The organism is Halogeometricum rufum, assembly GCF_900112175.1.
Lineage (GTDB): Archaea > Halobacteriota > Halobacteria > Halobacteriales > Haloferacaceae > Halogeometricum > Halogeometricum rufum.
In genome coordinates this window covers 55,387-110,827 of sequence record NZ_FOYT01000002.1, presented here as the reverse complement: position 1 = coordinate 110,827, position 55,441 = coordinate 55,387, and the positions used below count along the sequence as shown (strand labels likewise).

General features: G+C 64.0%; 56 protein-coding genes and 2 pseudogenes (2 of these 58 running past the window's edge). 24 read left to right on the top strand and 34 right to left on the bottom strand.

All coding sequences use genetic code 11. The features are described 5' to 3' along the window. On the top strand, positions 1 to 126 hold the 3' end of the coding sequence (locus tag BM310_RS10090; RefSeq protein WP_089807322.1) for a class I SAM-dependent methyltransferase. 483 nt of this gene lie to the left of the window's left edge; 126 of the gene's 609 nt are visible here — the last part of the coding sequence; its start codon lies off the left edge, out of view; its stop codon occupies positions 124 to 126. A gap of 36 nt (positions 127 to 162) precedes the next feature. On the opposite strand, the gene BM310_RS10085 is transcribed toward BM310_RS10090, so the two are convergent. Then, entirely contained in the window at positions 163 to 387 is a 225-nt protein-coding gene (locus tag BM310_RS10085) for a YgaP family membrane protein (protein ID WP_089807319.1), read from the bottom strand. Between the two features lie 174 nt (positions 388 to 561). On the opposite strand from BM310_RS10085, the gene BM310_RS10080 reads away from it, so the two are divergent. The 3 genes from BM310_RS10080 to BM310_RS10070 all read left to right on the top strand — a co-directional run bounded on the left by BM310_RS10080 (position 562) and on the right by BM310_RS10070 (position 3,120). Further along, a complete protein-coding gene (locus BM310_RS10080; RefSeq protein WP_089807318.1) occupies positions 562 to 984 on the top strand; it encodes a DUF3054 domain-containing protein in 423 nt (140 codons plus the stop codon). A 92-nt stretch (positions 985 to 1,076) separates the two neighbouring features. Continuing rightward, positions 1,077 to 1,667 (top strand): hypothetical protein, encoded by a 591-nt coding sequence (locus tag BM310_RS10075; RefSeq protein WP_143105145.1) that lies wholly within the window; start codon positions 1,077 to 1,079, stop codon positions 1,665 to 1,667. 16 nt (positions 1,668 to 1,683) lie between these two features. Next, complete coding sequence (locus BM310_RS10070) at positions 1,684 to 3,120, top strand: DUF6338 family protein (protein WP_143105144.1); 1,437 nt, start codon at positions 1,684 to 1,686, stop codon at positions 3,118 to 3,120. A gap of 6 nt (positions 3,121 to 3,126) precedes the next feature. Here the strand turns inward: BM310_RS10070 and BM310_RS10065 are convergent, their stop codons facing one another. Then, complete coding sequence (locus BM310_RS10065) at positions 3,127 to 4,425, bottom strand: MFS transporter (RefSeq protein ID WP_177232644.1); 1,299 nt, start codon at positions 4,423 to 4,425, stop codon at positions 3,127 to 3,129. A 291-nt stretch (positions 4,426 to 4,716) separates the two neighbouring features. Between BM310_RS10065 and BM310_RS10060 the strand changes: the two genes are divergently transcribed. Together BM310_RS10060 and BM310_RS10055 are read left to right on the top strand one after the other, a co-directional pair. Beyond that, a complete protein-coding gene (locus BM310_RS10060) occupies positions 4,717 to 4,965 on the top strand; it encodes a hypothetical protein (RefSeq protein ID WP_089807314.1) in 249 nt (82 codons plus the stop codon). Between the two features lie 202 nt (positions 4,966 to 5,167). After that, the gene (locus tag BM310_RS10055; RefSeq protein ID WP_089807312.1) at positions 5,168 to 6,166 is read left to right on the top strand and encodes an ornithine cyclodeaminase family protein; all 999 of its coding nucleotides are present in this window, start codon (positions 5,168 to 5,170) and stop codon (positions 6,164 to 6,166) included. A gap of 95 nt (positions 6,167 to 6,261) precedes the next feature. Here the strand turns inward: BM310_RS10055 and BM310_RS10050 are convergent, their stop codons facing one another. The 6 genes from BM310_RS10050 to BM310_RS10025 all read right to left on the bottom strand — a co-directional run bounded on the left by BM310_RS10050 (position 6,262) and on the right by BM310_RS10025 (position 12,170). Next, positions 6,262 to 6,699, bottom strand: coding sequence for a hypothetical protein (locus BM310_RS10050; RefSeq protein ID WP_089807310.1), 438 nt, complete (start codon positions 6,697 to 6,699; stop codon positions 6,262 to 6,264). A 94-nt stretch (positions 6,700 to 6,793) separates the two neighbouring features. Then, entirely contained in the window at positions 6,794 to 7,861 is a 1,068-nt protein-coding gene (locus BM310_RS10045; RefSeq protein WP_089807308.1) for an mRNA surveillance protein pelota, read from the bottom strand. Between the two features lie 47 nt (positions 7,862 to 7,908). Further along, positions 7,909 to 8,592 carry a DUF4013 domain-containing protein gene (locus BM310_RS10040; protein ID WP_089807306.1) on the bottom strand — a complete coding sequence of 228 codons (684 nt, stop codon included), beginning with the start codon at positions 8,590 to 8,592 and terminating at the stop codon, positions 7,909 to 7,911. Between the two features lie 55 nt (positions 8,593 to 8,647). Beyond that, a complete protein-coding gene (locus BM310_RS10035) occupies positions 8,648 to 9,364 on the bottom strand; it encodes a DUF4013 domain-containing protein (protein ID WP_089807304.1) in 717 nt (238 codons plus the stop codon). Positions 9,365 to 9,549: 185 nt separating this feature from the next. Further along, on the bottom strand, positions 9,550 to 11,661 hold the full coding sequence (gene rqcH / locus BM310_RS10030; protein WP_089807302.1) for a ribosome rescue protein RqcH: 2,112 nt from the start codon (positions 11,659 to 11,661) through the stop codon (positions 9,550 to 9,552). A 59-nt stretch (positions 11,662 to 11,720) separates the two neighbouring features. Continuing rightward, a complete protein-coding gene (locus BM310_RS10025) occupies positions 11,721 to 12,170 on the bottom strand; it encodes a hypothetical protein (RefSeq protein WP_089807299.1) in 450 nt (149 codons plus the stop codon). Between the two features lie 81 nt (positions 12,171 to 12,251). Here BM310_RS10025 and BM310_RS10020 point away from each other — a divergent pair, with 81 nt between their 5' ends. Beyond that, positions 12,252 to 12,773, top strand: coding sequence for a GNAT family N-acetyltransferase (locus BM310_RS10020; RefSeq protein WP_089807297.1), 522 nt, complete (start codon positions 12,252 to 12,254; stop codon positions 12,771 to 12,773). An 86-nt stretch (positions 12,774 to 12,859) separates the two neighbouring features. Here BM310_RS10020 and BM310_RS10015 read toward each other — a convergent pair whose 3' ends face one another. From BM310_RS10015 to BM310_RS10000, 4 genes are all read right to left on the bottom strand, one after another. Further along, on the bottom strand, positions 12,860 to 14,056 hold the full coding sequence (locus tag BM310_RS10015; RefSeq protein WP_089807295.1) for a mechanosensitive ion channel family protein: 1,197 nt from the start codon (positions 14,054 to 14,056) through the stop codon (positions 12,860 to 12,862). A 127-nt stretch (positions 14,057 to 14,183) separates the two neighbouring features. After that, positions 14,184 to 14,546: an SHOCT domain-containing protein gene (locus BM310_RS10010; protein WP_089807293.1), complete on the bottom strand. Its 363-nt coding sequence runs from the start codon at positions 14,544 to 14,546 to the stop codon at positions 14,184 to 14,186. Positions 14,547 to 14,881: 335 nt separating this feature from the next. Further along, positions 14,882 to 16,555: a tRNA uridine(34) 5-carboxymethylaminomethyl modification radical SAM/GNAT enzyme Elp3 gene (locus BM310_RS10005; protein ID WP_177232591.1), complete on the bottom strand. Its 1,674-nt coding sequence runs from the start codon at positions 16,553 to 16,555 to the stop codon at positions 14,882 to 14,884. Positions 16,556 to 16,744: 189 nt separating this feature from the next. After that, positions 16,745 to 17,860 carry an SAM-dependent methyltransferase gene (locus tag BM310_RS10000; protein ID WP_089807289.1) on the bottom strand — a complete coding sequence of 372 codons (1,116 nt, stop codon included), beginning with the start codon at positions 17,858 to 17,860 and terminating at the stop codon, positions 16,745 to 16,747. A 106-nt stretch (positions 17,861 to 17,966) separates the two neighbouring features. Here BM310_RS10000 and BM310_RS09995 point away from each other — a divergent pair, with 106 nt between their 5' ends. Beyond that, on the top strand, positions 17,967 to 18,863 hold the full coding sequence (locus BM310_RS09995; RefSeq protein ID WP_245778471.1) for a helix-turn-helix transcriptional regulator: 897 nt from the start codon (positions 17,967 to 17,969) through the stop codon (positions 18,861 to 18,863). Positions 18,864 to 18,913: 50 nt separating this feature from the next. Here BM310_RS09995 and BM310_RS09990 read toward each other — a convergent pair whose 3' ends face one another. The 3 genes from BM310_RS09990 to BM310_RS09980 form a co-directional block, all read right to left on the bottom strand. Beyond that, positions 18,914 to 21,106 carry an OB-fold nucleic acid binding domain-containing protein gene (locus tag BM310_RS09990; RefSeq protein WP_089807287.1) on the bottom strand — a complete coding sequence of 731 codons (2,193 nt, stop codon included), beginning with the start codon at positions 21,104 to 21,106 and terminating at the stop codon, positions 18,914 to 18,916. Between the two features lie 192 nt (positions 21,107 to 21,298). Next, entirely contained in the window at positions 21,299 to 21,901 is a 603-nt protein-coding gene (locus tag BM310_RS09985; RefSeq protein WP_089807285.1) for a YIP1 family protein, read from the bottom strand. Between the two features lie 10 nt (positions 21,902 to 21,911). Then, entirely contained in the window at positions 21,912 to 22,499 is a 588-nt protein-coding gene (locus BM310_RS09980; protein WP_089807283.1) for a thymidine kinase, read from the bottom strand. 267 nt (positions 22,500 to 22,766) lie between these two features. Between BM310_RS09980 and BM310_RS09975 the strand changes: the two genes are divergently transcribed. After that, positions 22,767 to 23,957 (top strand): TasA family protein, encoded by a 1,191-nt coding sequence (locus tag BM310_RS09975; protein WP_089807281.1) that lies wholly within the window; start codon positions 22,767 to 22,769, stop codon positions 23,955 to 23,957. A gap of 5 nt (positions 23,958 to 23,962) precedes the next feature. Here the strand turns inward: BM310_RS09975 and BM310_RS09970 are convergent, their stop codons facing one another. Continuing rightward, the gene (locus BM310_RS09970) at positions 23,963 to 24,544 is read right to left on the bottom strand and encodes an NADPH-dependent FMN reductase (protein ID WP_089807279.1); all 582 of its coding nucleotides are present in this window, start codon (positions 24,542 to 24,544) and stop codon (positions 23,963 to 23,965) included. A 91-nt stretch (positions 24,545 to 24,635) separates the two neighbouring features. Between BM310_RS09970 and BM310_RS09965 the strand changes: the two genes are divergently transcribed. Then, complete coding sequence (locus BM310_RS09965; RefSeq protein WP_089807277.1) at positions 24,636 to 24,974, top strand: DsrE family protein; 339 nt, start codon at positions 24,636 to 24,638, stop codon at positions 24,972 to 24,974. A gap of 184 nt (positions 24,975 to 25,158) precedes the next feature. On the opposite strand, the gene BM310_RS09960 is transcribed toward BM310_RS09965, so the two are convergent. Both BM310_RS09960 and sod read right to left on the bottom strand, forming a co-directional pair. Next, positions 25,159 to 25,575: a Rieske (2Fe-2S) protein gene (locus BM310_RS09960; protein WP_089807275.1), complete on the bottom strand. Its 417-nt coding sequence runs from the start codon at positions 25,573 to 25,575 to the stop codon at positions 25,159 to 25,161. A gap of 101 nt (positions 25,576 to 25,676) precedes the next feature. Next, positions 25,677 to 26,276, bottom strand: coding sequence for a superoxide dismutase (gene sod, locus BM310_RS09955; RefSeq protein WP_089809148.1), 600 nt, complete (start codon positions 26,274 to 26,276; stop codon positions 25,677 to 25,679). Positions 26,277 to 26,579: 303 nt separating this feature from the next. On the opposite strand from sod, the gene BM310_RS09950 reads away from it, so the two are divergent. The 7 genes from BM310_RS09950 to BM310_RS09920 all read left to right on the top strand — a co-directional run bounded on the left by BM310_RS09950 (position 26,580) and on the right by BM310_RS09920 (position 32,487). Beyond that, on the top strand, positions 26,580 to 27,431 hold the full coding sequence (locus tag BM310_RS09950) for a DsbA family protein (protein WP_089807273.1): 852 nt from the start codon (positions 26,580 to 26,582) through the stop codon (positions 27,429 to 27,431). Continuing rightward, complete coding sequence (locus BM310_RS09945) at positions 27,431 to 28,399, top strand: glutathione S-transferase family protein (RefSeq protein WP_089807271.1); 969 nt, start codon at positions 27,431 to 27,433, stop codon at positions 28,397 to 28,399. Before BM310_RS09950 ends, BM310_RS09945 begins: the two co-directional genes overlap by 1 nt. Positions 28,400 to 28,843: 444 nt before the next feature. Continuing rightward, positions 28,844 to 29,260, top strand: coding sequence for a DoxX family protein (locus BM310_RS09940; protein ID WP_089807269.1), 417 nt, complete (start codon positions 28,844 to 28,846; stop codon positions 29,258 to 29,260). A 6-nt stretch (positions 29,261 to 29,266) separates the two neighbouring features. Beyond that, a complete protein-coding gene (locus BM310_RS09935; RefSeq protein WP_089807266.1) occupies positions 29,267 to 30,469 on the top strand; it encodes an MFS transporter in 1,203 nt (400 codons plus the stop codon). A gap of 42 nt (positions 30,470 to 30,511) precedes the next feature. Next, a complete protein-coding gene (locus BM310_RS09930; protein WP_089807264.1) occupies positions 30,512 to 31,450 on the top strand; it encodes a winged helix-turn-helix domain-containing protein in 939 nt (312 codons plus the stop codon). A 66-nt stretch (positions 31,451 to 31,516) separates the two neighbouring features. Then, entirely contained in the window at positions 31,517 to 32,101 is a 585-nt protein-coding gene (locus BM310_RS09925; protein WP_177232590.1) for an NADPH-dependent FMN reductase, read from the top strand. Between the two features lie 2 nt (positions 32,102 to 32,103). After that, the gene (locus BM310_RS09920; protein WP_089807262.1) at positions 32,104 to 32,487 is read left to right on the top strand and encodes a winged helix-turn-helix transcriptional regulator; all 384 of its coding nucleotides are present in this window, start codon (positions 32,104 to 32,106) and stop codon (positions 32,485 to 32,487) included. An 18-nt stretch (positions 32,488 to 32,505) separates the two neighbouring features. Here BM310_RS09920 and BM310_RS09915 read toward each other — a convergent pair. From BM310_RS09915 to BM310_RS20960, 7 genes and pseudogenes are all read right to left on the bottom strand, one after another. After that, positions 32,506 to 32,955, bottom strand: a pseudogene (locus BM310_RS09915) (A/G-specific adenine glycosylase); the annotation flags it as partial. 65 nt (positions 32,956 to 33,020) lie between these two features. Beyond that, positions 33,021 to 34,019 carry a hypothetical protein gene (locus BM310_RS20965; protein ID WP_143105143.1) on the bottom strand — a complete coding sequence of 333 codons (999 nt, stop codon included), beginning with the start codon at positions 34,017 to 34,019 and terminating at the stop codon, positions 33,021 to 33,023. Positions 34,020 to 34,095: 76 nt separating this feature from the next. Continuing rightward, positions 34,096 to 35,202: a tyrosine-type recombinase/integrase gene (locus BM310_RS09910; protein ID WP_089807259.1), complete on the bottom strand. Its 1,107-nt coding sequence runs from the start codon at positions 35,200 to 35,202 to the stop codon at positions 34,096 to 34,098. Further along, positions 35,195 to 35,740 carry a site-specific integrase gene (locus BM310_RS09905; protein ID WP_089807257.1) on the bottom strand — a complete coding sequence of 182 codons (546 nt, stop codon included), beginning with the start codon at positions 35,738 to 35,740 and terminating at the stop codon, positions 35,195 to 35,197. Before BM310_RS09905 ends, BM310_RS09910 begins: the two co-directional genes overlap by 8 nt. Next, positions 35,740 to 36,177: a hypothetical protein gene (locus BM310_RS09900; RefSeq protein ID WP_089807255.1), complete on the bottom strand. Its 438-nt coding sequence runs from the start codon at positions 36,175 to 36,177 to the stop codon at positions 35,740 to 35,742. Before BM310_RS09900 ends, BM310_RS09905 begins: the two co-directional genes overlap by 1 nt. Next, the gene (locus tag BM310_RS09895; protein WP_089807252.1) at positions 36,167 to 36,421 is read right to left on the bottom strand and encodes a FaeA/PapI family transcriptional regulator; all 255 of its coding nucleotides are present in this window, start codon (positions 36,419 to 36,421) and stop codon (positions 36,167 to 36,169) included. Before BM310_RS09895 ends, BM310_RS09900 begins: the two co-directional genes overlap by 11 nt. 55 nt (positions 36,422 to 36,476) lie before the next feature. Further along, positions 36,477 to 36,707 (bottom strand): hypothetical protein, encoded by a 231-nt coding sequence (locus tag BM310_RS20960; RefSeq protein ID WP_143105142.1) that lies wholly within the window; start codon positions 36,705 to 36,707, stop codon positions 36,477 to 36,479. A gap of 967 nt (positions 36,708 to 37,674) precedes the next feature. On the opposite strand from BM310_RS20960, the pseudogene BM310_RS21935 reads away from it, so the two are divergent. Next, positions 37,675 to 38,049, top strand: a pseudogene (locus BM310_RS21935) (hypothetical protein); the annotation flags it as partial. A gap of 96 nt (positions 38,050 to 38,145) precedes the next feature. Here BM310_RS21935 and BM310_RS20950 read toward each other — a convergent pair. Genes BM310_RS20950 through BM310_RS09880 form a run of 3 tightly spaced genes read right to left on the bottom strand, consistent with a single transcriptional unit; the run spans position 38,146 to position 41,905 of the window. Next, the gene (locus BM310_RS20950; RefSeq protein WP_143105140.1) at positions 38,146 to 38,835 is read right to left on the bottom strand and encodes a DUF6339 family protein; all 690 of its coding nucleotides are present in this window, start codon (positions 38,833 to 38,835) and stop codon (positions 38,146 to 38,148) included. Between the two features lie 2 nt (positions 38,836 to 38,837). After that, complete coding sequence (locus tag BM310_RS09885; protein WP_089807249.1) at positions 38,838 to 39,890, bottom strand: hypothetical protein; 1,053 nt, start codon at positions 39,888 to 39,890, stop codon at positions 38,838 to 38,840. Continuing rightward, complete coding sequence (locus tag BM310_RS09880) at positions 39,887 to 41,905, bottom strand: hypothetical protein (protein ID WP_089807247.1); 2,019 nt, start codon at positions 41,903 to 41,905, stop codon at positions 39,887 to 39,889. Before BM310_RS09880 ends, BM310_RS09885 begins: the two co-directional genes overlap by 4 nt. A 450-nt stretch (positions 41,906 to 42,355) precedes the next feature. Here BM310_RS09880 and BM310_RS09875 point away from each other — a divergent pair, with 450 nt between their 5' ends. From BM310_RS09875 to BM310_RS09855, 5 genes are all read left to right on the top strand, one after another. Next, positions 42,356 to 44,143, top strand: a complete 1,788-nt coding sequence (locus tag BM310_RS09875; protein ID WP_089807245.1) for a DUF262 domain-containing protein — start codon at positions 42,356 to 42,358, stop codon at positions 44,141 to 44,143. A 47-nt stretch (positions 44,144 to 44,190) separates the two neighbouring features. After that, entirely contained in the window at positions 44,191 to 45,243 is a 1,053-nt protein-coding gene (locus BM310_RS09870; RefSeq protein WP_089807243.1) for a DNA cytosine methyltransferase, read from the top strand. Beyond that, complete coding sequence (locus BM310_RS09865; RefSeq protein WP_089807241.1) at positions 45,230 to 47,230, top strand: BbrUII/HgiDII family restriction enzyme; 2,001 nt, start codon at positions 45,230 to 45,232, stop codon at positions 47,228 to 47,230. Before BM310_RS09870 ends, BM310_RS09865 begins: the two co-directional genes overlap by 14 nt. A 53-nt stretch (positions 47,231 to 47,283) precedes the next feature. Beyond that, positions 47,284 to 47,928 (top strand): HhH-GPD family protein, encoded by a 645-nt coding sequence (locus BM310_RS09860; protein ID WP_089807239.1) that lies wholly within the window; start codon positions 47,284 to 47,286, stop codon positions 47,926 to 47,928. Between the two features lie 125 nt (positions 47,929 to 48,053). After that, entirely contained in the window at positions 48,054 to 49,148 is a 1,095-nt protein-coding gene (locus BM310_RS09855) for a DNA cytosine methyltransferase (RefSeq protein ID WP_089807237.1), read from the top strand. A gap of 13 nt (positions 49,149 to 49,161) precedes the next feature. On the opposite strand, the gene BM310_RS09850 is transcribed toward BM310_RS09855, so the two are convergent. The 4 genes from BM310_RS09850 to BM310_RS09835 form a co-directional block, all read right to left on the bottom strand. Continuing rightward, positions 49,162 to 49,893, bottom strand: a complete 732-nt coding sequence (locus tag BM310_RS09850) for a DUF6339 family protein (protein ID WP_089807235.1) — start codon at positions 49,891 to 49,893, stop codon at positions 49,162 to 49,164. After that, positions 49,890 to 50,909: a hypothetical protein gene (locus BM310_RS09845; protein WP_245778470.1), complete on the bottom strand. Its 1,020-nt coding sequence runs from the start codon at positions 50,907 to 50,909 to the stop codon at positions 49,890 to 49,892. Before BM310_RS09845 ends, BM310_RS09850 begins: the two co-directional genes overlap by 4 nt. After that, positions 50,906 to 52,846 carry a hypothetical protein gene (locus BM310_RS09840; protein WP_089807234.1) on the bottom strand — a complete coding sequence of 647 codons (1,941 nt, stop codon included), beginning with the start codon at positions 52,844 to 52,846 and terminating at the stop codon, positions 50,906 to 50,908. The genes BM310_RS09845 and BM310_RS09840 overlap by 4 nt, the downstream gene beginning before the upstream one ends. Positions 52,847 to 53,029: 183 nt before the next feature. Next, positions 53,030 to 53,980, bottom strand: a complete 951-nt coding sequence (locus BM310_RS09835; RefSeq protein ID WP_089807232.1) for an HhH-GPD family protein — start codon at positions 53,978 to 53,980, stop codon at positions 53,030 to 53,032. Between the two features lie 93 nt (positions 53,981 to 54,073). Between BM310_RS09835 and BM310_RS09830 the strand changes: the two genes are divergently transcribed. Next, positions 54,074 to 54,397, top strand: a complete 324-nt coding sequence (locus BM310_RS09830; protein ID WP_089809142.1) for a hypothetical protein — start codon at positions 54,074 to 54,076, stop codon at positions 54,395 to 54,397. A gap of 31 nt (positions 54,398 to 54,428) precedes the next feature. Here BM310_RS09830 and BM310_RS09825 read toward each other — a convergent pair whose 3' ends face one another. After that, a complete protein-coding gene (locus tag BM310_RS09825) occupies positions 54,429 to 54,899 on the bottom strand; it encodes a hypothetical protein (protein WP_245778469.1) in 471 nt (156 codons plus the stop codon). A 54-nt stretch (positions 54,900 to 54,953) separates the two neighbouring features. Next, positions 54,954 to 55,441 carry the final stretch of a methyl-accepting chemotaxis protein gene (locus BM310_RS09820; RefSeq protein WP_089807230.1) on the bottom strand. Its footprint extends 1,813 nt past the window's final position, so the window shows 488 of its 2,301 coding nt (coding positions 1,814-2,301); its start codon lies beyond the right edge, outside the window; its stop codon occupies positions 54,954 to 54,956.

The window sequence follows — 55,441 nt, the reverse complement described above, 5'->3', positions numbered from 1 at the left end:
TTCTGGACGGCCGACGAACTCTGCGACGTGCTGGAACGCGCCGGCCTGACTGCCCGAATCGTCTCCGAGGGATTCGAGTACGTCGTCGTCGGCCGCGTGCCGGCCGCGACGGCCGACGAGGAGTAGGAACTCGCAGTCACCGGACGCGGCGCGGGGTCGCCCTCACTCGTCGTCCGCGTCCGTCGTGGTGTCGATACCCAGCGCGGCGTTGCAGCCGCAGAATCCGGTCGCCGCGTTCTGTAGCAGTCCCGCGCCGGCGACGGCGGAGACGAGGGCGGTGACGCGCCGGTCGTCCAGATACGCCGCGACGGCGACGACGCTCAGCCAGACGCCGAGTACGCCCCTGAGGACGCGGTCGGCGCCGCCGACGTTCCGTGGGCGGTCCATGCGAGACGCTACGGACGGACGGGACGTAATAGTTTGGCGCGGACACGTCCGCGGCGGGGGGCGTCCCTCGAACCGCGCCGACAGCCTCGCTCTCGGCGCGTTCCGCTCGCACCCGCGTCGACCGACGCGTCCGAAAGCGAGAGAGTCATGTGGGGGCGTTCGGATGTGAGAGATATGGGAACCTCGAACGGTTCGTTCCTCGACCAACGACTCGACGCCGACGCCCTCCCACTCGCCGTGGGGGACTTCCTCGCGTTGGCGCTCGTGCTCACCATCGGTGTCGTGAACCACAACGGCGTGGACTACCTCTCGGCGGAACCGGTGGGGTGGCTCCTCACGCTCGTCCCGTTCCTCCTCGGGTGGGGTCTCTTCGGCGTCCTCATCGGCGCGTACTCCGCCGGCGCCGCGGAGACGGCGAAGGCGGCCATCCCACTGGCGATTCGCGGGTGGATTCCGGGCGGGTTACTCGGACTCGGCCTCCGGGCGTCGCCCCTGTTCGAGGGCGGTTTCGCGTGGACGTTCGCCGCCGTCATCCTCGCGACGGGCCTCCTCGCCCTCGTCGCGTGGCGCTGGCTCTACTTCAAACTCCTCGGCTGACCGCGGCCGTCGCCGTCTCCTTCTGTGCGCTCGCTCGTCCCTCCGGGTCGTGTTGCCGTGTGAACAGTTATGTCGTCTGCTAGCGTCTCTCTATGGGTCGTACCATGACGAACAGTTGGGACGGAGGGAGACACCTCAAAGACGCGCTGCACAGCCTCGACCCCGAGAGAGAAGCGGTGTTGACGGTTCGAATCCGAGGGGACCAGTCGTCGCTCGTCGACGTGCTGGAGCACGGGTTCCTCCCGCAACTCGTCTCCCCGGCCGAAGCGGACGACGGGTTGGACGACTACGTCGCGCTCGGCGGCGAGTGGCGGAGTGGGACGGAGGGCGGGGAGCCGCTGGCACCGGAGCACCTCGGCTCGGCCGACACCACCTCGTTCGGCGGCGAGGGCGGCGGCGGGACCATCGGCGGCGACCCGCGGCCGAAGGAGGACCTCACCGCCGCCGGCGGAGTCACGTTCGCCGGCGAACGCGGCGACGAGGAGTCGCACCCGGACGTCGCCGAGGGAGAGGAGAAACCGGGCACGTCGAAGGGGAACCCGAGCCCGTCGTTCAGCCTCGCGTACGTCCTCGCCGAAGACGAACGTCGGTCGAGACGCGATGCGTCGGCGGGCGCCGCCGGTCACCGCGCCGACGTGGTCGTCCAGCTAACCCCCGACGACGGGGACGAAGCCGCCGAGTGAGCCGACGGAGCCAGAAGTGAACCCGACACCGCTTCAATCGTTGCCGACCGTCGAGTCCGTCGTCGTCGCCAGCGTGCTCGTCGCACCGGGGTTCATCGCGACGACGATGGCCCTGAGCCTCTCGGGAGGCTTTCTCAACCGGAAGGTCGACGGCTTCGTGCTGTTGCTCTGGAGTCTCATCTCCAGTCTGCTGATAGACGCCGTCTACTTCGCCACCGGCGGCGACCCCGCGCCGATTACGAACCTGCTCGCCGAGGAAGCCGCGGTGGGTGCCGCGTTGACCGATCTGTCCGAACTCGTGGTGGTGCTGTTCGGACTCGCACTCGTCCTCGGCGGCGCGTACGCCGTCGTCCTCGTGTACGACCTCCCCGACAGGGCGCGGGCGGTGCTGTGGAAGAGTCGCCAGATCAAACGCTCGCCCGAGTCGCCGTGGCTGAACCACCTGCGCGACGCCGACCGCGTGTTGATAGAACTCTCCGACGGCGAACAGTTCTACGGCGGCCTCAGGTACTACAGCACGGACGGCGACCCGCGTCGAGAGGTTCGCATCAACCGACCGCTGCGCCGCGACGGTTGGGGAGCGCCGTGGGAGCCGCTCGACCTCACCGGTAACGCCGACGCGTTCTCGATCCTGCTCAACGCCGAGCACATCGAGAAGATAGTCGGCTACCCGAAGGTCGACTCGTTCAGACCGCTGCGGAACGCCGAGGCGTGGCGGGCCCGACTCCGGGCCGACTCGGACTACGACACGTTGCGGCGGACGCTGGAGGAGACGTTCACGTTGGAAGACGCCGACGCCGTCGTCCACGAACTCGTCTACAAGAACAACTACAAGTGGCAGGTCGGGCTGATACCGCTGGTCCGCGACTGTCCGCCGGAGCGGGCGAACGGGACGCTCGTCGCAGCCAGTCGGGACGAGTCCGGGGAGTTCGCCGTCGGCGCCGTGGTCGAACCGGCAGACGGGACCGCGCCGCCGACCGTCTACACCGTGTCCGAGGGGACCGTCCGCTCGCTCACGCTCGACGGCCGCGAGTCGGAGTCGGAACACCTCGCCGCGTTCCAGTGGCTGCGCGACCTCTTCGCGGACCTCGACCACGAGGACGCTTCGAGGTTCGCACACGTCCACCGGTCGGAACTGCCGTGGCCCACGCAGTCGCTCCGGAAGCGGGCCGCGCGGACGCTCCGGTCGGCGTCGGACGCAGTCCGGTACGCCAGCCGGGACGTGGCGTACCCGTTCGAACGGCGCGACGGCACGGACGGAACCGCCATCGGGACGGTCGCGTCCCGACTGCGAGAACTGCTCGGACGCGCCGACCCCGAACCGGGGTCGACCGAGCCGGTGAACTCCTACTGGTTCGGGTTCGGGCGGACGGAACGACTGCTCGGCGGTCACGGAGCGGTCGGGTCGGAGCCGGACGAGTCGGAGTCGGACGGGCGGCCGAGACAGTCGTGAGGGGCGTCAGTCCGACGCCACTTCGGCGGCCGACGGCGACTCGCGCTTGCGGGCGAGGTAGAGGCCGAACAGGGCGCCGGCGACGGCGATGCCCGCGAGCGTCGTGAACAGCACCGCCGGCGTCGCGTACGTCAGGATTGCGCCGGCGAGAGCGCCGCCGAGGGCGCCGACGCCGAACACGCCGAGGTAGGTGAAGCCGTAGGAGAGGCCGCGGGTCCCGGCGGGCGTGTACTCGGCGACGGTGGCCTGATAGAACGGCTGGATGACGAACAGGGAGAAGCCGAGGACGGCGCCGAAGGCGAGGAGGGGAACGAGGCCGGCGTTCACGACGGGGAGGAACAGCACCGCGAGGACGGCCAGCCCGCTGAACGCGCCGACGAGTCCCCACTCGAGTGGGACGCGGTCGGTGAGCTTCCCGCCCGCGTACTGGCCGAGGACGCCGACCATCAGGAGGCCGGAGTAGAAGTACCGCTCGGGCTGGAGCGTCCGACCCGACCCGGCCTCGACGCCCAGGAGGTCCGAGACGCCGGCCGGCAGAAGCGTCGCCAGCGGGACGGCCGCGAACTGGTCGATTTCGGACAGCAGGTCGGGGAGGAACGTCAGGACGCCGCGGTAGTAGAGCCCCGAACTCATCACGACGAGGAAGACGACGACGAAGCCGCCCGCGACCAACCGCTTGGACTCCGAGACGAACTCCGCGAACGAGTCGACGCCGGCGTCGGCCTTCGAGGACCCGCCGGAGCCCGCGTCGACGGCGGCCGTCTCGTCGAACCGCGCGCGCAACGCGTAGGCGGCCGCGCCGAGGGCGGGAAGCGCCAGCAGCATCGCCACCGTCGTCCAGTCGAGGAACATCAGGAGGACGGCGGTGAGGAGAGGGCCGAGGCCGATGCCGACGTTGCCGGCGATGCCGTGGTAGGCGAAGCCCGTCCCGCGTTCGTCCACGCCCTTCGAGATGAGGGCGAGGCCGGCCGGGTGGTAGACGCTCGCGGCCGCCCCCCAGCAGAGCAGGGCCAGCGTGACGACGAGCAGGTTCGGCGAGAGACCGAGGAGGACGAACGACCCGGCCATGCCGAACAGACAGACGGAGATGAGCCGCCGCGACCCGATGCGGTCCACGAGGACGCCGCCCGGAAGCGCCCCGAGGCCGAACAGCCCGTAGCCGGCGGTCACGACCAACCCGAGCGTCGCCGCCGTCACCTCCAACTGCGTCAGTCCGAGGTTGACGACGTCGAACTCCGTCAGCCAGATGGAGACGAAGATGGGGATGGACAGTTCGTACGTGTGCACCATCCCGTGGGCGAGCATCACGAGCGCAACTATCGAACGGTCGTTCCGGTTCACGTCGGTGAGTCGAACGACGGCACAGTTGAACGCTCCGATGTGGGCAGTCTGTGAGTCTCCGCGACCGGACTCTAATTGCCGCCCGAGAGACTGTATTTCTATCTGTAAAGAAACGGCTGAAAAATTAACTCAAAAATGCTGTGATACCGCTCCGACATCATAAGTTATAGAAATAGCATCCGGGTATGACTACGACTGTATGGGTCAGGCATGGGAAAGAATTATATCACCTGTCTTCGTAGTAATACATGTATTATGACAGGGTACTACGACTACGTTCTCGGCCTCATTCCTGTGGCACTCCTCGGTCTCACCGGAACGCTGACCACCGCCGGATTCGGCCTCACCCAGGCCGTCCCAATCGCCGCGGGCGTCGCCGCCTGCATCGTCGGCCACGCGCTGTTCGTCAACGGGCCCGTCCCCGCCCAGACGCGACGCCCCATCGACACGAACAGTTCGGCCAACTCGAACTCGAACCCCGCGACGCCCGTCGACGCGGACTAGTCGTCCGACCCTGTCACACCGACGACCCGTCCGCGACTATCGATTCTCGACCAACTTCCTTCCGACACCGCACTTCGCGTGAGCCCCGGCGCTCGCCTCGGGTGGCTCTCGCACCGACGCTTCCCGGCCCGACGGTCGCACGAACCACGTCGGGACCGCCGACGCCCGCACGTTCATCACGCTGGCCCGCGTTGGGCCGCCCATGACTGAGACGCTGTTTCTGACGAGCGACGACGTGTCGGGTCTGGCGACTCCCGCGGAGTTCGTCGACGCCGTGCGAGAGGGGTACAGACAGCGAGGCGAGGGCGCGCAGGCCGAACCGCGGACGAAACTCACGAACGAGGACCCGCCGGGCTTTCTCACCACGTACGCCGCCGTCCTCCCGGACACGGGGGCGATGGGCGGCTACACGTACAGCGCCGGATTCGGCGCGGGTGACGCCTGGTTCATGACTCCACTGTTCGACGCGGAGTCGGGAGAACCGCTCGCACTCGTGGACGGCGCGAGCATGAACCCGTTCAAGACCGGTGCCGCGGGCGCCGTGGCCGTCGACGCACTCGCGCGCGAGGACGCGACGTCGGTCGCCATCATCGGAAGCGGCGCACAGGCCCGCGGACAACTCCGCGCGACGGCGACGGTCCGCGACGTCGAGACGGTGTGGGTCTACTCTCCGACGAAGGAACACCGCGAGGAGTTCGCCGGGGAGATGGACCGCCGACTCGACGCCAGCGTTGCCGCCGTCGCCTCGGCGGCCGCCGCGGTGGAGGGCGCGGACGTCGTCGTCACGGCGACGAACGCCTCCGCCCCCGTCTTCGACGGCGAGCGACTGGAACCGGGCACGCACGTCACCGCGATGGGGCAGTACACCCCCGGCAAGCGCGAACTCGACACGACGACCATCGAACGCGCGAAGTACGTTCCCGACCTGCGGGCGCGCGCGATGCAGGACGCCGGGTCGTTCCTCCACGCCGTCGAGGAGGGCGTGGTGGACGAAGACCACGTCTACGCCGAACTCGGCGAAATCGTCGCCGGCGAGGTGCCGGGCCGCGAGGACGACGAGGAGATTACCGTCTTCGACAGCGGTGGCACCGGCATCGAAACCGTCGCCGGCGCGTACCTCCTCTACGAGAAGGCGACGGCGGAGGGACTGGGGACGAGCCTCGACTTCGCGCCCGCGAGCGAGGCGCTGACCGGGGAGTGAGGCGCTTGGCGAACGTAGCGTCGAGCGAGTGAGACGACTCGCCGCCGGCGCGTGTGACGGAGCGTCGCCGCCCGTTCCACAGCCGATGCGGCGGACTACAACGAGAGGCGGGCCACCCGGGCCGTGGTCCGCAGGACGCGGGGCATCGCCGAGAGGGCGGCGGCGCAGACGACTGCGGGCACGAGGACGCCGGGGACGAACGACCCCCAGACGAGTTGCGCCCCGACGCCGAGATACGTCGCCCCGGCCACGACGAGACTGTAGTACGCGGAGCGCGCGGGCATCGTCCCGAAGTGACCCGGCGACGGCCACGTCGCGTCGCCGACGTATCCGCCGCGGAAGGCGGCGACGGCGAACGGACTCACGCAGAGGGCGGTCATCGCCGACAGCGACACCGCCTCCGCCGGCCGGGCGGCCAGAAGCATCCACAGCGTCGGCACGACGAGCGCCGATATCTCCATCCCGGCGAAGAACGTCAGGTCGAGGTACCGGTCGACCCGCCGTATCGCCGCCGACGCTGCACCGCGTTCCATGCAAGACGTTGGCACTCTCCGGGCAAAGGCGTTCTGCCGACGTTCGAGGCGGCGGGCGTCCGCACGAGTGGCGCGGGCCGACAGCGGGCGCGCCTCACTGCAACCGATAGCGGAGGATGGCCGCGATGCCGCCGAGGTTCTTCAGTTGGCGGCCGGGGTCGAACTCCGAGGAGAAGACGGCGACGTCGCCGCCCTGCCGTTCGACGCTCTGGATGACCTCGTTCACGTCCACGTCCCAGTCGCCCTGCCCCTGTCGTTCCTCGCGCAGGCGTTCGTCGAGGACGAGGAGCGTCTCCACCGCGCCGAACTCGGCGGCTTCGGCGACTGCCTCGATTCCGTAGGCCACCTTCTCGCCCGTGGCGATGCCCTCCATCAGGTCGTCGATGAGGTCAGCCTCCTTCGAGATGCGCGTCTGCGTCTGCACCTCGTCCACCGCGCCGCGTTTCAGCACCTCGTGGACGCCCCTGTCGCCGACGCTGGAGGTGTCCACGACGGTCATCTTCTCGGCCACGTCGGGGTGATTCTCCGCGACGTAGTCGCGGGCGTCCTGCTTCGTGAACCCCGGTCCCGCGAGGATGATGGCGTCGACGTCCATCCGCGACAGGGCCTTCCCGAGTTCCGCGAACAACTCCGACCGCGGGCGGGCGTACTCGCCCTTCCCCGTCGGCGCGGTGAACGAGAAGCGCTCCTCGGTTCCGTACTGCGCGACGGTGTGGATGTGTGCCTCGCCCTCCTCGACGGTGGCGATGACCACGTCGGGGTTCTCGGCGGCCTCCTCGGCCTCCTCGATGCGGTCGATCTGGTCCGGCTTGAAGTGCTTCTCGATGGTCACTTCGTCGTGTTCTTCGACGTTCAGCGTGTGGTGGTGCCCGAGTTGGTCCTCGCGGGAACAGCCGACTATCTCGCCGCCGACGCGGAGACGGTTGGCGAAACGCGCGAACTCCACGTCGCCGACGCTGATTGTGACGTGCATGTGTTCGCGTTGGCCGCCCGTGTCCCGCATCTGGTCGTCGTCTCGCTGGATGCGGCGAGTGGTGTCGCCGGAGACCAAATCGCCCGACTCGAGGACGTGCGAGAGGTGCCAGAGGTCGTCCACGTTCTCGGGGACGAGCGTGATGCGTTCGCGGCCCTCCTCGCCGCGTCCGCGACTCGAAATGCGCATATCCGACGTGCGGGGCCGGCGGGGAAAGGTGCTGCTATACCGTCCGTTCAGTAGTCGGACTCGACCACGCCGCGACGCTTCTTCCCGAGACCCTCGGCGAACCCGCGGCCGAACAGGTAGTAGGTGACGACCTGCGCGTAGAAGATGACGAAGATACCCACGAGGACGACTGAGAGTGCCGCGCCGACGGTACCGAGGACGACACCGACGACGATGGCCAACACCCACGCCTTGAAGTACTCGCCCGTCGTCGCCGCCGCGACGATGGTCGAGACGTCGAACGCCGCCCCGAGGGAGTCCTCGACGGCGAAGTTGGCGTACCCGGCGGGGGCGAAGTAGCCGACCAGGAGGCCGAACAGGCCGACGACGGCGAACCCGAGGAGCGTGGCGACCCCGAACGCGGCGCTCGGACCGGTCGTGGGGTCGGAGAGGAGCGCGGAACCGAATCCGAGGACGACGCCCACGAGAGCCATCGGGACGAACACGAGGAGGCCGTACACGAGGCTGACGAGGAATAGCTTGAGTCCGTCCACGACGAGGCCCCCCCAGTCGGTGAACGACGGGGCGGCCTCTTCGCCCTTCGCCGCACTCCGCATGACGCGGAGCGAGTAGCCCTGCACGACGAACACCGGGAGGACGAGGACGCTGAGGACGCTGAGCAGCCCACCGATGAGAATCGTCGGTATCCAGTCCGAACTGTTCCGCGGGTACGACAGGGCGTCACCTAGCATCGGCCGAATCGACACCCGTCGATAAGTTAACTCTTTATCAAAAGTCGTGTTCCGCTCAGATAGCGGCCTGTTCGTCGGGCCGGTCCTCGCTCTCGCGCATCTCGATGTCGTGGAGTTCGCCCCACGCGGTCCCGATGAGGTAGTACGCGGCCACCGCGGCGTAGAAGCCGAGGAACCCGCCGGCGATGAGGCCGAGCACCGGGATGGCGTTCAGAACGCCCGCGACCAACGCGCCGACGAAGATGACGGCGAAGCCGCTCACCCACGCCGTGAAGTACTTACCCGAGGTGAGGATGGGGCGCAGGTCGCCGAACGAGAACGCCTTGCCCATCTGGTCGGTCTCCGCGAAGTTCGCGACGGCCGCCGGGATGACGTACGCCGCCAGCAGGCCGAGGACGAACGAGACGAGGAGGCCCACGAGGATGCCGAGGCCGCCGAGAGCGGCCAGTCCGCTCGACCCCGCCGCGTCGCCCATCACGATGGTGAAGACGGCCCCGCCGACCAGCACGCCGGCGATGAGCGTCGGGACGAACCCGTAGACGATGGCGATGACCGCGGCCTTCAGGCCGTCTACCGCCAAGTCACCCCATTCGTCGAACGCCGGCGGTTGCTCGTCGCCGTGCATCGTCGCGCGGACGACCCGGACGAGATACCCCGCGACCAGAATCGTGGGGACGATGAGGACGCTGAGGAGGCTGAGGACGCCACCGATGAGGACCGTCTTTACCCAGTCTTCGTCGTTTCGTAGGTAGTTGAGTGAATCGCTAATCATGTTGTTTCACGAGCGCGCTCGCGTCCGCACTCGCGTCGGCCAGGTGGCCGTCCGCTATCGTGCATCCGTCTCGACGGTCGTGAGGACCGAGTGTGCGCTCGGGGAGAGATACGTCGGTTCGAGAGATAAATATAGACCCGTACAGTCGGAATAACTGAGTATTAGGTCCGCTACGGCGGAATCTCTCAGTCGTCCAGCAGTTCGCTCCCGCCCGGGGGGAGGAACTCCTGAATCTTGTCCGGGCTGGCCACCTTCCGGACGAACGACTGGTCGGCGAACGTCTCCTTGAAGCGGCGGTACACCATCTTCGCGGCGTCGTTCTGCGCGTAGCGGCCGGGTTGCAGGCGGACGGCCGTCTCCACGCGGCCCTCGATGGCCGTCGGCGGGCCGCCCAGCACGCGCGTCTCGCCCTCGCACTGGACGCCGACGAGAACCTCCGCCGCCACGTCGCGGAAGTACGTCCGGTCGCCGCGGACGACGAACGACCCCTTCTCGATGTACTCGCCGGACTCGGGCGTCTTCGACACCTGGTCGGGCGTCACCATGTACGCCTCGCCCTCGAATCGGCCCTCCTTCCACGTCGAGGAGTACGAGACGGCGAACTGCGCCGCCTCCCGCTTCGTCGAGTCGGGGAACTCCACCGCCTGCGACGGTTCGGAGGGGCCCGTCGCCTTCACGACGGTGACGGGGCCGCCGTGCGCCTGCGTGTGGAAGAACAGGTCGTGTTTGTTCAGGTACTTCTTGACTATCTCCTCGTTCTGGTCGGCGTTGCGGCCGCCGATGACGAGGTAGCCGTCGGAGGTGCGGAACCAGCGGAACCGCTCGTACCAGTGCTCTTCGGTCCGGAGCGGGATGGACGAACGCGAGAGCCAGTCGACGTCCTCGGGTTCCGACTCCTCGTCTTCCTCCTCTTCGTCGTCGTCGGCCTCCCACGCGTCGCGGCGGGCCTTCACCTCGGCCAGTTCCTCGCGGGTGTCCTCGATGGCCGCCTGCGCGCCCTCCTTCTTCCCCTCGACGCGCTTGGCCTCCGTGTAGAGCCTGTCGGCGTTCTTCTCGACGCCGGTGTCCACCTCGACTTCGACGCGCGTGCCGTCGAGTTCGACGGTGACGGTGCCCTCCGCGCCGTCGACGTCGACGACTGCCTCGGCGGCGGGGATGCCGCGTTCGGCCCCGTCTTCGAGCGTCTGACGGATTTCGTCCCACGGCACGTCCTCCTCGCGGGCCGAGCGAACCGTCGACAGCACCTCGTCCACCAGGTCGTAGTTGGCGTACAGCAGTTCGGCGCGTTCGCGTTCCGTCTGCGCCTGTTGCTCGAACCCCTCGATGGCGCCCTCCTGTTGCTCGATGATGCGCTGTTTCTTCTCTATCTCGGCCTCGAAGTCCGGGCGGTTCGACCCCGGTTCCTCCTCGGGTTCGTCCTCGGCGGTGCGGTCCAGTCGGTAGAAGTACTCGTCGAGGGCGTCGTTGAACGAGTCGTGCGACTCGCTGTTCAGCCCCTCGGCCGCGTGTTCTTCGAGGGGGAACGGCGTCGCGTCCACGACGGCGCCGTCCTCCTCGTACACGCGCGGGTCGAAGTCGCCCGACTTGAGGCGTTCGTGGAACGACTGGATGGCGTCGTAGACGGCGCGGAACTCCTCGTCGCCGGCGTCGGCGATGTCCATCGTCTTCTCGACGCCCGCGCGGGTGCAGAACTCCTCGGCGTACAGGCCGCCGAGGTTCACCTGCGTCGCCAGCGTCCGCACCACGTCGGTGTCGGAGTCCTCCATGCGACGCTTGAACCCCTCGTAACTCACCGTGAACGGATGGAGCCGGGAGGAGGGGAACTCGTACTGCGCGCCGGGGGCGACGGTGCGGGACTTCAGCCGCACCGTCTCCAGACTGCGGACGACTTCGCCCGTCTCGTCGAGGACGGCGACGTTGCCCTGTCCGAACAACTCGACGACGATAGTGGTGTCCTCGTCGTCGCGTTCGAAGTCGAACGAGAGGATGCGGTCGAACTCGTACTGCTCGACGCCCGCGAAGTCGGCTCCGCTGAGGCGGTTCCGAAGCATCATCGCGAAGTTCGGCGGCCGCCCGGGAGCGTCCGGCACGTGTTCCGGTTTGGCCGTGTGCGCCCGTTTCACGTCGCCGACTTCGACGATGAGTTCGACGCGACCCCGGTCGAAGTCGCGCATCCGCAGGCGAAGCAGGTCGTCGCCGTAGAGATAGGCCTTGTCGACCTTCGCCCCCTCGTACCGATTCAACTCGGTGACGAGGGCCGAGAGGTCGACGCTCGTCAACTCCCGCTTCGGGTCCATACCCCCGCATTCACGGGCGCGGCTGAAAAGCCGCACGTTCGGGCGACGCGCGTGGCGGGCTACGTGCCGTCCGCGGCCGTCCCCCACCCGAATCGCCGCGCGAGTCGGCGGACGCCCGCGCCGACGACGAACCCGACGGCGCCGCAGACGACGGCGAAGATGGTTCCGAACGCGAGGCTCTCGGCGACGGTGTTCTGCGGCGTCGTGAGGCTGAACAGCGCAAGCGGCAGGTAGAAGCCGAGACTCGGCCCGCTCGCGAGGGCGACGCTGACGAGGAGGCCGTCGTTCAGGAACGCGCCGACGGCGGCCACGAGGACGCAGATGGCGACGAGTGCGGGGAGGAACAGTCCGAACGGGACGGAGAGGCTCCCGACGAGTCTCGGCGGCAGGTGCAGGAAGAAGACGACGAGGAACAGTCCCGCGGCCACCGCGGTGAGGCGCACCGACTGCTCGGGGTCGCGCCCGAGAACGAGCGACTGTATCGTCGTCGACGGGGTGCCCGAGGCCATACCGACACGTTCGTCGAAGCGAGTGTTGAGTCTTTGCCCGAAGCCGAAACGCTCAGTCGGGAGGGGGCCGTTGGGTGAGACGTGACCGACCGGAACGAAGACGGCGAGACGGACGAGAACGCCGCGGCCGGCGCGACGGACGGGGACGACCCGTCCGAGTCGCCGCGAACGGGCGTGTTCGTCGCCGAGACGGAGGCGGAACGCGACGACGCCTTCTCGATTCGCCGCGAGGTGTTCGTCGAGGAACAGGGCGTCGCCGAGGAACTGGAGTGGGACGAGCACGACGAACCGGACGCCGACGCGACGCACCTCGTCGCCTACGACGACGACACCGTCGTCGGCGCGGCGCGGATACGCGCGTACGACGAGGAGACGGCCAAGGTCGAACGCGTCGTCGTCGCCGAGGACAGGCGCGGCGAAGGCTGGGGCCGCCGCGTGATGGCCGCCGCCGAACGCGAGGCCCGCGAGGTGGGGTTCTCGCGGGTGCGGCTCAACGCTCAGCGGCGCGTCCAGCCGTTCTACGAGTCGCTCGGCTACAGCGCGTTCGGCGACGAGTTCGACGACGCCGGCATCCCGCACATCGCGATGCAGAAGTCGCTGTGACGCCGGCCGTCTCGACGGTCCGCGAGTCGGGTCGACTCTCCCGTCGGTCGGAAGGTGGTCGGCCGAGACGCGCCAGTCCGCCGCCCTCAGTCGGTCGTACTGACCGACGTCGGCGGCTCCTCGCTCTCGACGCCGTCGCGGACGGCGAACCCACCGGCCTCCTCGCGTCCCGCGAGTTCTCGCTGCGGGTAGGGTATCTTGATTCCCCGGCCGTCGAACGCCTCCTTTATCGCCTGCACGACGGCCGCGTTCGCCTTCGCGCGCCGAGGCGCGGACGGGTGCTTTATCCAGAAGCGAACTGTGAGCCCGACCGCCGAGTCGCCGAACGTCGTCGGGAGGACGTTCGGTGCCGGCACGTCCGCGACGACGCCCAGGTCTTCGACGGCCGCCTCCGCGACGCCGACGGCCAGGTCGAGGTCCGTCTCGTAGTCGACGCCGACCTCCACGGTGAGGCGGAGTTGGTCCCGGCGCGTCCGGTTCGTGATGGTCGCCTTCGTCACGCGGTCGTTCGGGAACACCACCGACTCGCCGTCGAAGTTCCGCAGACGGGTGTTGATGATGGTGATGTCCGAGACGATGCCCTCCTCGCCGTCTATCTCCACCCAGTCGCCTATCTCGAACGGTCGGGAGAACATCAGGACGAACCCGGCGATGAGCGACCCGAGCGTCTGTCTGGCGGCCATCCCGACGACGATTCCGAGGAAGCCGGCACCGACGAGGAGGCTGCCGAGTTCGGCGTCCCAGACGGTCAGGGTCGCCAGTCCCACCGCGAGGAGGACGACCAACTGGAGGACGCGGAAGACGATGCCCTCCTGATGTTCGTTGATGCGGTCCGAGTCGGCGGCGTAGGCCGTCAGCCACGACTCCAGGGCGTCGATGCCGACGTACGCGCCGACGAACAGCGCCGCCGTCAGGAGGACGCGCCCCGCGACCGGCGCGAGACTCGCGAGCAACACCGTCGCCGCGAGTGCGAGGTCCTCGCGCCCCCAGACGACGAGGACGGCCAGCGTCGCGGCGACGAACACGCCCGTCTGGAGCGTTCGCACGACCACCGACGGCGGGAGCACCCACCGCGCCTCGGACACCGAGTCGGGTATCCGCGGGTCCGACAGCACCCGGTCGTCCAACTCGCGGGCGGCGCGGGTCACCGCCCGCGGTGCGAGCAACAGTGCGACAGTGACGGCAGAGCCGACGAGCACCGCCGTCGCGCCGAGACGCGCCTCGGTCGTCGCCACCTGCGCCAGCGAGGACCGGGCCGTCGCGAGGAACTCCCCCACCTGCATCAGGACCGCCCCCGGGACCGCACGGCAGTCGCGTCGCGTCCCATATCGTCGTAGAGGCGGGGGCGGTTACGTATAAGTCCGACGGAGAGAAATCAAATCTGATACGTCTGCCGTCGGAACGGCGGACTCACTCGCGCTCTGTTTCGACTGCTTCGGTCCGCCGTTCGACGCTCACCTCGAGGTCCTCACGCGTCTCGACTTCGAGGAGTCGTTCCAGTTTCGCCTCGAACTGCGCGTCCGAGAGGTCCCCGCGAGCGTACCGTTCCCGGAGCGTCGCGAGGGCGTCGTCGGCCGGTTCGTCGGGCGTCGCCGCGCGCGTCGAGGTGTCCGTCTCGTCGTCGTCGCGGACGGCGACGGCGACGAGTCCGACCGCGAGGGCGCAGAAGCCGATGCCGACGATTGGCGCGCCCGTGAGGAGGAACCCGAGGCCGACGGCGACGAGGACGAACCCGGCGGCACCCACCCAAGCGGGACCGCGAAGCGAGACCATGTCCGAGGATTCGTGGCGAGCCTCAAAAGTCGTCGCACTCGCCGGCGGCGGTCGAACCGCCACCCCGCGGCGAGACTAACCTGCTCCGACCCCACTTTTTCCGGGGGCTCGCTCCGCTCGCCCCCGCAAAACCTGGTGGAAAAAACCGCCACACCTCAGAACCGCTTCGAGACCTACACCCCCACTTTTTCCGGGGGCTCGCTTCGCTCGCCCCCGCAAAACCTGGTGGAAAAAACCGCCACACCTCAGAACCGCTTCGAGACCTACACCCCCACTTTTTCCGGGGGCTCGCTTCGCTCGCCCCCGCAAAACCTGGTGGAAAAAACCGCCACACCTCAGAACCGCTTCGAGACGTACGGCCCGTCCTGATGGTACCCCAACTTCTGCTTGTAGTACTCGCGGACGCCGATACCGGAGATGACGCTCACCTTGTCGTAGCCGGCGTCGCGCGCCATCTCCTCGGCGTGGCCGAGGAGGCGGCGGCCGTACCCCTTGTGCTGCCAGTCGCCGTCGCCGCCCAGTCCGACTTCGGAGCCGTACACGTGGAGTTCGCGGACGAGGGCGGCGTCTTCCAACTCCCTCCGGACCGGGTCGTGCGGGAACCGGAGGCGACAGAAGCCGACCAGCAGGTCCTCGGCGGGGTCCTCGAACGAGATGAAGTGTTCGGTCCCCTCGGCCGCCTCGTACGTCTCCACCTGCAGTTCGACGCGTTCGGGGTCCGGGTCGGCGTCGTTCATCCCCACCTCGCGGGCGCGGATGTCGTTCACCTCGATGCCCTTCTCCTCGGCGCGTTGCTCGGCGAGTTGGCGGAGGTTCGACTTCCAGACGCCCGCGTCGATGAAGTCCGCCGGGATGTCCCGCTGGACGCGTTGGAGGCGCGTGTACTTCGGAATCATCCCCATCACCTCGGCGACGACGTCCGCGGCCTCCTCGTTGTCCAGCGGGTCGTACTCGTCGCGCCGCCACATGTCGTAGGTGATGGTGTCGCGGACGACGAGCGTGGGGTATATCTTCAGGTAGTCCGGCCGCCAGTCGGCGTTCTCGAACAGTTGCCGGAAGTCCTCGACGCACATCTCCTTCGACATGCCGGGCTGGCCGGGCATCATGTGGAAGCCCACCTTGAACGCCGAGTCGCGGAGACGGCGGTTGGCGTCCAGCGACGCCTGCACGCCGTGCCCGCGGTGCATCTCGCGGTTGATGCGCTCGTACGTCGTCTGGACGCCGACTTCCACCTTCGTCGCCCCCAGGTCGAGCATCCGGTCTATCTGCTCGGGGTCGCACCAGTCGGGCTTCGTCTCGAACGTCGTCCCGATGTTTCGCACGTCGGCCGTCTCGTTCTCCGCGATGACGTCCTCCAGATACCGGAACTCCACGTCCTCGGGGTCGGGCTTGAACGACTGGTCCTCGGCGGGTCGCGGTTCCGAGTCGAGGTCGTAGTCGTTCATCGCTTCGAGTGCGCGCTTGACGAACCACTCCTGGTAGTCGTGGCTCCGCGCGGTCATCGTCCCGCCCATCAGAATCAGTTCGACCTTGTCCACGGGGTGGCCGATGTGCCGGAGTTGCTCCAGACGGAGCGTCACCTGTCCGTACGGGTCGTAGTCGTTCTGGACGCCGCGCGCGGCGGCGGGTTCGTGGCCCGTGTACGACTGCGAGGAGGAGAACTCGCTGGCCGGACCGCCGGGGCAGTAGAGGCACTTCCCGTGCGGGCACATGTGCGGCGAGGTCATGATGGCGACGGGCGAGACGCCCGACGCCGTCCGAACGGGCTTGCGCTGGACGACCGACTTGACCTCCTCGCGGCGGCCGTCGGGGGCGTGTTCGAGGACGTCGGCGTTCTTCGGCACCTTCGGCGAGGAGTGCTCCGAGCAGGCGTCGAGTTTCGCGGATTCGAGGTCGTCGCGCTCTATCTCGCCGTCGAGGATTCGCTCGACGAGCGTCTCGCAGGTGCGACGGAACGCCTCCGTCTCCGTCGGGTCGTCCGTCTCCGTGGGGTCGGTGTCGGCGCTCACGGCGGCATCACCGCCGCGGCGGCCGTTCGAGCGAGGGTTCTCATTGGCTCTCAATCGCGGCGTTTCGGGGTTAAGGGTGTCGCTCACCGGTCGGTCGAGGAGCCGACGACGCCGCGAGACGGCCGTCGGCGGAACCGACGCCCCGACGGAGGGTGGCGCCGGCGCAGACGACTCGGACGCCGGGGACGGTCAGGGAGTCAGCCGGTAGAGGCGGAGGAAGAAGTCTTCGACCGGGAGTACCTCGAACCCCGAGAACCCCGCCGCCTCGGCGTACTCGCGGAGCGTGCCGGGCCGCATCACCGTCCCCGTCGCCGCCGACGGGTCCTCGACGCGGCCGACCGGCAGGCAGTGCAGGACGCTCCACCCGTACATCAGCGGTTCCACGTCGGTGCCCGTCTCTGTGAACGTCTCGCCGACGCGTTCGTCCACGACGAGTACGGTTCCGTCCTCGGCCGCGAGGCGGCGCATCGTCCGCAACGCCCCCACCGGGTCGGACATGTCGTGGACGCACTCGAACGCGGTCACGAGGTCGTAGTCGCCCCGGATGTCGGTGTCCGTCACGTCCCGGTGGTGAATCGTCACCCGGTCGGCGACGCCCGCCTCGGCGACCGTCTCCCGGGCGGCCTCGACGGACGCCTCGTCCACGTCGTAGCCGTCCACGCGAACCGACTCGTACGCGTCGGCGAGTCCGATGGCCGACCACCCGTAGCCGCACCCGACGTCGGCGACGCGCGCGCCGTCGCGCCGCAGTCGTTCGTCGACGTCCGGCATCGTCGGAATCCACTCGGCTCCGAGCGTCGAACGGAACGTCGGCCGGTTGATGCGCGCCTGCCCCTCGCGCAGGTCGCGTCCGTACTCCTCGAACGGGACGCCCGCCCCGGTGCGGTACGCCTCGACCACGCGTTCGAGCGGCTTCACCGCGCCAGCGACCAGTTGCGCCAGCGGAACGGCGTGATGCGGGCTGTCCGGGTCGGTGACCACCTCGGCGTGCGCGGCCGGGAGCGAGAACCGGCGCTCGGCCGCGGGCGCGTCGGCGTCCTCGACGGCGAGTATCTCGAGTACCGTCTGGTGTTCCAGCCACTCGCGGGCGTAGCGTTCGTCCGTCCCCGTCGCCGCCGCGAGGTCCGCCGCCGTCGCGGGGGACGCGCCCGCGAGGGCGTCGTAGTAGCCGAGTCTGTCGCCGAGGTAGGTCGAGAACAGCCCCAGCGACGCCGCGGCGTCGTCGACGAGGCGTTCGACCAGTCGCTCAGTTCGGTCCGCGTCGGTCGTCGTCCGGTCTCGTTCGGGAGAGTCGTGGGAACTCATACCGACTCGGACGGTGCGATTCGGGCTATAGTCACCTCCTGAGCCGCGTTTCGCGGCGCGAACGTCGTCTCACCCCGTGCGAACGGTTAACACGACGTGCCACGTAGTGACACGAACGACGACGGAGGACGACAGGATGCCGGAGACGACGGCACTCGACGAACTACTGCGGTACGCGGCCGAGCGTCGCCTCCTGCGTGACCGACTGACCGACGAGGACAGACTCGACACCGACACGCTCGTCGACGTGGTCCGGCACGGCCCCGCGCTGGAGGCGCTGTACGGCCGGCCGCTCGACAGGCGGGAGTTAGAGGACAGCCTCGGCGTCTCGCGGGCGACGAGTCACCGGACGACGCGGTGGCTGACGGAGCGCGGACTCGCGGTGCGGCGGGACGGCCGGTTCTCGTTGACGGGGAAGGGCGAGGTGTTCGCCGACGAACTGCTCCGACTAGGTCGGAACCTGCGGGCGGCCGAGCGTCTGGCTCCGCTCCTCGACTGCATCTGCGAGACGCACCGGGAGTTCGTCGTCGGACCGTTCGCCGACGCCACCGTCACCGAAGCGACGCCCGACGACCCGTACGGACCGGTGTCGCGCTTCCTCGAACTCCTCGACGCGAGCGCGACGTTCCGCGGGTTCAACACGACGCACGTCGTGCCGCCGGGGTCGCCCGCGTTCGCCGAGGGCGTGTTCGAGGAGGGCGACGCCGAGTTCGTCACGGTCCCGACGGTGGCAGACCACGTGCTCTCCGGCGAGACGGCGACGGCCGTCGAACGCGGCCACCTCCGTCTCAGGACGAGAGGGGCGCTCCCGTACGGGCTGGCGATATTCGACGACCACGTCGGCGTCGGCGGCTACGACGACGAGACGGGGGCGCTACGGGTGTTCGTGGACACCGACGGCGGCGACGCCCGTCGCTGGGCCGAGCGGGTGTACGAGATGTACCGAGAGGCGTCCGACCCGGTCACGCCGGGGCACGACGATGACGGCGAAGCGACGCGCTGAGCGATGCGAGCGGACGCGGCGAGAACGACGCGAGAAGCGGCGGAACCGCGTTAGAACTGGTCGACGGTGGCGTCGACGACGGCGTCGGCGACGGCGTCGCGAGCGCCCGACAGGAACTCGATGCGGTTGTCGCGGACGGCGATGGCGGTGACGCCACCCTCGGGAACGGCCTCGCGGGCCGCCGCGGCGACGGCGCGGATGTCGATGTCGTCCGTCGCTCGGACGAACAGTTCGTCCATCGCGGTGGCGACGGTGACGTACTCGTCGCCCTCGCGGTTGCGGCGGTGGAGTTCGTCGACGAGGAGCGACGTGGGCGGGAAGTCGTAGCGGTGGGTGTAGGCGTCGGCGTCGAGGACGGCGACGGTCACGTCGCCCTCCTCGCGCACGTCGAGGTTGGCCTGCGCCGTCTCGACTTCGGTGTCGAGCTTGATGCGGAACTGCTCGGCGATGTGGCCGGCGAGGTTACCCTCGACGGCGTCGCCGCCGGCGCGTTGGGCGCCCGGCGACACGCCGTCGTCGAACAGCAGGTCCGTGATGAGTTCGCGCTTGTCCTCGTAGGACTGGTAGTACGCCTCCAGCGCGATGGCCTCTCGGAGTTCGCGCGTCCGGTCGGCGTCGTAGCCGGCGTCGGCGGCCAGCGTCACGTACGCCTCGGGAGTGTCCTCCCAGTAGCTCACGGCGGGGAGGTGCGCGATGTCGTCGCGGACGCCCGCGTCGACGGCGGCGGCGAGGTTCGCGCCCAGCGCACCGGTCGAGAGGTCCGCGGCGTCGGCGCCGGCGAGGCCGGGATTGACGACGGCGTCGGCGTGCGCTTCGACCTCTTCGTCGGCGACTGCGGCGTCGACGACGACGCGTTCGGCGCCGTAGACGTCGAGCAGTCCGAGTCCGTCGAGCGATTCGGCGGTCGCGCCGACGCCCAGGAGGAGGACGAGGGGGAGCTTCTCGTCGTGGCGCTGGTTGTCCTGCAGCATCCGCGTCACGTCGTTCGTCGCCGCGTCCATGCCGTAGACGGGGTCGTCGAGCGGTCGGCGGGTGAAGTAGTGGTACTCGGCGTCTGCGCGTTCGTGTTCCTCGCGGATGCGGGGGAGCACGGCGCGTTCGACGGCGGCGCCGGCGACGTAGCCGTCGGCCGTCGCCGGGTGGCGGACGACGATGGGGCGCGATTCGAGGATTGCGCGGCGAACCACCGTGGCGGCCTCGCGCAGTTGCTCGGTCACGGCCTCGACGGGCGCGTGGTCGGCCAGCGGTTCGACCGACTCGGGGCGGGCCCGCGCGGCCATCGCGTCGTCGAGTCGCTGGAGGACGGCGTCCGCCTCGTCACCGTCGAGAGCGACGAGTTCCTCCGTCTCGACCTGCAGTTCGTCGCGGCGCATCTCCACCTCGCCGTCGAGGCGAACGACGTCGCCCTCGCCGACGTCGGGGTAGGCGCGGACGCCCGCCTCGACGAAGGCGGCGCAGTCGACGACGCCCGTCTCGTCGCGAATCTCGAAGATGGTCGGGCCGCCGGTCTGTCGCGTGCTGACGACTTCGCCCTCGATGCGGACTTCGTCGCCCACGCGGTCACCGAGGCTCTCGACGGTGACGTGCTCGAAGCGGTCCGCGTCGCGTTCCTCGGTCGCGTCGGCGTCGTCCGTCTCGGCCTCCGCGGCGCCGGGCGAGCCCGGTTCGTCCGTGTGTCGCGCCGGGGTGTCCGGCGTCTCGTCTTCCGTCTCTGCCGCCTGCGTCGCGTCCGCTTCTGCCTCCGTCTGGTCCGTCTGGTCGTCCGTCTCCTGCGCGTCGGCGTCGGTCGCCCCGTCGTCGGCTTTCTCCTGACTCTCGCCGTTGCGCTCTTTGGACTTCGTGGCCATCCCCTTCGGCTTCTTCTTCACCGGACCGGGGGAACTGTCGTCGGACTGCTCGACGGGCTTGCCGTCGTCCTCGCCGTCCGGGTCGTGAATCTTCGAGCCGCGGAACTCGCGTTCGGACTGGCGGATGGACCAGCCGAGGTCGATGTTTCCGTTGTCCCGGATGTTCTTCACCTGGACGAACACGGTGTCGCCCGCGTCCCAGTCGAGGCTCTCGAGGCGACGGTCCAGTTCGCTGCGGTGCAGCAGTCCCGTCACGCCCGGCGCGAGGTCGACGAACACACCGAACTCCGCGAACCCATCGACTTCACCCTTGTAGTACCGCCCCGGCGTCAGCTGATGTGGGGAATCTCCCCGAAACTCGAACCACACGTCTTCGTCGTGCGTAATCCAATCCATTGCGTGCAACAAACGACCCGGGACTAAAACCCTTGTCGAATCCGTCCCGGAAACGCGTGCGTCGCGGCGGCGTTCCTCCGCGTTTCCGACTCGTTCGCCGCCGAACCCCCTGTTGTCGGGCGAGAGACACGAACGCGCACGGCGTTCGTTGGACGGGCGTCGGTCACCGCTCGGAGCGGCGCCCGTCCGGGTTCAGACGAGGCCGAGGCCGCGTGCGACCGTCTGCAACGCCGCCAGCCCGCCGAAGACGTAGCCGAAGAGGAACGTCGCGGGAATCGCCCCGGCGACGGCGGCGCGGGCGACGCTCACGCCGTGCCGTTCGCTCAGGCCGACGACGAGGAGGGCTGTGCCGTAACCGGCGCAGACGACGCGGAGTTCCGGGCTCGGAATCCCGGCGACGACGCAGGGCGCGGCGGCGTAGGCGACGACTTGCACCGTCTCGCTGATTCCCCCCCTGTCGCGGACGAGGAGGACCAAGAGCACCGTCTGCATCGCGGCGGTGAGGTGGAGGACGGCGGGCGCGAGGAGGAGGGCGACGGCGGCGAGTCCGACCAGCGCAGAGAGCGCCCGGCCGCCGGCGAGCGTCGGTATCCGCGACGGGACCAGCGCGAACAGGCCCGTCGTGTAGGCGACGGCGACGGCGACGGCGAAGACGAGGCCGGGCGCCTGGTCGCCGGGCGCGACGCCGTTTCTGAAGAACCGGCGGGGGCGAACGAGCACTTCCAACCACGCCCGGAGGACGCCGCGCGGTCCGCGTTCCCGCCCGCCCTCCGGATTCTCGACCCAGGTAGTCACGTCGTGTACATCAGTCGCGGCGGAGCGTATGACAGTTCCGACATCGCGCCTCGTAGGACTCCTCGGCGCCGACGACGATCGTCGCGTCGTCCGCGTGCGCGGGGTCGCCGTCCACGAGTCGCTGGTTCCGACTCGCCGGTTCGCCGCAGACGGTGCAGATGGCCTGCAGTTTGTCCACGTACTCGGCCGTCGCCATCAGTTGCGGAAGCGGTTCGAACGGCTCCCCGCGGAACGTCTGGTCGGTGCCGGAGACGAGGACGCGGCGGCCGTCCGCGGCGAGGTGTTCGCAGACGTCCACGAGGTCCGCGGAGAAGAAGTTCGCCTCGTCGATGGCGACGACGTCCTGCCCGTTCAGGTCCTCGACGATGGTCCAGATGCCCTCGCCCTCGGCGGGGACGACCCGCGCGTCCCACTGGCTCCCGGCGTGCGACCCGACGGTCGTCTCGCCGTACCGGTCGTCGAGCGCGGGTTTGAAGACGGCCACGTCCTGCCCCGCGATTTCGGCGCGTCGCAGGCGGCGGAGGAGTTCCTCCGTCTTCCCGGAGAACATCGACCCCGTGATGACCTCCACCCACCCGCTCTTGGTGATGGCGTGCATATCCTGTTCGGGTGCGAGCGAACGTCAAAACGGTTGCTCATTCTCTCCGGACTGTCTCCGACGCCAATCGAACGGTACGAAACCAGTCGGGGCCCCGGTATCCCGACGATACGCGCGCCGCGAACCGCCGAACCGGCGGTTAAGTTCGCTAAACAGCGACTTTCGTCCGAGTAATCCTGTCGGTAGCAAAGTGTATTGTACCCGACTGTTCAGCCGTCGCGCGGCGGGCCGCCTCTCGGTGGGGTGCGGTCGCCGCGCAGAAACACCATGTTCGGAAACGACGCAGACGACGACGGTGGTATCGAACTCTCGCGCAGGACGGTTCTCGGCGGCATCGCCGGCGTTGGCCTCAGCGCCGGCGCGGTGAGCACGGGGACGTACGCGCTGATGAGCGACGAGGAGGAGAGCGCGAACAACACGATTCAGGCCGGCGAGATGGACCTCACGCTGGGGGCGAACGTCTCGAAGACGGTGAACGTGAGCGACCTGATGCCCGGCGAGGGCGGCAAGGAGACGTTCAAGGTGAACAACGTCGGCGACGCCGACGGTGACCTCTCGGCCGCGGTGACGAACGTCCGCAACGCCCCGGGCGCGCCGAACACCGGCGCCGTGCACACGTTCACCTCCGAGGTGACGGGCTACTTCGACAACGACACCCACGACAACGTCCACGACCTCTCGGACTTCGGCGTCGACGACGCCGTGACGGCGGTCGAACTGCTGAGCAACGGCAGCACGAAGATAACCGTCGACCTGCCGGCGGAACTCGGCGCGGCGAGCAGCGGTGACAACCTCGCCCTCCTGTTCGACACCGACGACGACGGCACCGCGGACTTCCAGGTGGTCGCCAACCAGAACGGCGTCAGCTACCAGCCGTTCACGGCGAGCGGGTGGGACCAGCCGAGTCGGAGCGGGGGCAACCCGAACGGCTACGCGCTGTCGAACTCGCGGGCGTCCGGCGTCTCCGCGAGTCGGACGCAGGGGACCATCGAAGTCACGCTCGGAAGCGGCCGTCGGTCCGGCGCGTTCGCCTTCGGGGGACAGGTCGTCTACAACGGCCTCCACGACGTGAACGGGATGGGGCCGAGCGACGGCATCAACGACCGCGTCCTCCTCACGCCCGGGTTCGCCTTCGGCCCCGGATTCGACGGCGACAGCAGTCGCTACGTCACCGTCGACCCCGGCAAGGAACGGACCCTCGCCGACGTTCTCGACGTGGAGGTGCGCGTCGACACCGACGTGGACGCCCCCGAACTCGACGCCGACGACGACGGCGACCTGATGGTTCAGGGCAAGCCGACCCGCATCAAGGGCGCGGCGGGCGGGTCCAGCGCGCTCTCGCAGGGCGGTTCGAAGTACGTCGAGGTCATCTACCGGCTCCCGTACAACGCGGGCAACGTCGTCTCGAACGAGACGTGCACGTTCGACCTCGACCTGTCGCTCGAACAGTCCGTCTGAGCGGACTACTTCCCTCCCGCTCCGACGTTCTCTCCCGCCTCGAACGTCGCCGGGTCGGGTTCGATGCGCGCGTACTCGACCACCCGGCGGCCGAGGACGTGCACGCGCTTTTCTAACCCCTCGTCGGCGAGTTCCTCGCCGTCGAACTGCGAGGAGACGTGCGGGAGTGCGGCCTGATGGGGCAGGACCCACGCGTTCAGCGCCCGGCAGACCGACCGGAGGTGTTCCAGCGCGGTCACCGGAAAGCCGCCGCCGGCGACGGCGAGCAGGCCGACCGTCTTGCCGTCGAACTCGTCGAACCCGCAGTGGTCGAGCGCGTTCTTCAGCACGCCCGAGTACGACCCGTGGTAGACGGGCGTCCCGAGGACGAGCGCGTCCGCCTCGCGGATTCGCCGGGCGACGACCGCGCTGTCGCCCTGTCCGTCCTCGTCGGCGTCGAAGACGGGCAGGTCGTACGCCCGCAGGTCGAGCAGTTCGCCGGTGCCCCCCGCCTCGCGGACGCCGTCGAGAGCGCGTTCGAGTGCCAGTTTCGTGTAACTCCGGTCGCGGAGGCTCCCGCAGACGGCGACGACGTGCGTCTGTGCCATACGCGTCCGGTCGACGGGAGACGTGAAAAGTGGTCGCCGCCGCCGACCCCCCGGCACGAACGCTGAAGGACGTGGCCGCCGTCGCGCCGCTATGAACGCAGTCTTCCACCTGTCGAGCGGTGACGTGAGCGACTGGCGACACGCGCTGGCGAACGTGCGCAACCTCCTCGACGACGACACCGCCGAGACGGACGACGTCGTCCTCCTCGCCAACGGCGACGCCGTCCACCTGTTCGTCGAGGGGTCGCCGCTCTCGCGGGCGGTCCGCTCGCTCGACGGCGACGTGCGCTGTCTCGGCTGCCGCAACTCGCTGTCGGGCCGCGACATCCCCCACTCGAAACTGCTCTCGAACGTCGATACCGTCCCCGCCGGCGTCGACGAACTCACCCGGTTGCAGCACGACGGCTACGCCTATCTGAAAGTGCCGTGAGCGTCCGGGTCGGGCGACAGCGCCACCCGTCTCTCGGGCGAATCCGCCGCTGTGAGCAGACTCGTCCCGGACGGCCTCTCGGAGGGGCCGTTCGTGAACGTCCTCAGCCACGCGCTCACGATACTGCCGCTGGTGTTCCTGGGGCTCCCGACGTACGTTGCCGCGAGGCGTCGAACTCGCTCGCTCAGAAGCCGATGTGAGAGGTCGAGTCCGGGCCGTCGTCGTCTGCGACGCCGCCGTCGTGGAGGTAGGTGTAGTTGTCGTCGGTGAGGAACACGCCGCCGTCCTCGACAGTGACGTCGACGCCGGGCAGCGACGTTCCGGCGGCCTCGCCGTTGTCGCACGCGCCCGAGCAGGCGTCGAACATCGACCCGTGCTTCGGGCAGATTATCTGCCCGTCCCGCATGGCTGCGCCGTCGCCCCTGTCGAACCGCTGGTTCTCGTGCGTGCACTCGTTGACCCAGGCCTCGACGCCCGGGTCTCGCTCGCACGGCACGAGGATGAGTTCTCGCTCGTTGGTGAACGCGTCCTCGGCGGTGAACAGGTACGAGCCGACTTCGGGGACCGCTTCGACGTCCGCGATTCTCGTTCCGTCGACCATCGGCCTGTCGTACTCACCAGTTCGTCAAGAAGTCTCCGCCGGGCCGGTGCCGGAGGGTGGCGGAGACGGAAGCCCACGGCGAAAACGGAGCGTCTCGTCGCTTACTCGAACAGTTCGACGGCCTGCTCGTAGCGGCTGCTGGGTTCGTCCCAGTCGACGACCTCGAAGAAGGCGTCGACGAAGTCGCCGCGTGCGGGGCCGTAGTCGTGGTAGTACGAGTGCTCCCAGACGTCCAGTGCGAGGATGGGGTGGGTGCCCCAGAGCGCGCCCTGGTCGTGCTTGTCCACCACGACGTTGCGGAGCTGGTTCGAGAACGAGTCGTAGACGAGGAGCGCCCAGCCGCTCGCGTTGCCCGCGGCGGCCTCGAACTCGCCCTTCCACGCCTCGTAGGAGCCGAAGTCCTCGGCGATACGGTCGGCGAGGTCACCCGAGGGTTCGGAACCGCCTTCGGGCGACATGTTCTGCCAGAAGAGGTCGTGGAGGATGTGTCCGCAGCCGTTGTGCGTGACGTTGCGAATCGCGCCGGCCGACGACGAGAAGTCGCCCTCCTCGCGGTTCGACTCCAGCGTCTCCTCCGCACTGTTCCAGCCGTTCACGTAGCCCTGATGGTGAGTGTCGTGATGCCACGTGAGCACCTGTTCGGAGATGTGCGGTTCGAGTGCGTCGTAATCGTACGGCAGGGGGTCGAGTTCGTAGCTCATTGTATCGACGGCTTCCAGTTGGTCGACAAGCGGTATGAAGATTCCCTGAAGCCGATTATTGTAGCGAATCGGAGAGTTACCGAACCCGGTTCGAGCGGCCGTCCGGCGGCGCTCGCCGACGACGTCCGAGACGGTGACCCGTTCCCGACAGTTTCCGGATTCCGGCGACGCGTCTCGGCGGTGAGGACCCGTCGACGCGTGGTCCTCCACGCCGGTGTCGTTTCGTATCCTGGTTCCCCGCGGGACACCTGAGTTACTGTAGTATGCCTGAAACATTTTTCTCGGGGGACTGTAGCCGACCACATGTCGACGACAGACACGGACGGAGACCGGCCGACGGTAACGCAGTTCACGGACCCGATGTGCACGTGGTGCTGGGGGTCCGAACCCGTCGTCCGGCGTCTTCGTGTCGCGTTCGGCGAACAGATACGAATCAGATACGTCCTGGGCGGATTGGTCGAGGACTTCGGTGCGTTCCACGACGCGGCCAACGACATCACAGACCCCAGTGACGTCGCCCCGCACTGGGTCGAAGCGTCCCGACAGCACGGGATGCCGGTCGATACGGAGATATTCGAGACGAACCCCGCACAGTCGACGTACCCCGCGAGCAAGGCGTTCGCGGCCGCACGACGACAGGAGACCGAACTGGCGCATCGGTATCTGCGGCGACTCCGTGAGGCGTACACGACGGAGGTGCGCAACGTCAACGACCGCGAGGTGCAGGTGGAACTCGCAGAGTCGGTCGGCCTCGACGTCGACGAGTTCACGACGGCGCTGGACGACGGAACTGCGCAAGCGGCGTTCGAAGACGACCTCTCGCGGACGCGTGACGCAGGTGTTCGGGCGTTCCCGACGTACCACATCCGGGGGCCGGGCGGCGAGAGACGCGCGGCGGGCTTCCGGTCGTTCGAGGAACTGACGACCGCGCTGAGGGCCGTCGACCCCTCCCTGGAACAGTCGTCGCCGCCACCGATGCGACGGTTCGTCGCCGAATACGGCCCCGTAGCGACGCGCGAAGTCGCGGCGGTGTACGAACTCGACGACGGCAAAGCGCGACAAGTGCTGGCGTCTCTCGTCGACGACGGAACCGTGCGCCGCGAATCACGGGGCAACGGCTTCTTCTGGCGCTCGAACGACGGGGGTGGAGACTGATGGGCCTGCTCCACGACGGTGCGTGGGAACCCGACACCGCCCGCGACCGGTACGACCACGACACCTTCGACGACCGAGTCGAGAACTCGCGGGACGCCGAGTACCCGGCCGAAGCGGGTCGGTACCACCTCTACATCTCGCGCGCCTGCCCGTGGGCGCACCGGACGGCACTCGTCCGACGCCTCCTCGGACTCGAAGACGCCGTCTCGGTCGACGTGGTGGACCCCGTCCGCGACGACCGAGGGTGGGAGTTCGCTCCCGAGAAAGCGAACTGTACGCCGGACTCGCTGTACGGCCACGACACCCTCTACGAGGTGTTCCGCGAGGCCGACCCGACCTACACGGGGCGGGTGACGGTCCCCGTCCTGTACGACCGACGGACCGACACTATCGTCCACGAGGAGTCTGCGGCTATCGCGCGCATGCTCGCCACCGAGTTCGAGGAGTACGCGTCGGCGTCGCTCGACCTCTACCCGTCGTCGGCGAGAGCGCGTATCGACGACGCTATCGAGGACATCCACGCCGCTATCAACACGGGCGTCTACCGCGCCGGGTTCGCCGACTCGCAGGCGTCGTACGAGACGGCCGTTCGCGACCTGTTCGACGCGATGGAACGGTGGGACGAGACCCTCGCGACCCGTCGCTACGCCGTCGGCGACCGACTCACCCTCGCCGACGTGTTCCTCTTCCCGACGCTGTACCGATTCGACGCCGTCTACCACACGCACTTCAAGTGTAATCTTCGTCGGCTGGTCGACTTCGACCACCTGTGGGACTACGCCAGAGACGTCTACCAGACGCCGGGGGTCGCCGAAACCTGCAACGCGGACCACGTCAAAGCCCACTACTACCGGAGCCACGACGACATCAATCCGACCGGGTTCGTCCCGGTGGGGCCCGCGAACGACTGGAACGCACCGCACGAACGCGACGAGTCGTTCGCAGACGACGGAACCGACGAGGCGTGAACGCGAAGTGACCGACGCGCCGGCGGAGCAGACGCCGGACCGTCGGTCGGAGACGCCCGTCGAATTCGACACCGCGATTCTACTGGACGGCGTCGGCGTTCCGAAAGACTTCTCGACCACCACGTTCGCGATTTCTCGGGTCGGTGGCCGGACGACCGTTCCAGATGGTTCGAACGCTCGACAGAACAGGCCGCGTTCCTGCCGCTCGGACGTTCTTCCGGAGCAGCGGATAGAGCGAACCAGAGCCTCCACTTTCACGAACCGGGTCGGTCCCGGTATCGCACGGGAAACCTGATATAGTGTAAGTTGCCTGAAATATATTCGTCACACGTCCGTCTCTCCTCCTGCGATGATGTCACCGAACGAGGTCCGACACGCGACGGTCAGAATCGTACAGACGAACGGCGACCTTCCCACCCGTGGGCCCGCGGGAGGGGATTCCTGATGGCGTTCTCCTCGACGCTGTCCGGAACGGCGTTCCTGCTCGGTCGAGCACTGTTCGCACTCGTCGTCGGATACCTCGCACTCGGCAACCTGCTCGACCTCGAATCGTCGGTCGCGTACGCCGAGAGTAAGGGTGCGCCGCTCGCGTCGGTCACCGTTCCGCTGGGCAGTCTCGGCTTGGTCGCCGGCGCGGCGGCGGTACTCACCGGCGTCTACCCCGCAGTCGGCGCGCTGGCAGTCGTCGTCTTCCTCGTCCCGATAACGGTCGTCATGCACGACTTCTGGACCGTGACGGGACAGGAGCGACAGAACGAACGGATACACTTCCTGAAGAACGTCGGCCTGGTCGGGGGCGCGCTCGTCTTCCTGGCGCTCTCGACCGTCTCCTGGCCGCTGGCGGTCGGCATGGGGCTCTGACGGCCCGTGGGAGCAACCGAGACTTCGACGGACGCCGAGCGGTCGGGCGGCGTTCCGTGGCGCTCGCCGGTCCTGCTCGCCGTCCTCGCGGCCACGCTGATGACGCCTATGGACGTGCCGCTGATCAGTTCGGCCCTCCCCGAGATCAAGTCCGTATTCGGCGTCTCCGACGCCCGTGCCGGACTGTTCGTCACGCTCTACGCGCTCCCGGGTATCCTGCTCGCACCCGTCATCGGCGCGCTCGCCGACCGAATCGGCCGGCGCTACGTCCTCGCGGGGACCCTCGCCGTCTTCGGACTCGCCGGCACGGCCATCGCCTTCACGAGCGACTTCGCGGTGGCGCTCGGCCTGCGCGTCCTCCAGGGGTTCGCCGCCGGAAGCGTCCTCTCGGCGCTCGCGATGACGGTGGTCGGAGACCGATACACCGGTCGCCGACACGACTCCGTCATGGGCGTCACGTCGGCCATGCTCTCGCTCGGAACCGCGGCGTACCCCGTCGTCGGCGGCTACCTCGCCGTGTTCGCGTGGAACGCCCCCTTCCTCATGTACGCGCTCACGCTCCCCGTCGCTGGGCTGGTACTGGTCGCACTCGACGAGCCCGCGTCACCGCCCGGCGACGACGACCGAGGGTACGTTCGGGAGGCGATTCGTCTCGTCCCGGCCTGCCGGGCGGCCGCCCTGTACGGCGTCATGTTCGCCTCCTTCACCCTGCTCTTCGGCGGGTTGTACACCGCCCTTCCGTTCTACCTCTCGACGGCGTTCGGTTTCGCCCCCACCACGGTCGGTCTCGTCACCAGCGCCGTGCTGTTGACGACCGCGGTCGTCTCGACGCAGAACGGCAGACTGGCCGCCAGAGCCTCGACGACGACGCTCCTCACCGCCGGCTTCGCCGCGTACGCGGTCGGTTTCCTGGGTGTCGCGCTCGCAGCGACACCGCCCTCGTTGGTCGGAGCACTGCTCGTGTTCGGTGTCGGCAGCGGGTTGGTCACGCCCACGCTGTTCGCCGGACTCAGTGCGCTGGCACCCGACCACGTCCGAGGCGGCGTGATGAGTCTGCAGACGACGACAATCGGGATAAGCCAGGCCATCGGGCCGGCGCTGTTCACGCTCTTGGGCGGCGCTATCGGCTATCAGGGGACGCTCCTCTGCGGCAGCGTCGGGGCCGCCCTCGGCGCCGCGGTACTCGGCGTCCTCTGGCTCGACTCCTGACGGAACTCAATGTTTATACTCGATTGTGTCTGTGTAGCACGCATGGCCGGTGACTCGTCTGACAGGTCTCGGGCTGCCACCGACGCCGAAGCGGCGTTCATGACCCTGAGCCACGACCTCAGACTGGAGATACTGCTCGCGCTGTGGGACGCTCCGGGGTTCACGCTGTCGTTCGCCGAACTTCGGAAGGCGGTCGGTGAACGCGACTCGGGGAGCTTCACGTACCACCTCTCGGAGTTACGAGACCACTTCGTCGCGAAAACGGACGAGGGGTACGAACTCCAGTACCCCGGTCACCGCGTCCTCGACGCGATTCAGAGCGGCGTCTTCCACGAGCAGGTCACCGTCGGACCGGTCGAACTCGACGACGATTGCCGGGCGTGCGGGGGGCGGTTGACCTTCGAGTACGGCACCGATTACGTCGCCCGGATTCGATGTCCCGACTGCGGGAACCGAGCGCTGGAGTGGCCCTTCGACCCCGGCGGCATCGCCGACCGCGACGACGACGCGATAGTCGCCGCCTTCGACCGGCGAACGAGACTCGTCTGGTCGTGTGCGCTCGACGGCGTCTGCCCGTTCTGCGCCGGCCGGGTCGACCGCGAGTTGACCGGTCGGGTCCACGAGGAGGGGGCGTGTATCGGCGTTATCGAACAGCTCGACCGGTACGACGAGTACTTCGCCCGAGACCACCCCGCGGTCGTCGCCGTCGATTGCCACCGGTGCAGTTTCTACAGTTTCGTCCCCGCCGGCGTCGTCCTCCTGACGCGTCCGGCGGTTACGGGCCGACTACACGAGGCCGGTGTCGACCTGCGAGCGACGCCGCTGTGGAACCTCGGGTTCGTGGTCGACGCCGACGCCGTCGCGGTTCGAGAGACCGAACCCACGCGCGTCGAAGTCGCGGTTCCGGACGCCGACGAGTCGCTGGCGTTCACCGTCGCCGAGTCGTGCGACGTCGTTCGGGAGACGACCGCCGAAAGGTAAGGTTCGTTACTGGAACGCGTTCCACCGAGCGCTTAACAGGTCTTAGCACGTGGTTTTCGACGACAGATGAAGCTGGCAGACGACAAACATATCGTCGCACTGTGCGGTAGTCAGCGCGACGGCAGTCACACGCGCAGCGCACTCGAACGAGCCCTCGAAGCGGCCGAACGCGACGGCGCCACGACCGACCTCGTGGACCTCGCCGCGTTGGACCTCCCGGTCTTCGACCCCGACCGGAGCGACGCCGGGGACGCCGCGGAACTCCGTCGGCGCGTCCGGGCCGCGGACGGGGTGGTGCTGGGGTCGCCCGTGTACCACGGGTCGTACTCGTCCGTGGTGAAGACCGCACTCGACTACTGTCGCTTCGAAGAGTTCGAGGACACGACGGTCGGCCTCCTCGTCGTCGCCGGCGGCGGGTTCCCGACGCCGGCGCTGGAACACCTCCGGTCGGTCGCCCGAGCACTCGACGCGTGGGTTCTGCCCCACCAAGTCGCACTCCCCGACGCACACGGCGCCTTCGAGGGCGGTCGACTGACCGACGACGAACTGGCCGACCGCGTCGAGACGCTCGGAGCGTCGCTCGTCGCGTACGCTGGCGTCGAATCGTACCCCGAGACCGCGACCGAGCGCGCGGCACCCGCGGCCGACTGACCATGCCCGCCGAGACCGACTCCCGACAGCGAGAGATCGAGTCACAGAACGCGTCGGCGTGTCCAGTCGTCCGTGCCATCGAGCAGGTCGGAACGCCGTGGCGAATGAACGTCGTCTACGCCCTCGAAGGGGGGGAGCGGCGATTCAACGAACTCAAGCGAGCGACAGGGGCGCGTTCGAAGACGCTCTCGGACGCGCTCGACGAACTGGTCGAGAACGACGTCGTCGTCCGCCGGATGGAGGAGGACGCGCCGGTTGCAGTCTACTACGCCCTCTCCGCGAAAGGAGACGAACTCGTCGACGCCCTGGCGGAACTGGACCAGTGGGCGCAGGACTGGGGCGAAGCGGTTCCGGACGGACCGAATCCCCGCCTGCGAGACGACTGAGCGCGCGGTCGCACGCGACTACCTTCGAAGGCGAGCGACCGCCCCGTCTTCGGTCTCGTCGACTTCGATCAGTCCGTCGTCGACCAGGTCCGAACACAGGCCGCGAAGCCACTCCCGTCCGTGCTCGCCGTCCGGGCTGTAGTCCACGCGGATTCGGTGACCGAGCGCGTCCATCTCCATCTCCTCGCGTTCGCCGAGGAGTCGAACGATTCGCCCGCGGAACTGCCGTCGACTCCCCTCGAAACTCGGCTGCGTCGGCACGTCGGGCGCGGTGAAGTCGCCGGTCTGGTAGGCGTGACACCACTCGCGCCACGGGCACCCCTCCTCGTCGCACCGAGGCGTCTTCCCACAGGCGACGCCGCCGAGTTCCATGACGGCGTTGTTCCAGACGCGCGACGCACCGGGCGGCATGAGGAACTGCGCGACGCGTTCGAAGGCGTCGTCGTCGTCGGGAACGTCGAAGGCGCGGTTATGGGCGAAATGTATTATACCGCACTTCCACATCAAAATGGTTCTATCTTATTGACACTCGATCAAGGAAGACCAAGTGGATAGAGGCATTCTTGGCGTTTCTCATAGCAAAGTGTGTGAATGGCCATCATCGCATCTAAAATTGTTTCAAATGAGCTCCTCAGTTCTTGAATTCCAATCTCTGCAACGGAATCTTCAGAATCAACATGGATTATCTCGTCGTTCCGTGTCTCTCTTAGCTGACAGAGATCGTTGTATATACTCGAGTATTCTGTCGGGAAATGTTTCGATGTGATAACTTTTAACGCACCTTTGCACCGCTCCTCCCAAGTCCAGTATTTCTTAAGAAAATTGTCGATCGGGTTGTCTACCCAACCCGTTGCTCGAAGCGTTCGAGTAATCTCTCTCGCCAAGAGATTCTCGAAAGACGAAAAGAGCAATGTGTACAGAGCAAGGCCGTGTCCTCGATGGTAGCTTTCTAGTGCTTCACTAAGTAGAGTGACCCAGGGTGGCTGTGGGATGGTTGAACGATAAAGATGGTAGTGATATGCCACCGTGATAGTAGATGAATAATTCTCACGCTCAGAGGTGATAAATGCAATCTCACCATCGTTCGATTGAGCAATGTCTACGATAACTGCATCGTCGATTAGCAGTGGACCAGGAAACCATTGTATTGTCGTGCCATCTAAGTCCCTAATTGTTTGATTTGGCGGTTGATCTGTTTCTGAAAGTAATTTCAGGCCGATATCAAACGCTTTCCCACCAATCAGAGGGATCTCTTTTGTCTTACCGACGTCTAGCTCAATAGTCCCTACACTAGCGAATCCTCCGATTTTCACGGGTCGCCCCGGAATCTCAGAGGTAGGAATCTCTGAAAAGTACTTGAGTAGTGCGTCTTCAGGATGGATGTACTTGTTACATCTAGGACATGAAAAATCACTTGAGAAGGATTGGTAATCTGTAGTATCTATACTAGCTATAGTGCCCTTATCAAATTGATTTGAACACTCTGGACAAACTATATTGAGTTTGTCCATCGCAGCAGTTTGACTGGCCATAATGCACACTCAAAATAGAGCCTTGAATTTCTTCCTCCGAAACACTACAGTATATCATATACAAATTACATATTTGTTATATCCGAAGCTTATAGATATCCTCCCGATATCGATCTTCTATATCCTCGTACCACGCATGAATGTACGAGTCAATAGCGTCTCGCGTAGACCGAATCTTCCCACCACTCTGCCGGTCACCTCGAAGATACTTGATGAGGTCACGCGGCCACTCTCGCTCGATGCTGAACCACGTCGTGAAGTAGTGACGACCGTAGTGCGACGACACACCGCGATACCGCTCGTTCGGTCCGTACTCCGGTCGGAAGTACTTCTTCCAAACGTCGTTGATATTCGTGTGGCCGACCTTCTTACCGCCCGATTTCGAGAGGAATAGCCACGGCTCGCCGTTATCCGGCCTGCATAGCAGATACTGGAGCAGCACGCGACGAAGTTCGTCGTCAAGCGGCAGCACGCGCGGCCGCTCGGACTTGTTCCGCTCTCGGTCGTGCGGGATGAAGACCGCGTTGGGTCGTCCTTCGAGCGCCGGGTGCGTGCCCAATTCTTCGTAGTGGTCCTGCAGTTCCGCGTTGGCGATGTGGATCTCGCTCAGTTTGATGTTCGCCGTCTCTGACGCCCGGAGTCCGAGCTTGAACTGCATGACGATGAGCGCCCTATCACGGACATGCTTGACCTCGTTCTGCAGAACATTCCGAAGTTCTTCCAGCGGGATGGGACGCGGTTCCTTCGGATCGTCGCCGTTCAGGTCGATCTTTCCCTTCGCGGCGTCGAACGGATTGAAATCCGTGGGATGAGGGAATGCAGGTTCGCTTTGGAAGTAGCGGAACACTCGGCTGAGCGTACCCAACTTCACGCCGACCGTGTTCTTCGAGTTGTCTCGCTCCTCCAGATAGTAGTGAGCGAAGTCCATGACGTGGCTCGTCGTCGGAACTGCCGGGTGGCGGTCGTGACGTTCGGCCATGAACTCGCACCACTGATCGATCGGACGCTCTAACGCCTGGACCGTCCCCTTCGCGTAATCCTTCGTGTAGACCTGCTCCTCCAACCAGAGTTGGAACGGGTCTACGTCGAGCTGCTTGAATCGACCGTCGTACTCTGCCAGCGGATCGGTCGTTCGACCGAACGCCTGTGCTATCGTTTCGTGGGTCGCTTGGTTTTCACTCATCTCGTCGCTCCGCGTACCCGGGTTTGTATTCGGTCTGCCAGTACCACACCTCGCGCGTGACTCCTCCCGCGTGGGCCGCCAGTAGGAGGGGGTTGTAGACGTGCGGGTAGTCGACGTGGTGGACCAACCACGCGAAGAACGTCTTCAGCGGAGAGAGGTGCTGGTAGTAGACGGTGTTCGAGGACCGCTCTGTGACCTTGATCGAGTAGCCGCCGTCTTTGATGTGGCTCAGATACGCTTCGATGTCGTCCGGGTGAGCGAGGGCGTGGTGTCGCCCTACTTCCTCCCGCATGAACTTCTTGAAGCGGTCGCCGCACGGATACCACGAGTTCTTCTTCGTCGACTCCGCGAGGTCGTCACGAGTGTCCAAGTAGTCGCTCCACGTATCCTTCCCAGCGAACTCGGACGAGAAGCTCTCCAGTCGATATCGGCTCGGAACCTCGTCTATCGACTTGTACACGCCCAGCCAGTATTCGACATCTCGCTCTCCGATTTCGTTGGTAGCGCGGTCAGAAGTGTCGGTGTCACCTCGGGCCATCAGGAACGGTCTCCGGTGGCCGGGTAGTAGCCTTCGTCCTCGTACCGGAGTTCGTCTCCTTCGAGGTCACCGAGGTGGGTAGTTACTCGGCTCGGGACGGTCTCGATGAGGTGCTGGATGATCTCGTCGTACGTCGCGCCCGGGTTGTCGTCGACGTAGCGTTTGATGGTCCGGCGCTCTCCGTGGTAGACCATGTCCTCCAGTTCTCGAACCCGACTCCGCGTGTGGTCGAGTTCGTCCTTCAGTTCCCGTCGCTGATCTCGGAGCTCTTGGTTCGTTTCGTCGGGTTCGACGGCGGCGGTGAACTTCTTCATCCCCGCCTCGACCATCGCTTCGATGAACTCCGAAGTGGACATCCCCATCTCGTTCGCGCGGTCTTGCCACCGCTGATACTGCTCCTCGCTCGGATACGTCGCTGCGTGACGGCTATTCGCCATCTTCGTTCACCTGCCACAGAATCGATCGTCCAACTTCGCGCGAGTCGACTCGCCCTTCGTTTTCGAGGTCAGAGAGGCGATAGTTCGCTGTCCGTCTCGAACAGCCCACTTCGTCTGCAATCTCCTTTGTCGATCCTGAACCACCTAATCGGTCTAGTGCGCTGAGGAAATCCTCCGGAGCGTATCTCGTCGAGAACTTCCCCTCGTCGTCCCGTTCGTCACCGTCTTCGTGGGGATTATCCATTTCTAATGTAGGCAACGGACACATCTGACATAACCGTTTCCTCAATTCGCAACGGCTATGCCGATGTGTACTCTCTGGCTTCTGCTGGGATGAGGTCGATTTCGCCGTCGACGAACCGCAGCCTCACGACATCCGTTTTCGCCGGGTCAACACCGACGGCTGCGAGTTCGCCTGGAGTGAAGAATAGGGCGACCCCGATCGCGACCCCGTTCGCATCTCGCGCGATACGAGCTTCTCGTCCCTCTGGCTCGTTGTAGATGATGTTCGGCACTCGGTTTTCAGCCATCAATCCATCAACTCCAGCGTGAACCGCTCCAGAGAATCGTTTGGATAGAGTACCTCGATGCGATCGGGATTCTTACTAATGTAGTACTGAATCGCACGTCGCACCATTTCTGATTTCGTATTGTCTGATTCTTCGATCGCTGCTTCGAAGAGCTCTGCTTTGTCGACTGGCAGCCGACCTGCGAATGCTCTTGACGTGTTCGACGTCATCGCCGTGAGAGAGCCGAATTGAGTATTTAGAGGGCCAATTAGAATTGGGGATTGGTGAATTGGTGTTCAACAATTTGGGACACCGAAAGAACAGTATCCAGAGACTGGGCACAACTGCGTTAACGATACTGCATTCTTCCCGAGTTTTTGAGTGGTCTTTGTGCAGACTACGCCAATTGCAGTTGCCACTTTCAATGTTCGTCACCAATTCTAGTCGCGATCCCTGCATCCAGAGGCAATAGACGGGATTCGGGTGCCATCGAGCCGTAATAGGATGGGAATCGTGCTTCCAGAAAAGGCATGAATGCCACGACTCGGACCAATTGATTGGGCTAAGTCGGAAGAGTTCTCAGTACCTGTGAAGGGAGAGGGTCTGCTTCTATAGAATGGAACGCCAATGGAGGTGTGTAACCGCGGGGAATACGCTCATCGTCAAGCCGGGATTGGTTCCGACAACGGAATTCTAGTGAGCCTCTCTAGATTGAGAGTAGGAATATTCACACTAAGCACGGTGTGGAACCCGAAGCGGAAGCAACATCAATATCGGATTTTGAATCTACTGCTCCTCCGGCAACAACTGTAGAGGAGTTAAGCAACGTTCAGGCATCTGAGCAGGATGTAACAGAGTGTTACAGCGTAATTCGGGACTTTTTGATAGGGAGTTCGCTAGATCTTCCTTGTTAGCGGGGAAACGGTGCGTAACAGGCGGTTACACGTGAGTACGAAAGTTCATATTCAGAGTATCTGACATTCTGTCAATATATCGGTTTACCACCAGCGAGATTGATCGTGAGCGGGCCCACCAATAGCAGTCATCTAAGGTGCAGACGATTTGGATGTGAAGCGAATCGGTAACCTCGGGGAGTTCCCATTCCACGAGTTCTGTCGCGAATACTCGCCTGTGGAGATGTGGGAGTGGAAGAACAAGGAGCCCATCCGTCGATTCAACCTACAGAGAAGCTCTGAGCACGACTTTGAGGTCTTTGGCTACAAGTTGACGTGAAGACATCTCGGGACGTTTCCGCGCCCTTACTGGTATCTTTAGTCAAACGTGATCCGGCAACGTTATCGTTGGTGATTCTGGCACCGGAGAAAGCGAAGAGAACCCGATGCTGCTCGGTTGGGACGGCTTGAGACACTCATAGCGAAGACGAGTGCCGTGATGACCTCAAGCGCAATTTGGGAGATACTCCCTATTGGTCTGACCGCGTGCTCAGGGGAGAGTAGACCTATCCTTCCTCTACTTCGTCTACCAGTCTAGCGATTCCCTCTTCGGACATGAGTTCAAGTGTGTAAAGAGACAACTCGTTCCGCAAGTTCCTCGTCGTCTTACTAATTCGGGATGACGGCTCACCATCTAGTTCGTCAGTTACGACTTGAGCTGCAGACTCGCATCGGGCGAAACGACGGTCCAATATGTCGTTCGCGAGTTCGCCTTGGCTGAACAGGGTGCGTGTACGGCTGTAGTCGTCTCCTTCGTGTGTCAACTCGGCACCCCACCAGAGCCGATGGATAGCGTTGGAGTAGATATTCGTCCCGCCGGCCAGGAACTTCTCAACGATGTTTCCACCTGTGTCCCACCGGTCGTAGACGAACTCCCGGAACCGGAAAACACAGAGCCAATGCCAGAGTCCATCGATAGCCGCGTCTCGACGGTCGATATCTATCCGCTGATGGACCTGTGGGGCCGCGTGGGCGTCAATAGTGGTTCCACGCGACCGTCCCGATACGACGTCGCCTTCAGCTATTGCTGCTTCCAAATCGTCCTCTAGACCGTCAAGATCCGCTTCTAGATTCGGAATTTCGACGACATTCTCCTCAATATCGTCTGGGAGCTTTGAAACGTGCTCTCCTTCCTTCAGGTGCTTTTTGACGCGGTAGTGGCCTTCCGGTGTGAGTCGTTTAAGTTGTTCCGCCATGGTTACCTCCGATCAATCAGGTTGAGCAGGGACATCGCATCGCTCGGGGGGTTAGTCTTCGTCTGGACGGCGTCATCAATATCCTGAATCAGTCTCCTTACTCGTTCAGGGGAACTTGTATCCTCCCGTAGATTCGTGACTGCGTCTTCGTAGTCTATCTCCTCACCGTACAACGGCTCTCTGAACTTCTCTATCACGGCTCGTTTCCACTCCTCTTCGGGCACATCTCCGTCGTCAGAGATACCAGCGGCCGCTTCGAGGATGAGCTGTGGCCAAATCTGCGACTCGATGTGGTTGTAGAGTACCTCACGGGCACTAGCCTCCCACCCCTGGTTGCTATCCGAATTGAGACAAGCTACGATCCGCTCGTGATCAGAGTTGACGAAGATCCGTGGAGGGTTCCGTTCGAAGTCGACGAATACGAGGTGATCCTCGTCTGGGAAGTCGTCGTCCTCGCTAAATTTCTTCTCGCGTGGTTGGAGGAGGCTCCCCAGAGACCCGACGTGGTCGAGCTCGATGGTCCAGAGATCTCCTTCTGCCATCCTATGACCCTCGTTTGTCGCGTAGTTCTCGTCTGTCCCTGTGGAGTCAGAGCGAGCGAGGGCTGGGTTCAGGACGACCGAATCACGAAGGTCCTCCTTCTGCAGCGTAACAGAGAGTTCGTACGTGTCTGCACCGTCCACCGTCACGGTCTCACTAACATCGCGAAGGATTGTGGAACGACAGAAGTATACGATACCCAGGATTGCGTGTGATCCATCTTCGTCAGAGGGAACTACAGTATCGTAGAGGTCGTCGGTGACCGTCACTTCGAAGTTCAACTCCAACTCGTCCCAGTTTCGACCGACGAGCCGGCCGCGAGATTCTACGTCCAGTGCTAACGACTCGCCTTCGGATGTTTCGTTCCCAACGAGTTCCCACTGCAGCCCCTCTGGGTCGTGCGCGTGGGGGAGTTTAGAGGCTCTAAGGTTCCCTGAACGCGTCTCAAGCCCCGAGAAGTCGAAGCTAGAGAGATCGGCCACAGAGTCACCAGACGCGCCCTCCGAGTCGCTCACGACTCGTCCACCTCTTGAACGGTAGCGTTGATGTTCAGCCGTGTCTGTAGCCGCTCTCGGTCAACGACTGTTCGGCCAATGAACTTGATCGTGTCTACGTGCGTAGGTGCCCTCAGGAGTGCTTCGGATCCCGTGTCGTCAACGTATACGTCGTCGTTCCCACAACTCACGACTCCGACAGGTATTTGATCGATAACGTTCCCCTCCTCACTAAGCTGTTGGATCGTGACTCTGAGTTCCCAGATCCCGTGAGGATGGACACCGACGTTGATGTCTCCCTCGAACGACCAACGGCCCTCGTTGTGGTCGAAGGTGACACTACGATCACCTGTGACAGTCGGAGAACCACCGCCGCCGCCACCTCCACCACCTCCGCCACTACCGCCACCACCGCCACCACCGCTACCAGACCCCCCTTCTGCTCCGGCTTCGGGGAGAGATAACCGTTCTGCCAGTCCTGCAGCGACGAACTCTCCTCCCTCTCGCGAAACCTGGACCAAAGATTTCAATGCCTCAGTGATCAAATTCCTCTGAAGGTTGTTGATGCAAGAAGTTGCGTCGTCTTCGGCGTACTTCTCAAGGAGGTTTCGGGTCTTCTCCCAATTTTTGTGAGTCGGGGGTTCAGCAGCCGTGAGCAAGTCTTCGATATCTCGGTCTGCCTGGGTCGATTCACCGTTCCATGTCCGTGCGTTTCCAGCCAGGACGACCCCGTGGAATGTGCGGTCGCCGTAGACGATCCGGTTTCGATTGTAGTACTTGACGACCATCCCCGGCCCTCGGACGAGCGCGACGCGATTCTTCAGGCCGAGGTCACGCTCCGGGTCGGCGAGCCGTGCATAGACGTTGATTGGACCATCTTCGGTCGCTGGATCCTCTTCCTCTTCAGTCTCTCCAGGTTTCTTGTCCGGGATCTCGAACGTCGGTGAGGTGACTGCGATGTCGCCTGGTTTGTCCAAGACGTCCACCGTTGACTCTCTACTCCGAATACACTCGACGAACGGGATCACTTCTTCGCACTCTGTGGTGTCTACCACACGAGTATCCGAATCAGTCTCGATGTTGACCTCCAATGAACCGCGGAGCATGGCAGGCCAGAACCACTTTGAGGCCTCTTGGGCGATGTCGTCCGCTAGGTCTTCAACGTTCGGCTGATTATCGGATCCAGGCGGGCAGAATCCCAGTACGGAAACACTAGTTCCCTCCCTCTGTGGTGTGGGAACCCCAATCTGATTAACTATACTCTCGGCTTCGTCACCCCATGCCGAGAGTGGTCGGCCTGGGTTCTTCCCCCACTTGTACCTTGTCTCTCCGTCTGAGTCGATTCGCACGTCCCGTTCGCTCTCGTCTAAGTATCCAAAGAACCCCCTGCCTAGGTAGCGATACTGGTCGTCGTCAATCTCGTGGGACGGAAGTTGGGTTCGAGCTATGAGACGTGGTGGCTCGTTGCCATTGCAGTCTCTTGGGTGGGAAGTGAAGAGTACGGTTGAGAGCCCAGACCAACTCCAGAGAACGGCCTTGCCTAGTCCGTAGCTTCCGCCAGCGCCGGATTCCTTGTTCTCGGTGACTAGGTCATCAAGGACTAACGCAGAGAAGGGTCCACTACCACCTTCCGCACCGAAGAGCCCGTGTGTGTTCGTGTCTGCGACCGTCACCATCAGCAGACTACCGTCATCTTCTAACTCATCTAGAAGACGGGCGAGGGCATCATCTTGTCCAGAGTCCGCGACCGTCTGAAGGTGATCTTTGAGGTACTCTTCGGTCTCCGAGTCACCGTCAATCTCCTCACTCCAATCAACCGCAGCGAAGAGGTCTTGGAGGTCTGAACCAGAGTACTCCTTCAGGTGGTAAGTAACGCTCACCGGCTCGTCTTCGTTCTCTGGGCCGGCGTCGTTCGCGTTCTGGAGGGTCTCTCGGACGAAGTCCTCAAGATCGTTCTCGAAGGCGTACGCCGCTGGATCCCCTCCCGACCGGCCATCCTCGGTAGAGGCCCGGCTGAACTTCCATCCGAGACTCATCGGTCAGTTCTCGCGATACTAAAGCGGCCTACAGTCAACCTCTGTGTGCTGCCAATTGACAGGAGTGGACATCTAGAAGCGCGAAACACGACGTCATTCGGAAAACGTCGTCTCCAATATGGATTACCATCGTCTGTCACAATTTGCCTTTCGATTGGTTCGGTATAGTATATATTTGTGGGTCGAAAAATCAACCGACAGTAGGCGATGGACCGGAACCGGTATAGTCTACGTTAGAATCTCCGAGGTTGATTCTTTTCTTATCGTCCTCACTTCTCTCCCTACCTTCGTAGTAGTCGGAGTAGTCCACACGTCCCTCAGAGGTTCGTATCTCGAACGTAGGAGTAGTAGACATACTTGTCGAGATGGCGAAATAAGGCTACTGTTGGTCTCTTAGAACCATCAAGCTCTCGAAAGGACTATTAGCCATACTTGACACTCACATTCATCGTGAGCGGAAGTCAGATCGACGCCGAGGAAGAGTTCGTCCACAAATTGTATGGAGAAGATTACCTCTACCAGATCCCCAAGTTCCAACGCCCCTTCTCGTGGACAGAGGAGAACTTCGTCGATCTCGTCGACGACTTGACTGACGCATACGAGTCGAACGCCGAGATACATGGCGACCTGTTGAACTCGAACCGAAAACTCGACAAGTCGCGCACCGAGGCCTACGAACCGTACTTCTTGGGGAGCATCATCTTGAACCGAGGAGGGTCGACCGGCGATAGGTTCGACGTGATCGACGGTCAACAACGGCTCACTTCTGTGGCTATCTTGCTCTGTGTCCTCAGGGATAGACTCGAACATCGAGGCTGGGCGACCTCGCTGGATCGATTCGTCCAAGAGGAAGAAGACTTCGCCAAGGGACAAGAAGGATCGGTCAGGCTCCGAATCCGCGACCGTGACCAGTCTTTCTTCGAGAAGAACGTGCTAGAGCGCGGTGCGACGCTCGAACCTGCCGACCCCGCAGACGGTGATACGGAACCCCAGCAGAACATCCTCCAAGCGGTCTCTACCTTCGACGAACGGCTCCAAGAGTGGGTGAACGAGGGGAACGACCTGACCTCGTTAGCCGCGTTCATCCCACAGCGTGTCGTAATGGTCCGAATCATGACCGACTCGCTGAGTTCTGCGTTCCGCCTGTTCAACGTCACGAACGCCCGGGGGATGCCCCTTAACAACGCCGACCTGCTTAAGAGCGAGAACCTAAGCCAGATCCCCGAATCTGACCGCGACGAGTACCAGCGGAAGTGGGAAGACATGGAAGAGGAGGTCGGCAACGAGGGACTCGAACGGTTCATCGGCTACATGCGCCATATCTTGGTGAAGGACAAGTCTCGAAAGTCGATCTACGACGAGTTCAGCGAGGTCTTCACGAAGGATCCGAGTTATCGTGGACGAGACTTCGTCGACGAACTCGGACAGGTATTCGACGTACACCGCGAGCGAGTCTACGACGCCGAACTTCACGCGGACGACGAGCACAAGAACGTCTACTACGCGAACCTCGTCTCGGTGATGCGGGATTTCTACCCCTCCGACGAGTGGGTCGTCGCCCTGATCGAGTTCGACAAACAGTTCGACGACGAAGGCCTCCTCTTCGAGTTCGTCCGCCACCTCGAACGGCGGCTCACGGTCGATTGGTTGACCGGCGCGTCGAGTAGTGACCGCTACTCACGAATCTACAGCATCCTCAGAGACATCGAGTCGGCCGACGGTCCGAGAGAAGCCCTCGACTCCACTCACCTCGTAGACGGCCTCCGTGACGACAGAGAGGACTTCAGAGAGGCGCTCAACCTCCGTAACTTCTACCGGAAGGGGAACTATCAGTGGCCGAAGTACATCCTGATGCGACTCGACATGGAGCGGTTCGACAACCGTAACGTCAAGATCCAGTACGGCCAGAACATCAACGTCGAACACATCCTCCCACAGAACCCGAATAGTGGGTACTGGACGCAGCGGTTCAGTGACGAGCTGGAACGCGAGAAGTGGACGAACCGTCTGGGGAACCTCGTGCTCTTGGACGGTCGCAAGAACTACAAGGCGAGTAACCGGCCCTTCCCCAAGAAGTACCGAGAGTACTTCGAGAAGAAGAGTGACTTCGCGATAACGAACGAGCTGTCCGAACTCGACAGTTGGACGCCGAAACGCCTCAAAGAGCGTCACGAGAGGCTCGTGGAGGAGTGTATCGAACACTGGGTCGACTCTGCAGCCGAGACGAACGTGGTATAAGTACCTATGAATATGGCCCATACGATGCATTCTGGAGGGATCTGTCGATGAGTCCCGACGTGGCCGCAGTCGATCTCTTCTGTGGTGTCGGGGGTCTGACCCACGGTCTCGAACGGGCAGGGATACCAGTCGCCGCCGGTATCGAGATCAATCTCGACTGTGAGTACGCCTACGAGGAGAACAACGACGCCGAGTTCGTCGACGAAGACGTATCTGAACTCGAAGCATCGGATCTGTCAGAACTATATCCGGATGGGGCTACGAAGGTACTCGCTGGTTGTGCACCCTGCCAGCCGTTCTCGAACTTGAACAACGGGACGGACACGTCGGTCCGCGACGACTACGGGCTCCTCGAGAGCTTCGGAGCCCTCGTCGAAGACGTCCAACCCGAAGTCGTCACGATGGAGAACGTAGCCGAGGTGAGGAACGAATCGGTCTACTCCGACTTCGTGAACACCTTGTTCAGGGAGGGGTACCAGATCTGGTTCGACAAGGTCAGCTGTCCTGACTACGGTATCCCACAACGACGCCACCGTGTCGTCCTACTAGCCTCGAAACTCGGCGACATCTCGTTGATAGATCCTACGCACGATCCTTCCGACTACCCGACGGTCCGCGAGGTGATCGGGGACTTACCACCTCTCGAAGCGGGCGAGGAACATGCCGAGGACCACCTTCACAAGTCGCGGACGCTCGTAGAGCGAAACCTCAAACGAATCAGACAGTCGCTCCCGGGAGGGACGTGGCGAGACTGGGATCAAGAATTGCTCCTCGACTGCCACCGGAAGGAGAGCGGACGCTCGTTCGACTCTGTGTACGGACGAATGGAGTGGGACGCCCCAGCCCCTACGATGACGACTCAGTTCTACAACTACGGTAGCGGCCGGTTCGGACATCCTGAGGAAGATCGAGCCATCTCGCTTCGTGAGGGGGCGATGCTACAGACGTTCCCGGAGGATTACGCCTTCGTCGAGGAAGGCGAAGAAGTGGAGTTCAAGAAGGTCGGACGGATGGTCGGCAACGCCGTCCCCGTTCGACTCGGCGAGGCGATCGGACGCAGTATCGCAGACCATCTGGAGGTGCACGATGTCGCAGCCTGATATCGACGGCTCCGAACGGGACGACGACTCGCCCTACAAGATGTCCCTCAGCCTCAACGTGCTGAACCACCTAGGCCTGAACCTCTACAGTAACGTCCCCGCGGTGTTATCCGAGGCAGTCGCGAACGCGTGGGACGCCGACGCGGAGAACGTCGACGTCGACATCTACCCCGACGACGGTCGTATCGAAATCGTCGATGACGGGCACGGGATGGACGCAGGTGACGTGAACGAGCGGTACCTCAGGGTCGGGTACCGACGACGACGTGACGAGGAACGACCGAACCGGACTCCCGAACACGGACGGCCGGTCATGGGCCGAAAGGGCATCGGTAAGCTCTCTCTGCTCTCGGTGGCGGAGACTGTCGACGTCTACACCGCGAAAGACGGTGACCGAAACGCCTTCCGACTGGAGCTGAGCGAGATCGAACGCGCCATCGGCGAAGAAGAGTCTTCGTCGGGTGCACCACAACGGCAGTACGTCCCGAGGCCGCTAGACGACTTTCCGCCCGGATTGCGAGAGGGGACGAAGCTCGTCCTCTCTGACCTCACGAAGCGTATCCACACGACCGAGCACGCACTACGGAAACGACTCGCCCGACGGTTCAGTATCCTCGGTTCAGAGTACGACTTCACGGTCCGTATCAACGGCGAGGAGGTGACCGTGACGGACCGCGACTACTTCCACAAAGTCCAGTTCCTCTGGACGTTCGGTGACCACCACTACCGTGAGTACTGCCGGGACTCCAAGCTCGAACATCACGAGGAGAGAGGTGGCGAGACCGAGAACGGATACGAGATCTCTGGCTGGATCGGTACCGTAGAGAAGCCGAACGACCTCGTCGAAGACTACCCCGGACAGAACACCGACGCGGACGACCTCAACAAGGTCTCCTTGATGGTCCGCGGCCGGATGGCGAAGCCAGACCTCTTGGAGAGCGTCAACGATAGCCGGATGTTCACGAAGTACCTCGTCGGCGAGATACACGCGGACTTCCTCGACTACGACGACGAGGACGACATCGCGACGTCGAACCGAGAGGACGTCGTCAAGGAGGACCCACGGTACCAGGATCTCCTCGACTTCCTGCGAGTCGAACTAAGTCACATCGCCGGGAAGTGGAACGACCTCCGGAACGAACAGGAGTCTCGAGAAGCCCGTAAGATCGGTGCGATCGACATGTGGTACGAGAGTCTCGACCCCGACCAGCGCGACCGCGCTCAGAGTCTCCTCGGCAAGATCGGCCGTATGTCGCTCGAAGACGAATCGGACCGGCGAGAGCTCTTCAAGTACGGCGTGCTGGCCTTCGAGAACATGAAGTACAGAGACAAGCTCGAGGGGATAGACGACCTGAGTGAGAGCGACGAACGCACCGTATCTCGCGTCCTCTCGGATTTGGACGACGTCGATTCGTCGCAGCACCACCAGATGCTCTCCCATCGAAAGGAGGCAGTAGACGCGTTCCTATCTCGCGTCGAAGAGGGGGGCGTAGACGACGAGATGCACGGGCACCTCGTGGAACATCCTTGGTTACTCGACCCCTCTTGGGAAGAGACGCCAGTAAGCGCGGACATCCGACGAGGTGTTCAGAGGCGGTTGCGGGAGGTGACCGGCGACGACGGATCCGGAGTTCGATGCGTCCGGACCGCAGTAGGGTTCACACTGGTCTCGCTTCGCCATCCGACCGAGCCTGCGGGAACTGGACTCCTCGAACTCGTCGGCACGTTCCAACGGGCACTCGACGTCGAAATCGAAGAACGAGACCGGGACGCACAGTCGACGAACATCGTCTTCGTCGTTCCGGACACCGACGCGTGGAACGACTTGGAGGGGATGCTCAAGAGACAAGGTATCGTCGTGAGGAAGTACCACGACCTCCTAGAGGAGACTGCAGACACCTACGAGGCACGTATCTCGGACGACTCTCGCGCCGGGCGCGTCTCCCGTCTCTTGGATCAGATCGACGACGGTAACGTGTTCGACTGACGTTCACCTCACGCCGAACTATTTGTACCAATAGGGAACCAACGTCCCTTATCGTGGACGAGTCGCGTATCGAACCGTTCAGAGCCGGTCTCCTCGATTGGGCCGAGGACAACCTCCGTCAGTTCCCGTGGAGAGACCTAGACGCTTCACTCTACGAAGTGTTCGTCGCAGAGTTCTTCCTCACACAGACGCCTGCAGCGAACGTCGCGCGAGTCTACCCGCGATTCTTGTCCGAGTTCCCATCGTTAGACGCGATCCGCTGTTCGGACGTCGAATCGCTCGTCGAAGTCATCGAACCACTCGGCTTCTACAACATGCGGGTAGAGGCATTAGACGAAATTGCTACGTCTTACGACTCTCTGCCTCGTGATGCGGACGAACTCACGGAGTTAACTCGCGTCGGCGACTACGTCGCCAACGCGACGGTGTGTTTTGCACTCGATCGACAGGTACCGATACTCGACCGGAACGTCGACAGAGTGTACGGCCGAGTGTTCGGCGACGATTGGCCAGACACGAAGCGGGAACAACTCGAATTTGCAGACAAGGTCCTCCCACCTGAGCAAGCGAGGACGTATAACCTTGCTCTCTTGGATCTCGGGGCGGCCGTCTGTACTCCGACACCGAAGTGTCCTGAGTGCTTCGCGAACAGGTTCTGTGACTACTACGAGACACAGTACGCCGGAGTTGATGGTTAGTGAATCAACCTCTGTTCTCTAGATCCATCAATTCGACCGAAGACCTCGTCCGCCGATGACGCCCGACAGAGACTTCCGAATACGAATAGTTTATCCCTCACCTCGAACACTTTCCGCGTGAAAAGATGAAGGTATCCGCCGTCGACTTGTTCTGTGGCGCTGGGGGCCTCACCAACGGGCTCGAAGCCGCAGGTATCTCGGTCGAGGCGGGTTTTGATAACGACGAGGACTGCGAATACGCCTACGAGGAGAACAACGACGCAGAGTTCGTCCACAAAAACTTAGCCAAAGTTGCTCGTGATGAGCCTACTCTCATCGGAGAGTATCTGGACGACGACGCAGATGCGACGCTCATCGCAGCTTGTGCACCTTGTCAGCCGTTTTCTCCATTAAACCACGGAAAAGAGAGCAGTGATCATGCGATGTATGGTCTCCTCTCTCACCTCGCTGCGATCATTGAGGTGGTAGATCCCGACTTCGTCGTGATGGAGAACGTATATGAGGTGAGGCGAGCCGAAGTCTACGAACAGTTCATAGATAAGGTTCAGAATCTCGGTTACAACCTAAATCCCAGGGACGACAAACGTGTCTACTGCCCAGAGTACGGTATCCCTCAGAAACGTCGTAGATGGGTCGTGACCGGTTCTAAGGAGGGACGGTTAGATCTCGGCACCCCCCCGATTACAGATGAGAGTGACTATCCTACCGTAAAGGAGGCTATCGGTCACCTTCCGAAAATTAAGGCAGATGGCGAGCATCACCCAAACGATTGGCTCCATACTGCCCGAGAGCTTTCGGAAGAGAATCTTGAGCGAGTGAAGCAGTCCAAACCCGGGAGAACGTGGCGAGACTGGGATGACGATCTTCTGCTGGAATGCCACAAGCAAGATAGTGGAAGTACCTTCGACTCCGTGTATGGCCGTATGGAACCAGACGAACCAGCACCGACGATAACGACCCAATTTTACAACTTGGGTTCTGGACGGTTCGGACACTATGACACGGATCAGAACCGTGCGATCTCGCTCAGAGAAGGTGCGTTGCTCCAGACGTTCCCCGAGGATTACGAGTTCGCGGCCGAGTACGACGACCTCGGCATAACGAAGTACGGCCAGTTAATCGGGAACGCGGTCCCACCGGACCTCGGAGAGATCATCGGTCGCCGAGTGCTGGAATTCTTGCGAGGAGAAGATCGTCAGACTACGATCACCGATTACTGACCGTGAGATGTACCTAAGAACGGTCTGACTCGACGTCGTCGCGGATACTCTGTACGATGTCTACCAGCTCGGACCGGGTCCGACCTTCGAGAGGTATCGTACTACCCGCACGACGGAGTCGTTGGACCGTCTCGTCTATCACGTCGTTGACCGCGAACGACTCCTCGTTGTCGTCGTAGAGGACGTCGAGACACGCGAGAGCTGCAGGCTTGTACCGGCCGAGTTGGATGTCGAACACACGGAAACAGAACCGTCGGTTCTGGAACACTCTCCTCGTATTCTCGTAGCCGCCATCTTCGTGAGTCATCTCGGCGATCCACCAGAGTCGCTCGAAGGTACTCGAAGCAGAATCAAGTGCTGCACCGTACGTCCAGAACTTCTTCTTCATACCTGTCTCGCTCTCGTAACTCCACCTGTGGCGGACGAACCAGGGGTAGTGTCTCATCGCGAGGTCGTTCCAGATCCCGGAGTCGCTAGCCGCGCTACGGCTGAGGTCGATCTCCTCGTGGACGGCGACGGCCGCCTCGGCGTCCATCCCCCCCTTGTACTCCCCGTACTCGTCCATCACCGCCTTTAGACGATCCTCCAAGACGTTTAAGTCGGCTGTGTATTCCGTAGACTGGGTGTACCGTTCGAGTTCTTCGTCTTTGAGGAACTCTCGGCCCTCCTCGCCTCGGAGGAACGCCTCGTCGTCTAACAGTCGCTTCGCCTCGGGAGTCACTCTCGTCAGGGTCGTCTGGGTCATCTTTCGGATAACGTCTGCACGTGTTTCGTGTAGTATTTCGCCGGTTCGAGGAGTGCTTGTACGCTGTCGTCTATCCGCTTAGTCGCTTGTTCGACCGAGTCGGAGAGGTCCTCCTGCAGTCGCTCCGCAGCTTTCTCTGGCGTGTGATCCTCGTACAGTTCGTCGTTCAACTCGTCGAACACCGCTCCTTGCCATTCGTACAGCCACTCTTCCTCGTCTGGGTCGTACTCTTTCGCCGCGATAGTCACGAGACGAGTCCACACCGGTGTCATTACTTGGTTCCAAGCCAATTCGGAAGTCAACTTCTCGTACCGTCCCTCGGGATCCCTCAGTAGGGGGAGGACCCTCTCGTGGTCTTCGTTGAGCCACAGAACTGGACGCTCTGCGTCGGACTCGAGGTCCAAGTAGTACATATGGTCTGCTGGAGGGAAGCGACTGTCTGGGTTCGACTCGTGTTCGTCGCTGAACTCCTTGGCGCGGATCTCGAACAGGTCCTCTCCCTCGCCCTCGTCGTCGCTGATCTCTACACGCCACTCTGGACCGTCCGCTACGAACACACCGGCGTCGGTAGCGTAGTTCACCGAGTCTGTAGAGTCTCTTCTGTCCGTCGTCCGCACGAGGACTGGACGTAGGTCTAAGCTCCCGGTGACGTCCTGTGCGTCGAACTCCCACGTCCCCGAGTACGTCCCCGAACTGATCGGGTCCCGAGCGAGGACGAACCGTTCTCGTAGGTACGTGCTGCGGCAGTGAGCGGCGACTACCAGCATCCCCGGTATCTTCCCGAACTCGGGGAACACCTTCCCTAAGAGACCCTCCGGTATCGTCACTTCGAGTTCTAGCTTGAGCGTGTCCCAGCCTTCGTACTCGGTCACGTCGACTAGTTGCTCGGTCTCCGGCTCGCTCGACGATTCGCCGTTGAGCGAGTATCCAATCACAGCGAAGTCCAGCGAACCGGGTTCACACTTGTGCGGATAGGTCCGGTACGACAGGCTCTTGTTCAGACGTATCTCTTTCACGACGACACCTCCTCGATACCGATCGAGCCGTCGACGATCTTGAACTTCGTCTCCCCGACGTCGCCTAGCCGTGGATCACTGTCGGAGAACGCCTCGGATCGAATCTCGAAGGTAGCCTTCTCTGGGTTCTCTTCGACCTCGATCACTCCACGGCCGTCTTCGACACGACCGTCGCTACTGGTTCCACCGACGTCGATCTCTTCGACTGGGATCTTGGACGCTTCGCGGTTGTCCTCGAACATCGCTGCCATCTCCACGGTGACGCTCCATTCGACGACCTCTCCCTGTTCGTCGACGTCCGGTTCCACCCAGCCCTCGAACGCCCATCGGTTCCCGTCGACGTTCGACGCGGTCACTTCCCAATCGAACGGTGTAGCGACTGTCGGTGTCGACGTTTCCGTCTCTCGGCCACGAGAACGTTTGGTCTTCGGCACTATGTCTCGGTCCGGCCGGATCGACTCTCCCGAGCGTTCGCGAGTCCCGTAGAGGAGCTTCGACAGATGAGTCCGCAGGAGTTCCTTCTTCAACCGCTTGACGCACTTGACGCATCCCGACTCGTACGTCCCTTTGAGTTCGTCGTTCTTTTCTCCGACCCAGTCGTCGTGGGCAGGAGGCTCCGCCATCGCGAGGAACTTGTCGATCGCGCTGTCCTCGTCTGTGGGCTCGTCGTCGCCTACCGGCCGAGCGTTCCCACACGCGAGTACTCCGTGGAACTTCTCAGAGAAGCCCAAGTGGTGACCGGGTTTGTACTGCACCACCATCCCCGAACCACGGAAGAGAGCGATCTCGCCGACGCGGTCTTCTTCGTATGGATACGCTCGGCGTGCAGCGAGTGAAACCGATCCTTCACTCGGGGTTTCTTCGTCCTTCCGGCTCCTGATCTCGTACTCGAACTCTCGGCTCGCGACGTCGCCCGGCCCTCCGAGGGATTTTGACGCGTCTGCCCTGCTCTCGTAGCACTCGATGAACGGTGCGACGCTGTCGTGGTCTCGGATAGTCTCCCCGGTGATGTGACGCTCGTCACCCTCCATATTGAGGTGGACCTTGAGGTCGCCACGACTGATGGCGGGCCAGAAGTAATCGGCCGCCGTCCGCTCGAAAGTGTCCGCTACGTCGGACGGCGACGGTTGATCCTCCATCGAGGGATCTGACGGGTCCCGGAATCCGACGATCATCGTGCTAGTCCCCGCCTCGTTCGGCCGACTTAGTGAGAGTTCTTCGGCCAACTCCTCTGCGACGTCGGCCCACATCGACTCGGGCCGTTCTAAGTCTGGATCTTCCAGACCTGTCGGAGAACCGAACCACCCTTCGTTGTCGTACCACTGACCGTCTGGAGTCTGGTGCGTCGGGACGAACGAGCGTCCCACTAGACGAGGAGACTCCTGTTCGGGAAGTTCCTCGTTTAGATACGAGTCGAACAGGACCGTCTGAAGACCACTAGCGACCCAGAGGACGGAACTCCCCAACCCGTGTCTACCGCCGGTGTCTCCGCTCTTGTTACTGCTCCCGGGGTCTCTCACTAGTGCAGCGTAATCCCCGTCTGTGGACACCTCGTCACCTTGGATACCGCTCGTGTTCTTCTCCTCTGCGACGAGGACTCGTAGCGTCCCCCCGTCGTCCAAGTAGTCGACATAGTCCTGTAGACCCGGGCCGTCTTGTTCTTCGGCGGCCGCACGTACGTGTTCTATTAGAGAGTTCCAACAGATAGCGTCCTCGAAGCTCTTCCTCGTCTCTTCGAGTTCGTGGAGGCGGAAAGTGACCTCTACGGGTTCGTCGTTGTCGAGACCTGCGTCGTTGATGTTCTGAAGGACCTCTCTCACGAAGGTTTCGAGGCTTCTGTCGAGAGTCTTCTTCTGGAGGAGACCCGGACTGTGAGATTGTCCCGGTGGTTGTTTTTTGAACCACCAGTCCTCGGGCCGGATGGAGTCAGATGGCATGGGGAGTCTCTGTCTCTCACGTGGACGACCCCAATATAAAAATGTGCGATTGTATCTCTCGTTGAATTGTTATTGGCGGCCCTCTATCTGCCCTCGTTTATTTCTGACTCAGAGAATGGAGGACAGCAAATTCCGAGTAGGATATCAAACGACAATCAGGGGTCGCCACGGCTAAGAACCGGTTTATTGTTGAAGTCGGACTGAAGTACCGCTGTCGTCTTCATCAACTTCGACGAGCCCATCATCGGATAAGTCCGAAAGCAATCCTCGAAGCCACTCACGTCCATGATTTCCCTCGGGGGTGTAGTCAACACGGATTTTCGGCCCTAACTCGTCCAGCATCAGTTCGTCGTATTCACCAAGCACACGAACGACCCGACCTCGGAACTGCCGTCGACTCCCTTCGAACTCGGGTTGCGTCGGTACGTCAGGCGCAGTAAAGTCACCCGTCTCGTACGCGTAGCACCATTTCCGCCACGGACACCCTTCCTCGTCACACTTCGGCGTCTTCTGACACGCCACGCCGCCCAATTCCATGATCGCATTGTTCCACACACGCGACTCTCCAGGCGGCATGAGCGCGTTCGCGAGGGTTTCGTAATCCGGATCCTCCGCATTATGGATTTCGTCAAACGCGCGGTGCAGCACCCGCTTCACGTTCGTGTCCACCACCGCGTCGCCCTCGTTAAACGCGAACGACGCGACGGCGTTCGCGGTGTACGGCCCGACGCCCATCAGTTCGGACAGTTCGTCGGGCGTCCGCGGGAACTCGCCGTCGAACTCCTCGGTCACCTGCCGGGCCGCCTCGTGCAGGTACTTCGCGCGGTTGTTGTAGCCGAGACTGTGCGAACTCCAGAAGGAGACGACGTCGCTCCGGTCGGCGGCCGCGAGGGCCGCGGCGGTGGGCCACTCCGCGAGGAAGTCCGCCCACGCCTCGACGACGCGGCCGAGTTGCGTCTGCTGGCTCATCACCTCGCTCACGAGAATCTCGTAGGGGTCGTCGGTCCGCCGCCACGGGAAGTCGCGGTGGTCCGCCTCGTACCACGAGACGAGGGCGTCCCGCACCGCGTCGCAGTCGTCGGGAAGGGCGGGCGCGTCGCCGTCGTCGGGCGACGGGGCGTGGCCGTCGGTCATCGTCCCGGAGTTGGACGGAGCGAAGTTATGGGTGCTGATTCGCACGCGCCCGAGTCGGAGAACCCTTACCGCCGGCACGCCTCGGGCGACGGTATGGGACTCGACGAACTCACCGAAGACGTAGAGGCCGCGTACGCCGAACTCGACGAGGAGTCGGCGGTGTCGTTCGACCGAGAGACGCGACACGAGTTGGCGATGCTGTCGGCGGCGTTCGAGACGGACGAGGTGGACGAACTGGTCCGCCGGGCGGTCCACCTGCTGTTTCAGACCACCGTCGACAGGGGGACGCTCGACTTCCACCTCCGGCAGGGCTACGACGTGACGTACGACGAGTACCTCTCGGGGATGACGTACGACGAGATGACCGGACAGGACCAGTACCCGCAACGCGACGACGAACGCCGCTACCAGATGTGACGCCCCGTCGGCGTTCGCGCGGTGCGGCCCGTCAGCGCCGTTCGACGCGCACGCGCACGCCGCCGGACGCCGTCTGACGGCCCGTGCCGGCCCCTGCCGTCGCGTCGTCGCGACGGACGTACCGCACGTCGTCGCCGCGTTCGATGCGGAACGCGTCGAACGAGACGACGAGTCGTTCCTCGCCCAACGACGCCCGGAGGACGACGCCCTCGCTCGTGACGACGACGTACGGCGGGGCGGCGACGGGCGGGGCGGGCATCGGGTGTCCGGTGGCCGTCACCAGGTCCGAGAGGACGCGCGGGAGGTGCGCGAGGACGCCCGCCGCGTCCAGTGCCCGTTCGAACGCGGGGACGACGGCGTCGCGGTCGGTCGTCCACGCGGCGTCCGTCGGCGACTCGTCCCACTCGGCGGCGACGGCGTCGGCGCACCGTCCGATGGCCTCGACCACGTCGCCGTGGTCCTCGAACACCCGCCGTTCGACGCGGTCTGTCGGGTCTGACACGGAGGCTCGTTGTCGACTCGCGGTCAAAAAGGCTCCCGAGTCGCCGCTCTCGGGTCAGTCGTCGTCGGACGCGGCGGGCGTCGGGGCGGACTCGCCGCCCGCGTCGGACGCGCCGTCGGCGACCACGTCGGCCAGTCGGGCGGCCGTCTCGCCGTCGAGGGAGAGCGTCGACTCGAAGTCGACGCCGTCGGCGGAGACGTCGAACTCGTCGAGGAGTTCGCTCAGGTCGCTCGCCTGGTCGGCGAGGCGGGTCGCGCCGTCCGAGACTTCGTCCAGCGTGGCGGTCTGTTCCTCGGCGGCGGCGGAGACGTTCTCGGCCTCGCTGGTCGTCTCCTCGCCGATACCCGCGAGTTCGTCGGCCATCGACAGCACGTCCTCGGCCGTCCCGGCCTGCTGACCCGTCGCGGCCGCGACTTCCTCGACGCTCGCGCTGTTCTGGCTCACCTCGTCGGCTATCTCGTCGAACGACGACAGTGCCTCGTCGACCTGCGTGGCGCCGGCTTCGACCTGCTCGCGCATCTCCTCGATACCCTCGACGACCT

Excerpts from the sequence above, each read along its gene's own strand:
- BM310_RS10085 (WP_089807319.1), bottom strand. The coding sequence starts at position 387 with ATGGACCGCCCACGGAACGTCGGCGGCGCCGACCGCGTCCTCAGGGGC.
- BM310_RS10080 (WP_089807318.1), top strand. The coding sequence starts at position 562 with ATGGGAACCTCGAACGGTTCGTTCCTCGACCAACGACTCGACGCCGAC.
- BM310_RS10075 (WP_143105145.1), top strand. The coding sequence starts at position 1,077 with ATGGGTCGTACCATGACGAACAGTTGGGACGGAGGGAGACACCTCAAA.
- BM310_RS10065 (WP_177232644.1), bottom strand. The coding sequence starts at position 4,425 with ATGCTCGCCCACGGGATGGTGCACACGTACGAACTGTCCATCCCCATC.
- BM310_RS10060 (WP_089807314.1), top strand. The coding sequence starts at position 4,717 with ATGACAGGGTACTACGACTACGTTCTCGGCCTCATTCCTGTGGCACTC.
- BM310_RS10055 (WP_089807312.1), top strand. The coding sequence starts at position 5,168 with ATGACTGAGACGCTGTTTCTGACGAGCGACGACGTGTCGGGTCTGGCG.
- BM310_RS10050 (WP_089807310.1), bottom strand. The coding sequence starts at position 6,699 with ATGGAACGCGGTGCAGCGTCGGCGGCGATACGGCGGGTCGACCGGTAC.
- BM310_RS10045 (WP_089807308.1), bottom strand. The coding sequence starts at position 7,861 with ATGCGCATTTCGAGTCGCGGACGCGGCGAGGAGGGCCGCGAACGCATC.
- BM310_RS10040 (WP_089807306.1), bottom strand. The coding sequence starts at position 8,592 with ATGCTAGGTGACGCCCTGTCGTACCCGCGGAACAGTTCGGACTGGATA.
- BM310_RS10035 (WP_089807304.1), bottom strand. The coding sequence starts at position 9,364 with ATGATTAGCGATTCACTCAACTACCTACGAAACGACGAAGACTGGGTA.
- rqcH (WP_089807302.1), bottom strand. The coding sequence starts at position 11,661 with ATGGACCCGAAGCGGGAGTTGACGAGCGTCGACCTCTCGGCCCTCGTC.
- BM310_RS10025 (WP_089807299.1), bottom strand. The coding sequence starts at position 12,170 with ATGGCCTCGGGCACCCCGTCGACGACGATACAGTCGCTCGTTCTCGGG.
- BM310_RS10015 (WP_089807295.1), bottom strand. The coding sequence starts at position 14,056 with ATGCAGGTGGGGGAGTTCCTCGCGACGGCCCGGTCCTCGCTGGCGCAG.
- BM310_RS10010 (WP_089807293.1), bottom strand. The coding sequence starts at position 14,546 with ATGGTCTCGCTTCGCGGTCCCGCTTGGGTGGGTGCCGCCGGGTTCGTC.
- BM310_RS10000 (WP_089807289.1), bottom strand. The coding sequence starts at position 17,860 with ATGAGTTCCCACGACTCTCCCGAACGAGACCGGACGACGACCGACGCG.
- BM310_RS09990 (WP_089807287.1), bottom strand. The coding sequence starts at position 21,106 with ATGGATTGGATTACGCACGACGAAGACGTGTGGTTCGAGTTTCGGGGA.
- BM310_RS09980 (WP_089807283.1), bottom strand. The coding sequence starts at position 22,499 with ATGCACGCCATCACCAAGAGCGGGTGGGTGGAGGTCATCACGGGGTCG.
- BM310_RS09975 (WP_089807281.1), top strand. The coding sequence starts at position 22,767 with ATGTTCGGAAACGACGCAGACGACGACGGTGGTATCGAACTCTCGCGC.
- BM310_RS09970 (WP_089807279.1), bottom strand. The coding sequence starts at position 24,544 with ATGGCACAGACGCACGTCGTCGCCGTCTGCGGGAGCCTCCGCGACCGG.
- BM310_RS09965 (WP_089807277.1), top strand. The coding sequence starts at position 24,636 with ATGAACGCAGTCTTCCACCTGTCGAGCGGTGACGTGAGCGACTGGCGA.
- BM310_RS09960 (WP_089807275.1), bottom strand. The coding sequence starts at position 25,575 with ATGGTCGACGGAACGAGAATCGCGGACGTCGAAGCGGTCCCCGAAGTC.
- sod (WP_089809148.1), bottom strand. The coding sequence starts at position 26,276 with ATGAGCTACGAACTCGACCCCCTGCCGTACGATTACGACGCACTCGAA.
- BM310_RS09950 (WP_089807273.1), top strand. The coding sequence starts at position 26,580 with ATGTCGACGACAGACACGGACGGAGACCGGCCGACGGTAACGCAGTTC.
- BM310_RS09945 (WP_089807271.1), top strand. The coding sequence starts at position 27,431 with ATGGGCCTGCTCCACGACGGTGCGTGGGAACCCGACACCGCCCGCGAC.
- BM310_RS09940 (WP_089807269.1), top strand. The coding sequence starts at position 28,844 with ATGGCGTTCTCCTCGACGCTGTCCGGAACGGCGTTCCTGCTCGGTCGA.
- BM310_RS09930 (WP_089807264.1), top strand. The coding sequence starts at position 30,512 with ATGGCCGGTGACTCGTCTGACAGGTCTCGGGCTGCCACCGACGCCGAA.
- BM310_RS09925 (WP_177232590.1), top strand. The coding sequence starts at position 31,517 with ATGAAGCTGGCAGACGACAAACATATCGTCGCACTGTGCGGTAGTCAG.
- BM310_RS09920 (WP_089807262.1), top strand. The coding sequence starts at position 32,104 with ATGCCCGCCGAGACCGACTCCCGACAGCGAGAGATCGAGTCACAGAAC.
- BM310_RS20965 (WP_143105143.1), bottom strand. The coding sequence starts at position 34,019 with ATGGCCAGTCAAACTGCTGCGATGGACAAACTCAATATAGTTTGTCCA.
- BM310_RS09910 (WP_089807259.1), bottom strand. The coding sequence starts at position 35,202 with ATGAGTGAAAACCAAGCGACCCACGAAACGATAGCACAGGCGTTCGGT.
- BM310_RS09905 (WP_089807257.1), bottom strand. The coding sequence starts at position 35,740 with ATGGCCCGAGGTGACACCGACACTTCTGACCGCGCTACCAACGAAATC.
- BM310_RS09900 (WP_089807255.1), bottom strand. The coding sequence starts at position 36,177 with ATGGCGAATAGCCGTCACGCAGCGACGTATCCGAGCGAGGAGCAGTAT.
- BM310_RS09895 (WP_089807252.1), bottom strand. The coding sequence starts at position 36,421 with ATGGATAATCCCCACGAAGACGGTGACGAACGGGACGACGAGGGGAAG.
- BM310_RS20960 (WP_143105142.1), bottom strand. The coding sequence starts at position 36,707 with ATGGCTGAAAACCGAGTGCCGAACATCATCTACAACGAGCCAGAGGGA.
- BM310_RS20950 (WP_143105140.1), bottom strand. The coding sequence starts at position 38,835 with ATGGCGGAACAACTTAAACGACTCACACCGGAAGGCCACTACCGCGTC.
- BM310_RS09880 (WP_089807247.1), bottom strand. The coding sequence starts at position 41,905 with ATGAGTCTCGGATGGAAGTTCAGCCGGGCCTCTACCGAGGATGGCCGG.
- BM310_RS09870 (WP_089807243.1), top strand. The coding sequence starts at position 44,191 with ATGAGTCCCGACGTGGCCGCAGTCGATCTCTTCTGTGGTGTCGGGGGT.
- BM310_RS09865 (WP_089807241.1), top strand. The coding sequence starts at position 45,230 with ATGTCGCAGCCTGATATCGACGGCTCCGAACGGGACGACGACTCGCCC.
- BM310_RS09855 (WP_089807237.1), top strand. The coding sequence starts at position 48,054 with ATGAAGGTATCCGCCGTCGACTTGTTCTGTGGCGCTGGGGGCCTCACC.
- BM310_RS09850 (WP_089807235.1), bottom strand. The coding sequence starts at position 49,893 with ATGACCCAGACGACCCTGACGAGAGTGACTCCCGAGGCGAAGCGACTG.
- BM310_RS09840 (WP_089807234.1), bottom strand. The coding sequence starts at position 52,846 with ATGCCATCTGACTCCATCCGGCCCGAGGACTGGTGGTTCAAAAAACAA.
- BM310_RS09835 (WP_089807232.1), bottom strand. The coding sequence starts at position 53,980 with ATGACCGACGGCCACGCCCCGTCGCCCGACGACGGCGACGCGCCCGCC.
- BM310_RS09830 (WP_089809142.1), top strand. The coding sequence starts at position 54,074 with ATGGGACTCGACGAACTCACCGAAGACGTAGAGGCCGCGTACGCCGAA.